Here is a 55,810-nt window from a genome sequence, read left to right on the forward strand (position 1 = left end):
GCCGGGGGCGCGGACGAAGTCGAAGGAAATGCGCTGCTTCGCCTGCACACACTTCACAATCGCGCGCAGGGTGTCTGGGCGCAGCTGGAAGATGTCGTTGGACACACTCATCAGCGCGGGCGCGTCCATGGAGCGCGTCGCCCCTGAGGCCGCGAGCTTGGTCCAGCCGGAGCGGGCGAACTCGCCGAGCGATCCCGGCTTGCTCAAATCTGCGGCAAGGCCAACCACGGAGGCTTCCTCGGCGGTGAGGTCGACAGCCGGCAGCTCGTAGAGGTCCTTGACTACCCAGACTTCGCCGTCCTGGTAGCGCGCGGGCACGCCGAGGTCGCGCAGCTCGCGCACGTCGCGCTCAATTAAGTGGGTAGCGGCATCGCGGGTGCGGCCACCGTAGCCGTCAACATGCGCCTGCACCCAGGCGACGTCACGCTTCGCGGGTGAGGCCAGCAACGCAAACGTGAGCCCAACTTGGCGCACGACCATGTCATTGTCGTTGGCCACCGCGACCTACCCTTCTGCAGTTTCTTGCGCCCGCACCCAGCTGATTAGGTCGGCTGCGGCATCGTCCGCGTTGGCGAACGGGTCCTGCAGCTCCACGGTGCGGGGTTCCGGGCGGTTGACCTTCAAGTGCACCCAGTCGACATTATGCGCAAGGCCCCGCTCGCGCACGGCGGTGAGAAACTCACCGCGAACAGCGGCTCGCGTAGTCGCTGGCGGGTTGTCCACCGCTTTCTCAATCGCGGCGTTGTCGATCCACCGCGCTGCGAGCCCCTTGCGCTCCAGCACGTAGAACAGCCCGCGTTCGGGGTTGATGTCGTGGTACGTCAGATCGATCTGGGCGAGCTTCGGGTGGTCCCAGCCGCAGCCGAGCCGGTCTTTGAACTGGGTGAGCAGTTTGCGCTTGATCACCCAATCGATCTCGGTGTCCACGCCAGAGAAGTCCTGCGTGGCAATGGCGTCGAGCACCCGGGACCACAGGTCCACCACGCGCGCCATCTCCTCATTCGGCGTGCCCTCGTCCGGGCGTTGCTCAAGCCAGCGCTTCGCCGCCTCGAGGGTGCGCTGCTGCACCTCGAGAGCCGTTACGGTGCCGCCCGCTGCAAGGGTGAGTTCGGTGGCGCCTGTGGGGTCGGCGGCGATGTCGCGGATGTGCGCAATCGGATCCGCCAGCTCCATGTCCGGCAGGTCGAAGCCGGCCTCCAGCATCTCGATAACCAGCAGCATCGAGCCGACCTTCAGCGCGAAGGTGGGCTCGGACATGTTGGAATCTCCCACGATCACGTGCATGCGGCGGAAGCGGTGGGAATCTCCGTGGGGTTCGTCGCGGGTATTGATGATCGGTCTGGTACGCGTGGTGGCGGACGAAACGCCCTCCCACACCTGGTCTGCGCGCTGGGAGATGACGAATTTATCCCCCGCGATCTTGCCCGCGCCACAGATCAGCTGGCGCGTGATCAGAAACGGCAGCAACTGTTGGCCGAAGGACTTCAGCGCGAGCTCGCGGCTGATCAGGTAGTTCTCGTGCGCGCCGTAGGAGTTGCCGCGCGAATCCACGTTGTTTTTGAACAGGTATGTCGAGCCCGCGAAGCCGTCGTTACGCAGCGCCTCGTCGCACTGCTGCGACAACTGGTGGAAGATCCGCTCTCCCGCCTTGTCGTAGGCGAGCAGTTGGCTCAGCGAGTCGCACTCCGCGGTTGCGTACTCAGGGTGCGATCCCACATCCAAGTACAGGCGCGAAGCGTTGGCGGTGAACACGTTGGAGCTGCGGTGCTGCGCGACCACCGGGCGAAACAGGTAGCGCGCGACCTCCTCGGGCGTGAGCACCTGGCGTGAGCCGTCGTAGGCGGCCACGCCGAACTCCGTTTCCACGCCCATCACTCGGCGCGGGTAGCTGGTTGTCAGCTTACTGCCCGCCCTTCTGCACAAACGACTTCACAAACTCCTCCGCGTTGTTGTCCAACAGCGCGTCAATCTCGTCGAGCAGGTCGTCGGTGCCGGAGGTGTTGATCTGGGTCTGGCCGGCCGATTCTGCGGCGACGTCCTCGCTGTGGTTGTCCCCGCCGCCGGAAGCGTGTGTCTGTTGCGTAGCCATAGATGCAACCTTAGCGTTCTGGGGCCAGCCCCAGGCCAGAAAGCAGGTCGCGTGTTGTCGCAGAGTTTTCGATTAACTCCCCCACGTCCGCTTTCGTGTGGCTGCCCAGCAGGTCCAGAGGTACCCGGTAGAGCTGCCCGTCCACGGTAAACAGCATGGACTGCCAGTTCGACGCCGTTAGGTCCTCGGCGAACTTCTCGCCGGCGCGTCCCCGGAAGTAGGCGCGGGTGTCCTCCGGCGGGTGCACCGCGGCGCGCGCGATCTCTTCGGCGCTGACCAGCGTGCGCATCGCGCCCTTGCGCACCAGCGCGTGGTACAGGGACGTCTTTGGGTCGATGTCCGCGTACTGCAGGTCAATCGCCTGCAGCTTCGCCTGGGTTGCGCCGCGCTGCCCAAACCTGCGCACCAGCGCCCACTTCGCGGTCCAATCCAGACGATCGGCCGTGGACAACGGGTCGCGCTCGAGATCGTCGAGGACCTCGCCCCACATCGTGAGCACTTGCTTATCGACGTCGCCCCGCCCGTCGCACTTTCTCCTGTATTCACGGAGGATGGAGATCGCGGACATCCTTTGGCCGTCGAGAAGCTCAAGCTCGTATTGCAGCGTGGGGTCGTGGCTGACCGCCTTGATCTCCTCGACCGGGCTTTTCAGGCGCAGGTCCGAGAAATCCACTCCGGCCTCGATCGCGTCGAGTACGAGCGAGGTCATGCCGAGTTTGAGGAAGTTGGAGAACTGGCTCATGTTCGCATCCCCCACGATGACGTGCAGGCGGCGGAACTCTTCCTCGGGTGCGTGCGGCTCGTCGCGCGTGTTGACGATGCCGCGGTTGAGCGTGGTCTCAAGCGAAACCTCCTGCTCGAAGTAGTCCGCGCGCTGGGAGATTTGGAAGCCCGGCTCCTGCGACTCCTGGCCGATGCCCACCCGGCCCGCGCCGATGATGACCTGGCGGGTGACGAAGAACGGGATCAGCGCCTGGGTGAGGTTTTCGAAGTTGGTGTGGCGCGAGTACAGGTAGTTCTCGTGGCTGCCGTAGGAGCGGCCCTTGCCGTCGACGTTGTTTTTGTAGAACTTCAGCGGCGGGCACGGCTCGTGCTTGGCTAGCACGGAGACCTGCTGCTCCCACAGCTCGCGTATGCAGGCGGCGGCGTCGTTGAGGACGATGTCGCCGGCGGCATCAAAGACCATGGCGTCGAAGGCGTTCGAGCACTCCGGGCTGGAGTACTCCGGGTGCCCGTGGTCGACGTAGTAGCGCGCGCCGTTGGTGGTGACCACGTTGGCCACCCCGATCGCGTTTGCGTCCACAACCGGCACGCTGCGGTAGCGCTGCAGGTTGAAGCCGCGGGCGTCTTTCAGCGGTGCTTCTTCCGCATAGTCCCAGCGGGTGCGGGCCTGGGTGCGCAGCGCCGCGTAGGCAACCACCGCGTGCGTGGAGGTGACCAGCGGGCTGATCTGCGGGTTGTCTGGGCAGGTGATGCCGTACTCCGTCTCGGTTCCCAAGTAACGCGTCATAGGTGACGAGCCTACAGGCGTGTCCGTGTTTGGAAGATAATACGATCAGACGTATTTTATTTGAGTATGACTTCCGTAACACAGCCCGGTGCGGCCGCGCCGCAGACCGAGCGCAAATTTTTCGGTCAGCCCTGGGGGCTGGCCAACCTCTTCGGCATTGAGCTGTGGGAGCGCTTCAGTTTCTACGGCATGAATTCGCTGCTGGGGTACTACATGTACTACTCGGCAACCGAGGGCGGTCTCGGCATTGACGAGACCACCGCGCTGAGCCTGGTTGGTGCCTACGGCGGGTTCGTATACATGATGGCGCTCGTCGCCTCTTTCGTGGGCGACCGCATCCTCGGCGCCGAACGCACCCTGTTCTACTCGGCGATCCTGGTCATGGTCGGCCACGTCGTGCTCGCCCTCGTTCCGGGCGCCGCAGGACTCGCCATCGGCCTGGTGTGCGTCGGCATCGGGTCCGGCGGCGTGAAGACGGCGACCCAGGTGGTGCTCGGCGACCTGTACACCCGCGAGGACCCGCGCCGCGACGCAGGCTTTTCCATCTTCTACATGTCCGTCAACATCGGCGGCCTGCTCGGCCCCGCGATCACGGGCTGGGTGTGGGGCAAGTCAGGCTTCCACTGGGGCTTCGGTCTGGCCGCCATCGGTATGGCCATCGGCCTGATGCAGTACATACTCATGCGTAAATCCACCATCGGCGCCGCCGGCTCCGAGGTGCCCAACCCGCTGCCGCGGTCGAAGTGGGCACCCGTCGGTTTCAGCGCGCTGGCAGTTGCCGCGATCGTGGTCGGTTTGCTCACCACGGGCATCCTGCCGCTGGACTTGCTGAGCTGGGTCGTCTTCGCTATCGCCCTTGCCGCGACGGTCATCCTGCTGTGGGAGATGTTTGCCTCCGACAAGGTCACCGCGCACGAGAAGTCGCGTCTGACCGGCTACATTCCACTGCTCGCCGGCTCCGTGGCGTTCTTCGCCATCTTCCAGTCGCAGTTCACCGTAGTGGCGCTGTACACGGATCAGCGCGCTGACCTGACCTTCTTCTGGACTGAGCTCGAGCCCTCACAGGTGCAGTCCTTCAACCCACTGTTCATCATCATCTTCGCGCCGATCTTCGCCACCATGTGGACGAAGCTGGGCGAGCGCCAGTGGGCCTCCGCCACGAAGTTCGGCGTGGCCAACATCATCATCGGCCTGTCGCTGTTCATCTTCCTGCCGTACGTGGGCAAGGGCGAAAACTCCACCCCACTTGCGGTGCTGGTGCTGATCCTGTTCCTGTTCACTATGGGCGAGCTGCTGCTCTCCCCTGTCGGTAACTCGCTGGCCACCAAGGTCGCCCCGGTGGCGTTTAAGTCGCGCCTGTTTGCGGTGTGGCTGATGTCGGTGTCCATGGGCACCGCGCTGTCCGGCGTCCTCGGCTCGCTGTACAACCCGAACGACGCCGCCGCGGAGCGCACCTTCTTCTTGACCCTGTCCGCGATCACCATCGCACTCGGCGTGGCTCTTATCGCGATCAGCCGCTGGGTCGTGCGCAAGTTTGGGGACGTGCGCTAGGCCAAGCGAACGCGGCACAGCACAAAGCTCATTACCCGCGCATCGTTTTTCGCCTCTGAGAAGGCACCAACGAGGTGCAGGTAACGAGCTTTACGCGTTTTTCGGCCCTACCAGCCGCGCTCAGCCAGGCGGTGCGGCGCGGGAAGGTCGGCGACGTTGATGCCCACCATCGCCTCGCCCAGGCCGCGGGAGGCCTCGGTGACCACCGCGATGTCGTTCCAGTGCTTAGTGGCCTTGACCACAGCCTTCGCGCGAGCCTCCGGGTTGCCGGACTTGAAGATGCCGGAACCGACGAAGACGCCGTCCGCTCCAAGCTCCATCATGAACGCCGCGTCTGCCGGGGTGGACACGCCGCCGGCAACCAACAGCGGCACCGGCAGCTTGCCGTTTTCCGCCGTCTGCGCCACCAACTCGTACGGAGCCTGCAGCTCCTTTGCCGCGACGTAGAGCTCGTCACGGTTGTTCGCCCAGATCGCCTGCAGCGCCGCGATCTCGCTGGTGATCTTACGGATGTGCTTGGTGGCCTCGGAGACATCGCCGGTGCCGGCCTCGCCCTTGGAGCGGATCATGGACGCGCCCTCGTTGATGCGGCGCAGCGCCTCGCCGAGGTTGGTCGCGCCGCAGACGAACGGCACGTTAAAGCCGCGCTTATCAATGTGGTTGACGTAGTCGGCGGGGCTGAGCACCTCGGATTCGTCGATGTAGTCCACGCCTAGGTGCTCGAGGATCTTCGCCTCCACCACGTGGCCGATGCGGGCCTTGGCCATCACCGGGATGTTGACGGTGTCGATGATGCCCTCGATGAGGTCCGGGTCGGACATGCGGGCCACGCCACCCTGGGCGCGGATATCGGCAGGCACGCGCTCCAGCGCCATGACGGCGGACGCGCCTGCGTCCTCGGCGATCTTGGCCTGTTCGGGCGTGACCACGTCCATGATCACGCCGCCAATGAATTTCTGGTTCAACTCTTCTGCTTGAGGCATACCACTTAGTCTGCCTGTACAACTGGTAGATTCCAAGTGCCAGTTCCATATAGTTTCTTTGGACCAGTTGATGCTGCTGCACATCTCCCGCGACCACCCCACCCCGATCCCCGCGCAGATCGCCGCGGGCATCCGCGACGCCGTCGCCAGCGGGGCGCTTTCTCCTAACGACGTCATCCCGTCCACCCGCGCCCTCGCCGAACAGCTCGGCGTATCCCGCGGCAGCGTGGTCACCGCCTACGACCAGCTCGAAGGCGAGGGCTACCTGCTGACCAGCCAGGGCGCGCCGACGCGGATCCACCCGGACCTCACCGTCGCCGCACCCCTGCCCGAGCCCACCGCCGGCACGCCTGCCCGTACAACCTCGAAGGCCCGGATCTCCCTGAAGCCCTCACCCGGCAGCGCGGGCACCATCCGCCCCGCAACCTGGCGTAAGGCGTGGCGCGAGGCAGCTGCGGAGCCCGGGAACAGTGTGGACAAGTCCGGCGAGCCTGAGCTGCGCCACGCCGTTGCCGAGCACCTCCGCCTCGCCCGCAGCATGCGCGTATCCCCGGATCAGATCGTGGTCACCGGTGGCTCCCGTGAGGGACTCATGTGCATTCTTTTTGCGCTTGGTCCAAACCTGCGCGTGGGCGTGGAAGACCCCGGGCACCCGGGACTGCGTCGCGTGATCCCGCTCGCCGGCCACGAGGTCGTGGAATGCGCCACCGACACCGACGGCGTCGTGGTGAACGCTCTCCCCGACTCCCTCGACGCCCTGCTGGTCACCCCGTCGCACCTCTACCCCCTCGGCGGCGCCATGCCCGCCGCCCGCCGCGTGGAGCTGCTCGAGTGGGCCGCGCGCACCGACACCGTGGTAATCGAAGACGACTTCAACACCGAACTGCGCTACCGCATCTCCCCGCAACCGGCGCTGTCCTCGCTGGCAACCCGCGCGGACGTGCTCACCCTCGGCACGTTTTCCACGCTGCTCTCCCGCGAGCTCGCCGCCGGCTACGTCGTGGCCTCGCCAGCGACCGTCGAGGCTTTGCGCGAGGTCCGCAGCGTCTTGAGCATGCCGGTTTCCTCCGTCACCCAGCGGGCGATCGCGCACTTGCTTAACGACGGCGTCGCCCGCCGCGCATCCCGCGCCGTCCACCGGGGATTAGCGCAGCGACGGGAAGTACTACATGAGCGGCTGGTTCCGCTATACGACGGTGCCCGACTCGCACCCGGCGACGGCGCGGACCTCACGGTTCGTTTCGGCACCCGAGAAGAGCGGGACGCGTTTGAAACGCGTCTGCTTGAGGCCGGTATCGCGTCCGGGCAGGAATCCACCTTGTGGACCAACAGCGGCGACGGTTTGGTGCTGAGCTTTGCACACCTCAGCGCTGGTGATTTCGATGTCGCTGTCGACACAGTTGCTCAGACGCTCGCTACCCTGGGCCGAGCCCAGACGTGAAGCGAAAGAGGGACGGACATGGACGAGACCAGCTACCTACTGAACTCACCTGCAAATGCACGGGCGCTGCGCGAGCGTCTCATTCGTCTTGAACGCAACGTCGCCGAGAGCAAGGAACTCGCATCCGACGCAACAAGCTTTGCGAGTCAACACTTTGACGTCGTTGTCGTCGGTGGCGGATTCGCAGGGACCGCGGCAGCGATCAATCTCGCGCGAGCGAACAGGAAGGTATGCCTCGTGGACGCGGGTACGCCTAGGAACCGCAACAGTGAGCACATGCATGGCGTGATCGGCCTCGACGCAGCGAATCCCTCCGCACTGCTTGCCCGCGGCCACGCCGAGTTCGTGTCGTACGAGGGCCTTCTCATCGATGGACGCGTAGAAACCCTGGAGCACCTGGACACGGGCGATTGGTTGGTGAAGCTTGCGTCAGGCGAGGCATCCACGGCTTCGCAAGTGCTGGTTGCAACCGGAATCACGGATGTGCTTCCCGAAGTGCCTGGATTGAGCGAGACGTGGGGAACCCGTGTCTTTCACTGCCCCTACTGCCACGGCTACGAAGTCAACGGCAAGAACCTCGGTGTCGTCGGAGGCAAGAACCCGGGGTTCACCACCAGGATCGCAACGTTGCTGACCAAGTGGGCCTCCAGCGTCACGCTTTACGCCAATGGGATGGACCTGAGCCCAGAACAGCGCGAACGCCTTGAACAGTGCGGGGTAGCTCTCGTCATCGATGACGTATCGGGAGTTTCACCAGCCACTGACGACGACCACGCCGTCGAGATCGCCACTGGCTCCGGGTCGGTTCGTTATGAAGCCTGCTTCACTGGTCCGGAGTTCAAGCCGAACGACGAACTCCTCCGGGGAGCTGGCTGCACTGTTGCAGATGGCTGGGTCCAGGTGGAGGGAGGAAAGACCTCGCAGCCTGGACTGTGGGCGGTCGGCAACGTAGTTAGCTCGCCGGATCAGGTCTCTCAAGCGCTCGGATCGGGTGCCGCCGTGGCTATCGCCATCGACCAGCACCTGTTCGACCAAAACCAGGCCGCGGAAGGCAGCAAACCTACCCGATGACCTCCGCGGCGACGACGCGCTTGCCGTGGCGGCCGGTGATCCGCGCCCACTCGTCGGGGTTCGCCGTATTCGGCATGTCCTCGCTCTCGTCCTGCTCGGCGCGCACGGCCTCGCGAAGGTGCTCCTCCGTCAGTCCGGCGGTGGATACGCCCGAGAGGTGGTCCTTGATGGCCAGTTTCTTGGCGCGGTCCACCACGTTGGCGATCATCGCGCCGGAGACGAAGTGGTGGTAGTGCAGGGTTTCGGCGGAGCCGTCGACAAGCTCGAGGCGCACGAAGGGACGCGGGGCGAACATGGCGTCCGCGGTGGCGTCGATTAGCACCTCGCTCGCGGCCGCAAGTGGGACCTCCTCGGTGATGTAGCGCGCGAGGATGTCCTTGGCTTCGTCTTTATTGGGGCGCGAGACCCGGATTTTGATGTCCAGGCGGCCGGGGCGCAGGATGGCCGGGTCGATGAGTTCCTCGCGGTTGGTCGCGCCGATGACGATGACGTTGGCGATGTCCTCCACGCCGTCGATCTCGGTGAGCAGCTGCGGCACCACCGTGGTCTCCATGTCAGAGGACACGCCGGAGCCGCGGGTGCGGAAGATGGACTCCATCTCGTCGAAGAAGACAATCACCGGGTTGCCACCGGCGGCCAGCTCGCGGGCGCGCTCGAAAATCAGGCGGATGCGACGCTCGGTCTCGCCGACAAACTTGTTCAGCAGCTCGGGGCCCTTGACGTTGATGAAGTGCGCCTGTCCCCCGTCGCCGATGCGCTGCGACAGCGAATTCGCCACTGCCTTGGCAATGAGCGTCTTGCCGCAGCCGGGCGGGCCGTACAGCAAAAGCCCCTTCGGCGGTCGCAGGTCGTAGGCCTGGTAGAGCTCCGGGTGAGAAAACGGCAACTCCACGGAATCCTGGATCGTTTCGATCTGGGAGCTCAAACCGCCGATGTCGGCGTAGGTGACATCCGGGATTTCGTCCAGGGACAGCTGGTTAACCTCGGTCTTCGCGATACGCTCAAACGCGTAACCGGCGGAGGCGTTGACCAGCACCGTGTCGCCGGCGCGGGCGGATTCGCGCAGCGGCTCGGCGAGCATGACAATCGATTCGGCGCCCTGCTGGTCCGCCACAACCGCGCGTTCCACGCCGACGCGCTCGACCATGGTTGCCAGCTGGCCGGTGGGGTCGAAACCGCAGGTCTCCACCACGATCGTGCCCTCGCCCAGCCGCACGAGCGTGCCGGGGACCAGCTTGGACGGATCCACCAGCGGCGAGACCTTCAGCCGCATGCGCCGTCCGGTGGTGTGCACCTCCGCCTCTCCGTCGCGCGGTGCGGGCGCGAGGTAGATCCCGTACGTCGATGCCGGCTCGTTGAGCTCCTCGACCTTCGCGTACAAGTCGTTGAGCTTGTCGCGGCTGACTTTCAGCAGCTCAGCGAGCTTCTCGTTGCGCGACCCGAGATCGCGATTTTTGCGCTTGAGCTCGCGCAGCTCCGGTCCGAAGGCATCGTCGTGGATTTCAGGCATGCGTTCGAGCCTACATAGGAGCGGGCTGCTTATCGACGAGCTTTGCGCTGCGGCCGGGGCGGCGTCACCCCGTCGGCGAGCCTGCGCGTCCAGACGAGGAATGCCGTGTGCGCGTTCATGCGGTGCTCCGGGCGCGTGGCAAGGCCGTCAACCTTCCACTCACGCAGCAGAGTCTCCCACGCGCGCGGCTCGGTGAAGCACTTCGCCTCGCGAATGGCCTCCATGATGTTCATCAACTGCGGCACGGTGGCCACGTACGTCATGAACACGCCACCGGGGATGAGCACGTTTTTCACGGTGTCGATGAAGTGCCACGGCTCCACCATGTCCAAGATGACGCGGTCGACCTGGCCGTCCAGGTCTTCCGGGGTGACTTCGCCGAAATCGCCGAGGCGCGGGGTCCACCACTCGGGCTCGCCACCGAAGTAATCGGCGACGTTGTCTTTGGCAAACGCCAGGTGGTCGTCGCGGATCTCGTAGGAGTACACGTGGCCTTCCGGGCCCACAGCGCGCAGCAGCGACATGGTCAGCGCGCCGGAACCGGCGCCCGCCTCGAGCACTCGCGCGCCCATGAAAATATCGCCCTCGACCAGGATCTGGGCGGCGTCTTTCGGGTAGATCACCGCGGCGCCGCGCGGCATGGACAGCACGTGGTCCACCAGCAGGTGGCGGAAGCACAGGTAGTCGGAGCCGAGCGTCGACTTCACCACGGTGCCCTCATCGGCGCCGATGATGTCGTCGTGGCTGACTATGCCTTTGTGCGAGTGGAACTGCCCGCCCTCTTTGAGCTCGATGGTGAAGTGGCGGCGCTTCGCGTCTGTGAGCTGCACCTTGTCGCCTGGCTGGAACGGTCCCGAATACATGGCGGTAAGTATGCCCTACTGCGCCGCTGTATAAAAAGCCGTCAGCGCGCGCACGAAGTAGTCCATGTCGTCCACGCCGCACAGCTCTCGGGCGGAGTGCATGGACAGAAGCGGCACGCCGACGTCCACCGTGGGAAGGCCCAAGCGCGTCGCCGAAATCGGGCCGATGGTGGATCCGCACGGCACAGCGTTGTTGCCCACGAACGTTTGGTGCGGCACGCCCGCCGCGCGGCAGGCCAGGATCCACTCTGTCTCCGTGGCGGCGTTGGAGGCGTAGCGCTGGTTCGCGTTGATCTTGAGCACCGGGCCCTTGTTCACCAGCGGGTGGTGGGTGGGGTCGTGCCTGCCCGGGTAATTGGGGTGCACGGCGTGGGCCGCGTCGGCGGAGACCTGAATGGAGTTAGCGATGATCTCGGCCGGGTCGCCGAAACCAGCCGCGACCTTGGTCAATACACGCTCCAGCAGCGGCCCACCCGCGCCAGCGGTGGACGCCGAACCGACCTCCTCGTGGTTGAAGGCGGCCAGTACCAGGATGTCCTCGGCGTCATCCTTGGCTGCGAGCATCGCCTCAAGGGAGGCCCACACGCTGGTCAGGTTGTCCAGGCGGCCGGCGGCGAGCAGGTCGCCGATGACCTGGCCGCGCTGCGCGTCCGCGGTGATCAGCTCGTGCGCCACGATGTCCTCGGCGCTAAGCCCCGCAGACTTTGCCGCCAGCTCCAGCAGCGGTCGGTCCACGCCCAGGATTGGCTGGGTGTGCACCTGGCGGTCGATCTCCGGCATGTCGCCGCGGTAGAGGTGGATGGCCAGGTTGGGCACTCGCGCGACCGGGCCGGTGTTGACCAGGTGCTCGGTGCGGTCCGCGGTGACCACACGGCCCGCAAACGTCAGGTCGCGGTCGAACCAGCTGGCCAGAATCGGCCCGCCGTAGACCTCCACCGCAGCCTGGCGGAAGCCCTCGCGCACCACGTCCGGGTCCGGCTTGGCCATCAGCCCCGGCGAATCTGTGTGGGAGCCGACCACCCTGAACCGTGGGCGGGCTTTTTCGGGCACCCACCAGGCGACCACAGCGCCGTCGCGCTCGATGAGTTGGCCGCCGGGGGCGTGTGCGCCGTCGTCAAGCGAGATGTTCCGTGTAAACCCCGCGGCCTGCAGCTTTTCGGCGACGGCCGCGCTCGCATGGAACGCGGAGGGGCTTTGGGCGATGAAATCGATGAACGGCTGTGTCATGGCTCCACTCTATGATGTTGGGCACCATGTCGAACGCCAGCACTCCCCCACGCCCAATTGCCATCTCGCCCTCGCGCGCCTCAGACTACAAACGCTGCCCGCTGCAGTACAGGCTGCGCGCCATTGACAAGATCCCGGAACCGTCCACCGAGGCGCAGGTCAAAGGCACACTGGTGCACGCCGTGCTGGAGGAAATGTTCGCCTGGCCGCGCGAGGAACGCACGTATCCGGCGGCGGTGAAGCGGCTCAAGCCGAACTGGGAGAAGATGCGCGAAGCCGACCCCTCTTGCGCGGAGCCGGTCGCGGACGAGTACCAGTTGCTTGTGGACGCCCGCACGCTGCTGCGCGGCTACTTCACCATGGAAAACCCGCTGGGATTCGACGCGCACGCCCAAGAGATGCCGGTGGACTTCACGCTGCCGAACGGGGTGCCGGTGCGAGGGTTCATCGACCGTGTGGACATTGCTCCCACCGGCGAGGTGCGCGTGGTCGACTACAAAACCGGCAAGAAGCCGCTGCCGCGCTACTCGCAGGACGCGCAGTTCCAGATGCGCTTCTACGCGTTGGTGTACTGGCGCATGTTCGGGGTAGTGCCCACGCAGCTGAAGCTGATGTATCTGAAAGTCATGGACTCGTTGATCCTTGCCCCGTCGCGCGAGGAACTGGAGTACTTCGAGCGCGACCTAGCGGAGCTGTGGTGGAAGATCGAGGCCGACGGTAAATCAGGCAACTTCCGCCCGCAGCAGTCCAAGCTGTGCGGCTGGTGCGCCTTCCAGCACCTGTGCCCGGTCTTCGGCGGCACTCCCCCGGAATACCCCGGGTGGCCGGGGTCGCGGGCGGAGCAGCCTGAGGCCTAGAACAGGCCGGAAACCACGCCGTCCGCGTCCACGTCGATGTTGTTGGCGGCCGGCTGCTTCGGCAGACCCGGCATGGTCATCACGTCGCCGGTGAGCACCAGCACGAAGCCGGCGCCGGTGCGCGGGACGATGTTGCGCACGTGCAGCGTGTGGCCCTCCGGCGCGCCGAGCTGGGCCGGGTCGTCCGAGAAGGAGTACTGCGTCTTGGAGATGCACACCGGCAGGTTGTCAAAGCCGTTGTCCTTGAGGGTCTGCAGGTCCTTTAGCGCTGCGGCGGAGTACTGCACGTCGGCGGCGCGGTAGATCTCCTTCGCGATGGTCTCGATGGACGCCTCCACACCTTCGGCGGGGTCGTAGAGCGGGTGCGAAGTGCCCTCGGTGAGGTTGTCCAGCAGGGTCTGGGCGAGCTCGAGCGCGCCGTCGCCGCCCTTCGCCCACACATCCGCCTCAGCCAGCGCGATGTCCTTAGCCTGCGCCCAGTTCTTCAGGAATTCGAGCTCGGCCTCGGAATCGGTGGCGAAGCGGTTGAGCGCAACCACAGGGGTCACGCCGAACTTGCGCACATTCTCCACGTGGCGCTCGAGGTTGACAACGCCCTCCTCCAGGGCGGCGACGTTCTCCGCCGACAGGTCCGCCTTGGCCACGCCCGCGTTGTGCTTGATGGAGCGGATCGTGGCCACAATGACGGCACCGGCGACGTCGAGGTCCCCGTAGCGCGCCTTGATGTCGAAGAACTTCTCCGCGCCCAGGTCGGAGCCGAAGCCGGCCTCCGTGAGCACGATGTCGGCGTACTGCTGGGCGGTGCGGGTGGCAATCAGGGTGTTGCAGCCGTGGGCGATGTTGGCGAACGGGCCGCCGTGGATGAACGCAGGCGTCCCGCCGAGAGTCTGCACGAGGTTCGGGTTGACCGCGTCCTTGAGCAGCGCGGCCATCGCGCCCTGGGCACCGAGGTCACCGGCCGTGACTGGCTTCTTGTCGTAGGTCAGCCCGATGGTGATGTTGGCCAGGCGCTGCTTCAGGTCCTCCAGGTCCGTGGCCAGGCCCAGAATCGCCATGATCTCAGAGGCGGCGGTGATGGTGAAGCCGGTCTCCGCCGGGACACCGTGGGCCGGTCCGCCCAGCCCGGTGACGACGTTACGCAGCGCGCGGTCGTTGACGTCCACACAGCGCTGCCAGGTCACACGGCGCGGATCGATGTTCAGCGCGTTGCCCTGGTGGATGTGGTTGTCAATGAGCGCGGCCAGTGTGTTGTTAGCGCTGGTGATCGCGTGGAAATCTCCGGTGAAGTGCAGGTTGATCTGCTCCATCGGCACCACCTGGGAGTAACCGCCGCCGGCAGCGCCGCCCTTGATGCCCATCACGGGGCCGAGCGACGGCTCGCGCAGCGCCACCATGGCGTTTTTGCCCAGCTTCGTCAGCGCGTCCGTCAGGCCAATCAGCGTGGTGGACTTGCCCTCGCCCGCGGGGGTCGGCGAGACACCGGTGACCAGGACGAGCTTGCCGGGGGCGTTGCCCGGGTTCTGGGTGATGTCCACCTTGGCCATGTGCTTGCCGTACGGGATCAGCGCATCGTCGGATACCCCAGCCTTCTCAGCGATCTCCCCAATCGGGGCGAGTGTGTGGGCCTGAGCAATTTCGACGTCAGTCAACGGTTGTGCAGTCATGCACCTCACACTACAACGGCGCCGATTGCATAACCCAGAATTACGCTGACAAAGATGCACACCACTCCCGGAACGAGGAACGGGTGGTTAAACACGTATTTGCCAATGCGGGTGGAACCGGTGTCATCCATCTCCACCGCGGCGAGCAACGTCGGGTACGTCGGCAGCACGAACAGTGCCGAGACTGCGGGGAAGGCGGCGAGCGCAGTCAGCGGGCTCACCCCAATCGCAAGCGCTGCCGGGATGAGCGCCTTCGCCGTGGCTGCTTGGGAGTACAGCAGCGATGCGGCGATGAAAAGCACGACCGCGAGCAGCCACGGCTTCGCGGTGAGCACGTCGCCGGCGATGTTCTGGATGTCCTCGATGTAGTAGTTGATGAACGTCGTGCCCAGCCAGGCCACACCGAGCACGCACACGCAGGCGGACATGCCCGAACGGAACACCTGCGTGTTCAGGATCTCCGCTGCCGTCGTGCGGGTGACCAGCACGATGGCTGCCGCGGCGCCGAGCATGATGGCCATGATCGCTTCGTTTCGCGGGATTGTCGGATCCGAAATGAGCCCCACCTGATCAGAGATCAGCGTGGCGTAGACCATCACGATCACAATCGCGGCGAGGAAGATCCCCACCGAGGCCTTTGCACCTTGGGGCGGGACGTAGTGCTCGCGCGAAGCCGGCTGCGCAACGAGGCCTTCGGACACTCGCTTGCGGTAGACCGGATCATCTTCGAGCTCCGCGCCCGTCTTGTTGGCGATCCAGGCCATGGGGAAAATTGCCAAGAACGTCGCGGGGATCATCACCGCCAGCAGCTGGAGGTAGCCCACACCGAGCGGCTCGAGCGCCGAGGCCATGAACACCACCGCGGCGGAAATCGGCGAGGCGACGATAGCCATCTGTGAGGCGATCACGGCCGCCGCCAGTGGGCGCGAGGGCCGCACCTTGCCCTCCTTGGCCACCTCCACGATGACGGGCATGGTGGAAAATGCGGTGTGGCCGGTGCCGGCGAGCACCGTCATCAGCCAAGTGACAATTGGGGCGTAGACCGTGATGCGCTTCGGGTTGCGGCGCAGGAAGCGCTCTGCCAGGTCCACCAGGTAGTCCATGCCGCCGGCGAGCTGCATCGCGGAGATAGCCGCGATGACGCACATGATGATGCCGATGACATCGAACGGGATGGCTTCCGCGCTGACCGGCATCCCGGTGGCGCCCAGCAGTAGCACGCCGAGTCCGCCGGCGAAGCCGATGGCGATAGAGCCCATCCGCGCTCCCACCACAATCGCTCCGAGGAGGATGATGATGTGGACGGCGAGTAACACGACGGGCTCCTTCAGACAGTTATTAGGTCATCCCATTATCTGTCCGGAGGAGCCCGAAACGGAAATGCAGCCGATGTGATGTTGGCTACGCCTCCGCGCCTACTCTTCCAAGCTCGACTCGTCGTCGACGTAGAGCTTGCCCCGGTACTCGGGGTGCATGAGGTTTTCCTTGCTCAGCAGCTTCTTCAGATCTTCTTCCTCGATGAGGCCCTTCTCCAGCACGAGGTCGTAGACACTCTTGCCGGTTTCTGCCGCCTCGCGGCCGATAAGGTCGCCGTTGTGGTGGCCGATCACCGGGTTGAGGTAGGTGATAATCCCGATGGAGTTAGTCACGTACGCCTCGCACACATCCTGGTTGGCAGTGATGCCGGTGACGCACTTCTCGCGCAGGGTCTTCGCCGCGTTGGCGAGCAGGCGGATGGACTCGAACAGTGCTTGACCGATCACCGGCTCCATCACGTTGAGCTGGAGCTGCCCCGCCTCGGAGGCCATGGAGATGGTCACGTCGTTGCCGAAGACCTTGAAGCAGACTTGGTTGACCACTTCGGGGATCACCGGGTTGACCTTCGCCGGCATGATCGAGGAACCCGCCTGACGCTCCGGCAGGTTGATTTCGTTCAGACCGGCGCGCGGGCCGGAAGACAGCAGGCGCAGGTCGTTGCAGATCTTCGACAGCTTCATCGCGGCGCGCTTGATAGCGCTGTGCATCATCACGTAACCGCCGGTGTCGGAAGTCGCCTCGATCAGGTCCGGCGACGCCTGGATGTCCAGACCGGTGACCTCGCGCAGCGCGGAGACCACCTGGTCACGGTAGCCGCTCGGGGTGTTGATGCCGGTGCCGATAGCGGTCGCGCCCAGGTTGACCTCCAGCAGCGAGTCGGCGGCGCTGCTGATGGTGCGCTGCTCCTCGGCAAGGTTGGCGCCGAAGGCGGTGAATTCCTGGCCCAGGGTCATCGGGACGGCATCCTGGAGCTGGGTGCGGCCCATCTTGATGATGTCGGCGAACTCGTCGCCCTTCGCACGCAGCGCCTTCTGCAGCTCGTCGAGCTCCTCCAACAGCCCCTGCACGGCGTAGTACACGCCGAGGCGGAAACCGGTCGGGTACGCGTCGTTAGTGGATTGCGACATGTTGACGTCGTCGTTCGGGTTGATCACCGAGTAGTCGCCCTTTTCGCGGCCGATCAGCTCGAGCGCGAGGTTGGCCACCACTTCGTTGGTGTTCATGTTCAGCGAGGTGCCCGCGCCGCCCTGGAAGACGTCGATCGGGAACTGGTCCATGCACACGCCCTCGTCCAGGATCTTGTCGCAGGCCGCCACGATTGCTTCGGACTTGTCCTTCGGCAGGGCGTGCAGGCGGCGGTTAGCCATCGCGGTGGCTTTCTTCACCTGCACCATGCCGCGAATGAACTCCGGCACGTCGTTGACGGTGCTACCGGAGATCTGGAAATTGTCCTTGGCGCGCTGGGCGTGGATGCCGTAGTAGACGTCGGCGGGAACCTCGGCGGTGCCGAGGAGGTCTTCTTCAGTACGAGTGCTCATGGGCGCCACTATACGTAGCAACAAGCTTCTCGACGGGCGCTGCGTACCCCCGTTTTATGCCTGTCGAGCTGCAGAAAACCAATCGTCCACGTCACTAGCGCCCGAGCCGACGAAGTTGTCCGCGGCGAACTTCAACACACCGGCGGGAACCTCCTCGGCGAGTCCCAGCACCGCGCATCTGGCGGCGGCCGCGGCGGACATGCCGTGCCAGGAGTCCTCCACCACGAGACACTCTCCCGGCGCCGCACCCACGCGCCGGGCTGCCTCGAGGTACATGTCCGGCGCCGGCTTCGCGTGCGCCACTTCGTCGCCGGTGATGGTGCCTGCGAAGAAGTCGCGCCCGATCGCGTCAATGCACGGATCCGCTACCACCCGCTCTGTGTTAGTGCAGATGAACATCGGCGTGCCCCGCCGTGCGAGCGACTCGAGCACGCCGCCGATGCCGGGGTTGAGCTCGATGCCGGTGGCGAACAGCTCGCGCATGCGGTCGAACATCCAGGTGCGGTAGCGCTCCAGGTCGCCGTCTTGCAGCTCGTAACCCGCCCACTCGGCCACCACGTTCAAGGTGTTGGGGAAGCTGCCGCCGATGGTTTTGGCGCGCACCTCCGGGGTCAGCGGGCGGCCTAGCAGCTCGCCGAGCTCGTACGTGGCCTTGCCCCACAGCGGTTCCGTGTCGATGAGGGTGCCGTCCATGTCCCAGAGGACGGCGGCCGGCCTACTCAAGTTCCGGAAGTTCGTTAAGCGCTTCGTCGGTGGCGCCGGTGGCGGCCGCCGCGCGGAACACCAGGGTCTCGATGTCGGCCTTCTCTTCCGGCTCAAGCACCGCGTTGGCGTGTTTCTCGTTGAATTCTTCGAGGTTGTCGTAGAACGGCGCCACGACCTTGACCAGCGCGTCGCCCTCAGGGTCGTCGCCGAGCAAGTCGAGTGCGTCCAGGAACATCTCCAGGAGCTTTTTCAGATCCGGCAGCACTGCCGGGTCGAAGGGCTCTTCCCACAGGTCCTTGTCCTCGTCCTGGAGGTAGGAGCCGGTGGCGAAGGTGGTCAGGTCGTCGATGAATTCGTCTACCTCGGGCTGAAACTGAGCCCGAATCGAGTTGTCCGCAGCTGCGCTCATGCGCCCTATTGTGCGCGAGGCGAGCTAAATGCGCACGCCGAGCAGCCCGTCGAGGGCGGTGGCGATGATCTGGTTGCAGTCGCCGGCCGCGCCGTCGAGAAGCGAAAGTGCCACAGGGGTGTTGAGGTCGTCGGCGAGAATCGCGCGAAGCTTATCGACGACTTCCGTCGCCTCCGCCTCACTGACCTCCTCCGAGAGCTGCTCACGCCAACGCGCGAGCCGCTTTTCTGCCTCGTCGAGGATCGCGTCGGAGAAGTCCCGGTCCTCGCGGTAGTGACCCGAAAAGACGGCCAGGCGGATCGCCGACGGGTCGTGGCCCGCCTCCGAGAGCTTGTGCACGAACACGAGGTTGCCCAGGGACTTGGACATCTTCACCCCGTCGAGCGCGATCATGCCGGCGTGGACGTAGTGGCCCGCCATGCGGTCCACCTCCAGCGCCGCCTCGGCGTGCGCCGCGGAGAATTCGTGGTGCGGAAACGCCAGGTCAGACCCGCCGCCCTGGATGGCAAAGTGCCCGCCCAGACGGTTGGTCGCAATCGCGGAGCACTCGACGTGCCAGCCGGGCCGGCCCGGACCGAAGGGCGAATCCCAGGCGGGCTCGCCCTCGCGGTGACCGCGCCAAATCAGCGCATCCAGCGGGTCGCGCTTGCCCTCGCGCTCCGGATCGCCGCCGCGCTCAGCGAAGTACTCCTCCATGGTCGCGCGGTCCAGGTTGGACTCGTAGCCGAACTGCTTGGTGGCCTCGATGGAGGCGTAGATGTCGCCGTGGTCGAGCTCGTACGCCGCGTCGGCGTCGAGAAGCTCCTGCACCATCGCGATCACCTCGTCTACCGACTCCATCGCGCCGATGTAGTCGCGGGGCGGGATCACGGACAGGATCTCCATGTCGCTGCGGAACAGGTTGATCTGGCTGGTGCCGAGTTCGCGCCAGTCCACGCCGTCGCGTTCAGCGCGCTCGAACAATGGGTCGTCCACATCGGTGATGTTTTGCACGTAGTGGACCTTGTGGCCGTTGGCGATGAGTTGGCGCTGCGCCAGGTCGAAGGTGAGGTAGGTTGCGGCGTGGCCGAGGTGGGTGGAGTCGTACGGCGTGATGCCGCAGACGTACATCCCCACCTCCCCGTTCGCGTCCGGGGTGGTGTCTACTTCCTTGACGCGCTGATCGGCGGTGTCGTAGAGCTTCAGTGCCACCGGGGTGCCGGCGACTGCGGGTACGGACGGGTCGGGCCATGCATGCATGCGCACAACCCTACAACTACGCGGCCATCACGCCAGTGCCGAGCAGCGCCATGACAAGAAGGCCCAGCGGAATGCGGTAGGCGGCGAACCACGCGAACGAGTGGTTGGACACGAACTTCAGCAGCCACGCGATCGAGATGTAGCCGACCACGAAGGCGATGCCGGAGCCGGCGAGCAGCTGCAGGCCGCTCGCCGCCTGGCCTGCCTGAGGGTCGAAGGCGTCCGGCAGGGAGAACAGCCCGGAGGCCAGCACGGCGGGGATGGCCAGCAGGAAGGAAAAGCGGGTGGCCACCTCGCGGTCGAGGTTGCGGAAAAGGCCGCCGGAGATGGTGCCGCCGGAGCGCGACACACCCGGGATGAGCGCCAGGCACTGCCACAGACCCATCACAACCGCGTCCTTCATGGTTAGGTCCTCGAAGCCGCGGGTCTTCTTGCCGCGACGCTCGGCCAGGATGAACACCAGCGAGAACAGGATCAGCACGGTGGCGGTGATCCAGAGGTTGCGGAAGTTCTCGCGGATTACGTCTTTGAGCAGCACGCCCGCGATGCCGACCGGGATGGTGCCAGCGATGACCATCCACCCCATGCGGTAGTCGAAGTTCCTCTTGGACTTGTCCGCTAGGCCGGCGAACCAGGCGGTGAGGATGCGCCAGATATCTTTGGCAAAGAACACCAGTACGGCTAACTCGGTGCCCAGTTGGATCACGGCGGTGAAGCTGGCGCCGGCGTCTTCGCCCCAAAACAGCTGGGAGACGATGCGCAGGTGGCCCGAGGAAGATACTGGCAGAAACTCGGTGAGGCCCTGGACGATGGACAGGACGATCACCTGCACCCAGGACATGGTGGTGGCGGGATCAGTCATGGCGAAAGACACTACCCCGCCCGCTTAGCCATCGCGGTACGCGACGGGCGCGTTGCTAGGCTTTGGCCTTGTGAATGCTCGTCTATTTGCCCCCAGTTCCCGCCTCCGCTTCGCCGCTGTTTCCGGTGCCGTCGCGGCTGCCCTGGCGCTGAGCGCCTGCGGCGCGTCTCCTTCCGCCAAGATCGAGGAAGCGGGCGGTGAGGCGGCCGCGAACATGGGCAGCGCTGAGCCGGTGCAGTCCCCGCAGTCGTCGGACCCGGCGGGCGCAGTGGTGAACTTCGAGCCAGTGAGCGATGTGGACGAGACGAACGGCCGCATCGGCGTGCGCACTGAAAACGCGCTGACCATCGGCACTCTCGAGGAGATCCAGCAGGGCAAGGCCGCCCGCCACGAGCTGGACCAATCCTGTGGCGAGGCTTCCGCAAACGCCGGCACCTTCGCGCTTGCCTGCGCGGGCGAGATCAAGCTCTTCGGCGACCGGGAGGAGACTATCGCCACCGATAAGCCGGTCACGGTGGCCACGGTGGCGTCGACAGGCGAGGTGCTCGCAGGCAGCGACACTGAGCGCAAGGTGTGGGTCTTCGACGGCGGCGAGCTGAAAGACACCATCGACGTCGCGCGCGAGACCGACCAGCTTGAGGCGGTGCAGGTGGACGACCAGCACGACTCCGTGGTGCGCACCAACCGCTTCGACACCACCATCCAGGACATTGACTGGAACGGCTCGCGCCAGGGCGGCACCCTGCGGGTCGGCCTGGGCGTGGGCAAGGTGCGCGGCGGCGAGCACGGCCTGGTGCTGGCCGCGGATTCCACCGGCAACCAGATCCACGTCTACACCACCGACGACATCATCCGCCTCCAGCAGTCCGCACCCGTGCCGGAGGGGCCCTGGGACGCCGCGTGGGATCCTGCGCAGCGCCTTGCGTGGGTCAGCTCGCTGGCCAGCAACACCGCCACCGGCTACGACATCTCGCAAGGCATTCCGGTGAAACGCAAGCACTTCGCCACCGTCGCCGATGCCCAGAGCATCATTACGCTTGACGACGGCACCGTGGTCGCCGCCTCCGCATCCGGCGACGGCATCCAGATCGTCTCCCCCGCCGACCAGACCGAGAGCAACTAGGAGATACCACCCATGACGCTCTACGACCGCGCACTCAAGCTCATGTTCCTGCTGCCGCCGGAGCGCATCCACGGCATCATCAGCGGCGCGTTGCAGACGCTGCACTTGGTCACCCCGGTCAACCGCGTGATGGAAAAGGCCGTGCGCGTGCACGACCCGGTGCTGCACCAAACTGTTTTCGGCGTGGATTTTCCCGCCCCGCTGGGGCTGGCGGCCGGCTTTGACAAGAACGCCGAGGCGATCGACTCCTGGGGCGCGATCGGCTTCGGCTACGCCGAGATGGGCACCGTGACCCCGAAGTCCCAGCCGGGCAACCCCACGCCGCGTCTGTTCCGCCTGCCGGAGGACAAGGCGATTTTGAACCGCATGGGCTTCAACAACAAGGGCGCGCTCGTGGTCGCCGACAACCTCCGCGCGCGGCGCTCCCGCGACGTGGTGGGCATCAACATCGGCAAGAACAAGACCTCCGAAGATGCCGTGGCGGACTACCGCGCCACCGCGACGCTTCTGGGCCAGCTTGCGGACTACCTGGTGGTCAACGTCTCTTCCCCCAACACGCCGGGTCTGCGCGACCTGCAGGCGGTGGAGGAACTCCGCCCGATCCTGGAGGTTGTAAAGAGGTCCACCACCACCCCGGTGCTGGTGAAGATCGCGCCAGATCTTTCCGACGAAGACATCGACGCCGTGGCTGACCTCGCCGTGGAGCTGGACCTTGCTGGCATCGTGGCCACCAACACCACCATCTCCCGCGACGGGCTGAAAACTCCCGCCTCCAGGGTGGAGAAGATGGGCGCAGGCGGGATCAGCGGTGCCCCGTTACAGAAGCGCTCGCTCGAGGTGCTCAAGCGCCTCAACGAGCGAGTCGGCGACAAGCTGGTGCTGGTCAGCGTCGGCGGCATTTCCACCCCGGAGCGGGCGTGGGAGCGCATCGCCGCGGGCGCGAGCCTGCTGCAGGGCTACACCCCGTTCATCTACGGCGGGCTGGGCTGGATCCGCGGCATTCACCGCGGGATCGCCGCACAGATTAAAGCCCACGGCCTGGACTCGATTGAGCAGGCCGTGGGCAGCGGGCTGGAGTGGAAAGAACTCTAAACGCGCCCTGCTGCGCTGCGGCGCAGAACCACCGCGCACAGCCCGGCGGCGAGCGCCCACCCGATGAGCCAGAACGGTGTGGTGACCATGAATTCAGTGTCGGGCGCGATGAAGCCGAGCCCGATGAGCACCACCGCCGCCAGCAGCGCGCCCACCTGGGTGCGGGAACCTGCTTGGTTGGTGTTGTAGGTGGCGAAGGCACCGACGATGGCCACCGCGGCGATCACGGAGAGCACCTGCGGGGTAATCGAAAACGCGGCGTCGCCTCGAAGCAGCGCCAGCACGGCGTAGAGCACTAACACGAGCGCGATGCCCAAAAACGCGCCGCCGACGCGAAGTTGCACTGAAACCATTCGGCGAATCTTACTGGTTTTCGTACCAGCCCCAGATGATGGCGCGGCCGAGCGAGTGAAAGTTCAGGTTGAAGCCGAGCTGGGTGGGGTTGGCAATCTCGTCTGCAGGCAGCTCCGTGTCCACCGCGTGTACGGCGAACAGGTAGCGGTGCGGGCCGTGGCCTGCCGGCGGGTTGGCGCCGTAGTAGCCCTTCACGCCGCTGTCGCCGGTGAGCACGACCGCGCCGACGCCGAGATCCTCCTTCGCGCCTGCTCCGGAGGGCAGCTCGGTAACGTCCGCGGGGATGTTAAAGGCGGACCAGTGCCAGAAACCTGACGCAGTCGGTGCGTCCGGGTCGAAACAGGTCACCGCGAAGGTCTTGGTGCCCTCCGGGGCACCGGACCAGGACAGCTGCGGGCTGGTGGCACTGTCGCCGGCCAGTGCGTCGGCAAGCCGCTCGCCGTCGACGATGTCCTCGGAGGCGATGTCGAAGGACGGCACGTCCGTCAGCGGCGCGTACGGGTCGGGGCCGGGGAAACGGTCGGAAACATAGTTGGCAGTCATGACCCCATTCCTACCGGAGAGCTAGTGACCCCCGCCACTCCACGCGGCGAAAAGTTGCGCGTATCTCCCGCCGGCTGCCATGAGCTGGGCGTGGGTGCCGTCCTCGATGATGCGCCCGGCGTCCATGACCAAAATTCGGTCCGCGGCCGCCGCCTGGTCCAGGCGGTGCGCCACCACCAACGCCGTGGTGCCCTCCGCGATGCGTGCGGCCGCTTCTTCCAGTGTGTTCGTGGCGTCGCTGCCGGCTTCTGCCGTGGCCTCGTCCAGGATGAGCACCTTCGGTCTTGACAGTGCGACGCGCGCGAGTGCCAGCTGCTGCTCCACCTCCGGCGGGAGCTCCTCCGCTCCCGCGCCGACGGCGGTGTCCAGCCCTTTCGGGAACAAGCGCGCGAACTGGGTGCCATCCGGGTCGAGCCCGACGTGTTTTAACGCGCGCAGCAGTTCTGCATCGGTGGCCCCCTGGGCGGCCATCGAGAGGTCCTCGCGCAACGTGCCGGCGAACAGGTGGACATCCTGGGTGAGCAGGGTGACGTTCTTCGCGGTCCACGTGTCGCTGACCTGCGAAGTGCCCACTCTTCCCACCCGGATGCTGCCTGCCGTGGGCTCCACCAGCCCCGCGATGAGCGCGGCGAGCGTGGACTTACCCGCTCCCGAGGTACCCACCAGCGCGGTGATTGTTCCCGCTTCCAGCGTGACAGAGAGGTCCTCCAGCACGTTGGCGCCGCCCGGGTACGCGAAGGAGACGTGGTCGACTACCACCTCCACGGGCTGAGTCAGGTCCTCCGGTACCGCTGTGGCGACGCGGCCGTCCGCGAGCTTGGCCAGGCTCACCGCGCGGCCTACGGCGGTGGCCGCACCTTGCAGCTCGCCGACGAAGAACAGGGCGTTGAACACCATGACTTCGGCGCGGATCACCATGAACACCGCTGCGCTCGCCTGGCCCGGGGTGACAGCGCCGGCCGAGGCGAGCCAGGCACCCACGCCGAGGGTGAGTAGCACCCACGCGGCGAAAGCGACCTGGCCGATGCCTGTGAGCCGGATGAACCAGGGCACACGGTCCATCTCCGCTTCCACGGCGCCCCAAGAGGTCCGCCGCATCCGGGCCAGTGCCCAGCGCTCCAAATCGAAGGCGCGCAGGGTGGGCAGCCCCCGGACGGTATCCAGCAGCACTGCGTTGCGGCGCGCCTCCGCCACGCTCACGGCGTTGGAGGCAGCCGGGATCGCCCGCACCACTTCACGGGCGAACGGGTAGGTGCAGATGCAGACTGCGACGAGGATAAGGGCGAAGCGGACGTCGATAAGCAAAAGCCCGATAAACGTGATCGGAAAGACGAACACGGTGGTGAGCACGCGCGAACCGATGGCGGTGATGGTTTGGACGACGTCGTCGATGTCCTTGGTCATGCGTGTGATCACGTTGCCGGTGCCGAGCTCCATCACCCGCGGCACGGGTGCGCGCAGGATCGCGTCGAGGCAGCGACGGCGCAAGTCGATGGACGCGCGGGCGACCTTGAGGCCCACCACGTAGTTACCGAGGGCGCGCAGGAACATCTCGACGAGCATGCAGGCCAACGCCAGTCCAACAGTCCACACAAAGGCGCGGGTGCCGGTGCCCAGTAGCGGCACCTCGCCTCCGGTGAGCGGGTCGACGCTGCGCCCGAACAGGTTCGACTGCGTGGTGTACACGGCGACGATGAGCGCCTGGATGAGCAGCAGACCCGCCCACCAGCGTCTGTCCAGCGCGTTGGGCAGCGCCGAGAGGTACGCAAAGGTCTCCTTCACACTTGCGGGTGCGACCGCGTCTGTGCGTGCGTAATCGCGCGCCATCTACGCCACCTCCAGCGCGGTTCCGGCGTGCTGCCACGCCGCGTTTCCGGTGATGACCACGGTGGTTTTGTCCGCCCTGAGCGCGGCGACGGCCGCCACGACGTCCGCCTGGGTCACGGAATCGAGCCCCGTGGTTGGGTCGTCCAGGATGAGCACGTCCGGGTCGGCGGCGAGTGCCCTGGCGAGCGCGACGCGCTGACGCTGCCCGCCGGAGAGGTTCAGGCCGGCCTCCCCAAGCGGCGCGTCCGGCAACTCGCCGTTTTCGCCTATGCCGCCGAGCCTGCGGAGAATGTCCTGGCAGTGGGCGGCGGCGAGCGCTTGTTTCACCGCTTCTTCCGGTACATCCCCGCGCGGATTCACGTTGTCCGCGATGGTGCCTTCAAACACGTTGACGGTGTGCGGCGGGAACAGGACATCGCCGCGCTGCGCCCACGCGGTGGCTGTGGCGTAGGAGCGCTCCGCCGGCTCGAGGATCCACAGCCCCGCGCCTGGGACCGGGGTGCCTGTCGGCTCAGGCCCCGCGGTGTCGTCGCCCGCGTGGTGCAACTGCTCGATTCGCTGACCGCTCGCGACGGCCCTGCCCCACCCGCTGGCTAAATCGCCGAACGCGAAGCCCGCCATGTTCAACGCCGGCGGCACCAACAGTGCCACGGACGTCAGCTGTCCCGGGGTGATCCCCCCGCGCAGCGTCATCCACGCGCTGAAGCCCACGATGGCAAGGTTGCACAGCCACGCCACGCAGAACCTGGCAAAACCCAGCCACACCTCCACACGCAGGTGGGTGAGCATGAGGCGCTTCGCCTTGGCCGTCTCCTCGTGGAAGCGCTCAGCGACGGTCCCGCCCGCCCCCAGGCCCTTGACAGTGCGAATGCCTTGCGACGCATCCGTGGCCAAGCCAGCAACGTCCGCCTCCGCGGCGCGGCGCTTCAGCGACACCCGCGTCACCGGCCCCGCGGTCCACGCGGCGAACAGGGCGATGATTAACGCACTCGCCGGGATGGCCAGCGAGATCCACGGGGAGACCGACCACATCGCCACCATCGCGCCGGCCGCGTAGCCGATGGCCATCAGCGGAAACGACAGCAGCTCACGGTAGCGGCCGACAGTGTTCGCGTCCGCGTCGATGGTGTTGAGCACCGTGCCGGGGCTCATCGCTCCCGCCCCGCGGCGCAGCACGCCCGAGGACAGGTGTTGCTGTGCGTTGTGGGTGACGCGGCGCACTGAGGCTGAAGCTAAGCCGTCGCCGGTGGCCTCGCCGATGAACTGGAGGATGAAAATGCCGACCAGCACCGCGAAAAGCCACCACGCGTTGAACGTGCTCTCGCCCACCAGGCCGTCCACGATCATGCCCACCACCACCGGCACAAACGCGGCGATTCCGGTGCCGAGAAGGTAGCTGACAATGTGCAGTGCCAACACGCCCGGATATGCGCCGACCATGTCCCTGACCACGCGGTTTCCACTACTCCAGCGCGCCGGGTGGAGACGGTTCGGATCGTCCGCAGGTGGCGCGGGTGGGACGAACCAGCTGTACGTCTTCATTCTGCGCGGTGGGGGCATCATTCTGGAAAACCTAGCAAATTTTCAGGGTTGTACTGGCGATTTGGCGGTTCAATCGGCCCGCCCTATAGTTATGCGAGTGCCCAGCCGCGAGGCTGAAAAACACCCTAAGCCCGGGTGGCGGAATGGCAGACGCGCTAGCTTGAGGTGCTAGTGTCCTATTAACGGACGTGGGGGTTCAAGTCCCCCTCCGGGCACAGACCCATCACCCCGTTCGCATACGTTGCGACGGGGTGTTTTTCGTTGTCGCGCTGCTGCTACGACCAGGCAGGCCCGCCCATCGCGCCCAGCGATCCCCCGCTCGAACGATCCGTACCGGGGTACTCAAACTCGAAGTAACGATCCAAGACCACAACGAACAGAAAACCCAGTCCGGCGAGCCCTCGTGCAATTGCCGATAATGTTTTGGTGCTCGGGAAGCGTATGCCCTCTAACAAGAGAGGAATTGTGATGGTCGCAATAGTTTGGAATAAAATCTCTTTTCGATACTCGAAATATGGGCCATATATTCTGCGGGATGCCGCGCTGTCGTTGTCACGGCCTGGCATCTACGAAGTCCGGGGCCCATCGGGAAGCGGTAAATCCACGGTTCTGGATCTGTTAGCCGGTCTGCGCTCACCCAGTGAAGGCAGGGTAACCATCGACGGTAAACGGTTCGGAAAGGGCGCGGCCAAGAAGCTAACCTCGTGGCGGGCCACGCACGTCGGGTACGCACCACAGGCACCGACCCTCCTGCCTAGCCTCAGCTGCCGGGAGAACCTCGAGCTGGCAGTTCACGTCGCCGGACGGGGCCTCGACGCCCAGGGCAGGGAAGAGCTGCTTGGCACGTTGGGCCTGCAGCCTTTCACAGAAGCCCTGCCGGCGGAGCTATCCGGGGGTCAACGCCAGCGCGTTGCGGTGGCCCAGGCACTAGCTTCCCAACCGGACTTGGTGCTCATGGATGAGCCCGTCAGCGCGCTTGATGGAGCGAATGTCACCGTGGTCGAGGACTTGTTGCGCCAGTCGGCGAAGCGGGGAGCGATAGTGGTCTATTGCTCCCACCGTGAGCTTTTCAACGGGCAGGCAAAAACGCTGCTGCAGATGGGGGCATAGCTCATGAAGACCATGACTCCCACCGCCGCCTACCGGAGAGAGCTGTCGGTGACGGCGCGCCCCTTCATCGGGGGAATCGTACTGGCTGCGGTAGTAATAGGCACGCTCGTCGGCACCATCCTTTACGTCGCATTCTCGACTGGCGGAAGCAGCGACTTCAAGGCCGGCGTGACGAATATGAGCCTGATTGCGATCATCCCGGCATTCGCCGGGGTCCGGTTGGCGCATCAGAATTTTATCACTGACCACCGAAATACCGTGCAAGCGCTGCGGATTCTCGGCATAGGCAGGGCGTTTTTCACCAGACACCTGCTCCTGCAAGGGGCGTGCCTGGCGCTTCTGGCAAGCGCTTCGGCGGTCGTGTTGGGACGGTTGTTAGCAACGCCGCTTTTCAAGGTGATTCTGCTAGGGCTCAACAAGCAGCTGCCAGATCACTGGGGCTCGCCCATTGACGTTGCCTGGTCGTCACTGCTGGTCTTAGTCCCCCTGTACCTCCTCGGCGTGGGGATTCTCAACGTCGACAAGGTGCTAGCCAAAACCGGGGATCGAGGAGCGGCGACAGTAGGTAAGTCCAAATCCTCGGTGGGGCTGGTTGGCCTAGTGCTCGCAGTGGTCAATATTGCCGCGGGGATCTGGTGCATGGTGACGACTCCGCCAGGGCCTGTCGTGTTGATATTTGTCTTCACCTTGCCGTTCCTCGCTGTCACACTTGCCGGCACCTTCGCCCGGGCGCTAGCTCGCTGGGCAGCCGCGGCGATCAAAAAGGTGAGCGGATGGTCGGCACCCGCGCTAGGCATCCGCTCCTCCGAAACCGTCGGGACGACCTCGAGGGTGGGGCTTGCTACCGCGCTCGTAGCCATTCCGCTGGCAGGCTTCACAGGTGCACAGACCTCGTTATGGGCGGCAAATTACGTAGGCTCCCAGAATTTCCAAACGGTCCCAGTCGTCGTTGGCCAAGATTTTCGCCTACTAGAAGCGCAGGAAGCAGACGGTGTATGTGAGGAGATCGGCGACGACTGCCGTGGGGTGGTCTACTGGCAGCCTTCGGACTTCGAATCCGCCGGGGAGACCTCCGTACCGATGGAGAAAGCGAATGACTATTCTCTGGCCGGATCAAATGACCAAGTGTTAGGGCAGCTACTCTCGCCCGCGGCGCCGGTGAAAGCTCACAGCCCCTTCTACCCAGACTTCATGGTGCCGTTCTCGGGTATTTCTAGCGAGTCTCCGGTCAAACCGGAATGGGGGCTTCCCGTGGTCGCAGAATCGGCTCGCGCACCGGATCATCTCCGGGTGGAGTCCGCGCAGGATTGGGTACGGCATGTGGATATGGATAGCCAGATCATGTACGGGCCCCACGGCGACGGAACCGCCGGCTTCGTCCCCACCGCGGCCTACACTCTGCTGGCGATCTGCCTGGTCCTCGCGGTCTCTGTGATGGGCAAGCGGGCCAATTTGCATGCGTTCTTCTCACCACTGCGTCTTCTGGGCCGTACCCAAGGCGCGATCCAGCGAGCAGAGTTCTGGGCAATCCTCTTTCCGTACTGTGTTGCCATGCTGACAGCGCTCCTAGTGGGCATCTGGTACACGGTCGCCGTCCATGTCGCAGTCTCGGCGTACCCGGGGGCGCTGCTGCCTTACCTTCCCCAGGGCTATGGGTGCTCTTTGTCCTCGTCTTCTTAGGCACGAGTGCGACTGCCTTCTTGCCAACTCCGGACAAGGACGAGCGTGGCGCAGATGCGCCCTAGACACTGGCGTGCCGGCGCCTAAAGAGGCTCTTCCGGTTTCGGGTTGCAACAACAGCGACCGCGCCGTCGGCCCATAGGTCACCCCGATTCCAAACACTGTCAATGCCAAAGAACGTACAAACAGGCCGACGCACGATGGGTTGCGTTGACGCGAGCTCATGAGTCCCCCTCCTCAAGTTGGTTCCAGACTACAGCCCGATGGAAGATAGCGGGGTGAATCGTTTGCGGAAGGCACCACGGAGGCGGGTGGCACTCGTCGTCGCGGCCAGCGCGTTGTTCGTCGCAGCTTGGATGCTTCTCGACGTCCCTCCGCTGTCCACCCTGCGCACATGGTCCGATGAGACCGGTGCCTGGTTCCCTGTCCTGTTCTGGCTGCTGTACGTGCTGATCACCCAGTTCCCCATCCCCAGGACCCTGATGACTGTCTCCGCCGGCATCCTTTTCGGCACCGGCCGCGGCATCCTTATCGCACTGACAGCCACGACGGTCAGCGCAATCATTTCTCTCCTCATTGTCCGGACGCTGCTACGGGACTGGGTGGAGCCGCGCCTGACGCACCCGGCCGTGGAGAACATCAACCGGCGGCTTGAAGAACGCGGTTGGTTGGCCATCTTGAGCCTGCGCATGATCGCGGCCGTGCCGTTTTCCATCATGAACTACGCCGCGGCGCTCACCCGTGTGCCCGTGGCCCCGTTCGCGCTGGCGACCTTGGTGGGTTCTGCGCCCGGCACGATCCTGGTCACCCTGTTCGGCGACACGCTCACGGGCGATGCAGACCCGGTGTTCGTGGCGATCATGGCCGTGCTCGCCGTCGTCGGCGTCGCCGGGCTATTGCTCGACGCGCGCTTGCCCACCCGCTCGGGACGTGTCGGAGTCAAGCCCCAAGGGTAGACAGGGGTACGCTACGGCCCATGATTGCCGTGCATGCGAGGTACCGGGGCCGCGAGAAGGCCCGCGCCACCGTGGTGGAGCGCTCCGCCGAGGCGCTGAGCTCCCTGCCCGGTGTCGCGGGCTTCGAGGTGCTCGGGGTGGAAGACATCCGCTCGCAGGTCGCGGACGCGGAGGCTGCGCTGAATTTGATCATGGCGCTGCTCTCGGACGGCAACTGGGCCATCGGACTCGGTATCGCAGACGGAACCGGCAGCAGCGCACCGAGCGATGCTTCTGCCACGGCGACTGCTGCAGTCGGGACGAGGGCGGGTCAGGTGCGGGTGATCGTCGATAGGCAAAATGCGACGACTGAAGCCGCGGACATCGCGGCGACCTTCGCGCTGATGTCGCACGTGCTGCATAAGCGCACCTACGAGGGGCGTGAGGCGACGTCGCTGGTGCGACGCGGCATGAACCAAAATGAGGCCGCCGCAACCCTGGGCATCTCCAAACAGGCGATGAGCCAGCGGTTGCAGGCGGCCGGGTGGCCCGCAGAGCAGGCCGGGTGGCAGCTAGCGCTGAATTTGATTACTCGGGCTGCTGGTCAGGGCGAGTAACAGGGCGCGAGACCGGGTCGGGCTGCGCCTCTGGCTGGAAGGTCTGCTCAAAACCGGTCTGCTGCGGCTCGCCCGTGGTGATCTCGCGGCGGGTGGCGCCGCTGGGTTCCGGTTTGGTCGACCCCTGTGCCGAATCCTGGGTCGGGTCCGGGTCGTCCACGTGCTTGTTGGCCACCGCACGCGCCTCGGCGAGCGCCTTCGCCAGCTCCGGGTCGGTGGAGGTGTCGAACCAACGGTCGGTGTTGCCGGACTCCGCGAGTTCGCGGTCCTGATCGGTCGGAGTCTCCGCCTCGTAGCGGAACACGCCGTCGTCGTCCTTGTTGGCGAACGCGCGGGCGAACTGCTGCAGCGAGTCGCCGAACTGGGACGGGATCATCCACATCGTCGCCGCGTCGTTGTTGGCGATCTTCGGCAGCTGCTCCAGGTACTGGTACGCCAATAGCTCCGGTGTGACGCCGGAGGACTTGATCGCAGCGTTGACCTTCTGGATCGCGCGGGCCTCACCCTGCGCAGCCAAGTACTTGGCGGCGCGCTCACCCTCGGCACGCAGCATCATCGCCTGGCGCTCCGCCTCCGCGTTGAGAATCGCGGCGTGCTTCTCACCCTCCGCGGAAAGGATGCGGGCCTGCTTCTCACCCTCTGCAGTCTTGATGTCGGACTCGCGCTTACCCTCGGCCGTGAGAATCATGGCTCGTTTTTCGCGGTCCGCCTTCATCTGCATCTCCATGGACTGCTGGATGGACGGCGGCGGATCAATCGCCTTGAGCTCCACACGGCTAATGCGCAGGCCCCACTTCGCGGTGGCCGCGTCCAGCTCGCCGCGCAAACGGCGGTTGATGGTCTCGCGCGAGGTCAGCGTTTCCTCGAGCGTCATGCCGCCAACGACGTCGCGGAGCGTGGCCACCGAGATCTGCTCCACGCCGACCAAGTAGTTGTCCACACCGTAGATGGCCTTGGCCGGGTCGTTGATCTGGAACGTGACCACCGTGTCGATCGCCACGGTCAAGTTGTCCTGAGTAATCACGGCCTGCGGCGGAAAGGACACCACGCGCTCACGGGTGTCCACGCGCTCGCGCACCCGATCGATGTAGGGCACAAGGAACGTCAGCCCGCCGGATGCGGTGCGGGTGTAGCGGCCGAGGCGCTCAATAACCGCCGCTTCGCCCTGCGGGATCAGCTTGATTGACGCAGTGAGAATTGCCACCACCAGCGCGATGATGACGATGAATGTGATAAACCCTCCCATTTAGGGCTCCTTCCACACGACAGCGACGGGGCCGTCAATATCGTAAACGGTCACGCGGGATCCCGCCGGGATGGTTTCCGCCGGATCGAGGCCGCGGGCGGACCACAGGGAGCCGTCGAAACGCACCTGGCCCTCACCGCCCACAATGTCCTCGACGACCTCCGCCGTGCTGCCAACCAGCGCCCTCGGCGAATCGTCCAACACCAGCGGCTTTTCCATGCGCCGGCGCAGCGGCGGACGCAGGAAGAACCAGAACAGCGCGGACGAGACGGCGAACACGGCGACTTCCGCCCAAATGGGCACACCAGCCAACGCGACAAGCGCCGTGGTGAGCGCACCTGCGCCGAGCATGAGCAGCGTCAGCTCGCCCACAGTCAATTCCAGAAGCGCCAGCAGCGCCGCGGCTAAAAACCAAAGTAAAGGTCCCACGTGACGTATCTTACATGTGTTCTAGAGATCGTTTTTGGATAATACCGGGTTGGTGACGAAGTCCACCAACCGCTCGACTGCGCCGATGAGCGTGGAATCCAGGTCCCGGAAGGTGCTCACTGACGACGACACGCGCCGCCACCCTTCCTTCGGGTTCGACCACCCCAGGCGGCGGCACACCCCGGTCTTCCAATCCTCACCGTAGGGCACCTCCGGCCACGCGGGAATACCCACGCTAGACGGCTTCACCGCAGCCCAGATATCAACGTATGGGTGGCCGGTGACCAGCACGTGCGGGCCGACGTGCTCCACCAGCCGGGACTCCTTCGTGCCCTCGATCAGGTGGTCCGCCAGCACGCCGATGCGCCTGCCCGGGCCGGGCTGAAACTCATCAAGGCGCTCCTGCAGGTTGTCCAGGCCTTCCAGGTACTCCACCACCACGCCCTCGACGCGGAGGTCGTGGCCCCACACCTGCTCTACAATCGCGGCGTCGTGGATGCCTTCCACCCAGATGCGCGACGGCATGGCCACTTTGGCCTTGACGTTTTCCACCTTCCGGGAGCCGGAGTTGGACCGCTTCGGCCCGTCGACGCGCGGCGCCACGTAGCGGGTCAGCGTCACGCGCTGGCCCTCCACCATGAACGCGCCGGGCAGCATCTTGAACAGGCGCTGGGTGCCGTAGCGGTCCTCCAGGCGCACAAAGTCGCCGTCGTAGGTCCGCTCGAAGCCCACCACCGCGCCGACAAAATCGTTGCCCACGATCTCCACGATGATGCCGGGTTCCGCCGGCATCTCCGGGTAGCTCGGGCGCTTGCTCCGCGCGTGTCCGCTGAAAATGTCTCCGCTGTACCGGCTATCTCGCATAATGCGTCCGCATTGTATCGGCCCCGTTACACTGGCCCGGATGCACACGCGCGCCGAAGTCTATTCACCCCTGCAAAACACCGCCGTCTGGCTGGCGGCGTGGCTCTACAACGTCGAATCCTCCGACGACACCGTCGACGCGCTCACGGATCTCGGAGGTGCGCATTCGTACGGCAGCCTGCCTATGGCGCAATTGCTTCACGACGTCCGCTCCGCCGCCGAGCTTTCCACCCCCGGCCCCGCAATCAGACTCGTTCTCTGGGGCCCAGGCCAGGCGCCGCGGCTGCGGGCCGGCTCCCCCGCGATGGAGGCGCTGACCCAGGCCGGGGCGCTCGTGGTGCGCGGGGCGGGGATGCACCACATTCTGGTGCCGGAATACTCGGGCGACGGGGTGAATTGGCGCTGGTTCGAAGACCCGGAGCCGCTGCCGGAGCCGGAGTGGCTCTCCCCTGGCGAAGCAGACCAGCTGCTCTCCCGCGCCACCGACCAGGCTGCCGTGCTGATCGAGGCAGCCGGCGGCACCCGCAAGGATCTACCCAACCCGCGGCTGGCGGTGGGCACGCTCGCGGACTTCTACGACACCCCGGGGCTTCCCGCAGGTGTGACCCCGCGCGCGGCGAAACTCTTTGCGCGCGCAGACAGGGTGGCTGCCACGATTGAGACGGTCACCGACCGCCTGGACGACCACTCCTTCGACCCGCAGCTGTTCGCGCTCTGGCGCCACGTGCGTTCCGCCCGCATGGCTGGTGTGGCGGATGCGGTGGTGGACTATCAGCGCGAGTGGGCGCGCTAGCGGCCCGGCCGTTTCACCGGGGCGCAGCAGCCCTCCTTGCAGGGCGCTCCGTTAACGGTGCAGCCCTGCACCGTGACCGCAGACAAGGTTTTAGGCTTGACTTCCGCGCCGACGGCCTCGGCTATATCGACCACCATGCCGGCGAAGGCGGGCTCGAGACCGACGGTCGGGGTGCGCGTCAGGGAAACCCCCATCTCCTCGCACGCCTGCTTCAGCTCGGTGTCGAGGTCCCAGACCACCTCCATGTGGTCGGTGATAAACCCGAGAGGCACACAGATGAGGTGCTCCATCCCCTCGCGCTGAAGCTCCCGGGCGCGGTTCACCACGTCCGGCTCCAGCCACGGCGTAGCCGGGTTTCCGGAGCGCGACTGCCACACCACCTCGTAGCTATCTACGCCTGCCTGCTTTGCGACGAGCTTCGCCGCCTCCGCAACCTGCCTCGAGTACAGGTGCTGGTCTTCCGGCCCGCCGGAGTTCTGGTCTGCGGCGGTGGGCACGCTGTGCGCGGTGAAAAGGACGCGGGTGTCGCCAGTTGCCTTCTCCACGGCCACGCGCAAACCCTCTGCCACGAGCTCGACGAATGTCGGGTGCCCGTAGAACTGCCACAGCTTGGTGCAGGTGATCTCCGGCGTGACCTCCCGGATTTTCTGGATGTCCTCGTCGTACTGCCGGCATGCTGAATACCCGCCCCAGGCACTGGTGGCGAAGACGAGGACGTTCCTGTGGCCGTCGTCAAGCAACTGCTTCGCAGTGTCCTCGGCGAAGGGGTGCCAGTTGCGGTTGCCAAAGTAGACGGGGAGTTCGATGCCGCGGCGCGTCAGTTCCGCCTCGATGTTGGCGATGAGCTCGCGGTTTTGCCCGTTGATGGGGCTGACGCCGCCAAAGTGGAAGTAGTGTTCGCCGACCTGCGCCAGCCGCTCGCGCGGGATGCCGCGCCCGCGCGTGACGTTCTCAAGAAAAGGAATAACCTCGTCCTCCCCTTCGGGGCCGCCGAAGGACAGGACGAGGAGTGCGTCGTAGTCGTTGAGAGCCATGCCCTCGAGTTTATCCCGCTAGAGCAGGCGCACCGCGTTCGGAGCCATGCCGGACCAACGCACCGGAGCAATGGTGACGTTCTGGCCGGCCTGCGGTGCCTCGATCATGGTGCCGTCGCCGAGGTAGATGGCCACGTGCTGGTTGCCGCCCGGCCCCCAGAACAGCAGGTCGCCGCGTTGGGCCTCGCTCGCCGGGACCTGGGTGCCGCGCTGGTACTGGTACCCGGTGTAGTGCGGCAGCGCCACGCCGGCGGCCGCAAACGCGTAGAGCACCAAACCGGAGCAGTCGAAGCCGGACACCGAACCGCCGTTCACGCCGTTGGTCGGGCCGTTGGCGTCGCCGCCGCCCCACACGTACGGGGTGCCGATTTGGGACTGTGCACGCGCGATCACAGCCTCCACCTGGGAGGAATCCGAGACCGCGGCGACAGACTTCTGCGACTTGGCAGAGACGTCAGCGGCTGTCTCGACCTCCGGCAGCACCGCGGAGAGGGAATCCGCAGAGTCCGCAGTTTCCGTGGTGTCGGAAGTTTGCTCGACCGTGCCGAGTGCACCGTTGAGACCGTCCGCGAAGGCGGTGACCAGCTCGACGGCATCCGCGTTGGAATTGTCGAAGGAGCCGTGGTTGGCCGCCACGCCGCCGACCATCGCGATACCGGCCGCGACAGCGCCGACCTTGGCAATCGTGTCGCTGTCCAGCTCCGGCAGGCCGGCCTGGGACGACAGCGCCGCAATATCGCTATCCGACGACGTCTGCGCCACGGTGCGCACCGCATCGATCACGGTTTCACGGCTGGGCTCGGGCGCCTCCGGGGCATCGTTGGACACACGCTGGCGCACCAGGTCCACGACCTCTTCCGGCACCTCGTAGGTGGTGTCGCCCTTGGACACCGTCAGCGTGGCCGCGTACGGGTCGGCAGCAATGGCGTTGTCGGGCTCGGCTGCGGCGGAGACAGTGTCCGGGGTTTCAGGCTGCTCCTGGCCGGACTGGGCCTGGTCGGTTTGGGCCTGTTCCACCTGAGCCTTGTCGGACTGGGTCTGGTCCGCTTGGTCCTTGTCGGTTTGCGCCGGGCGCTGCTGATCCAGTTCCTTCTGAGCGGTATCCAGCTGGGACTGAGCGGCGTCGCGCTCTGCGACGGATGCCTCGAGGGCGGCGCGGTTGGCGTCGAGAAGCTCGCGCGCGCTCGCCTCGGCCTGCTTCGCCTCGGCCTCGGAAGCGTCGGCGAGCTCGCTGGCCTGGCGAAGCGTGGCCTCCTCGTTAGCCGCCTCGGCGCGGGCCTGCTCGGCTTCGGCCAGCTTCGCGCGCTTCTCCTCCGAGCGCTGGCGAAGGAAAAGCGAGCGATCCAGCACGTCGCGCTGGGTGTCCTTGCCGCTGACGGCGACGAGCGCGTCACTCGGGCTGGCGCCACGGTACTGCGAGCGGCTCAGATCATCGAGCTCGGCGCGTAGGGCGTCGACACGCTCCTGCGCCTCGTTGAGACGGCGCTTCGCCTCATCCTTGCCGCGACGAGCCTGCTCGGCCTTGACCTGCGCATCGTGCAGGTCCACCAGCGACTGGTTGACGGACTCCTGCAGGCCGCCGAGGTCCAGGTTGAGCGCGTCGACGTTGGCCTGCGCGCGGGACACAGCGGTCACAAGCTCGCTCACTCCGGAGGCGGAACTCTGACCATTGGCGGCCGGGCTGACTAGGCCCGCCACCAGAGAAATGGTTGCGGCACACGCGGTGGCGCCGAGCACATTTCGCGCACGGCCAAACCGGGTGCCCCTTTGCGGATTAGCCACGAAGGTGCTCCTCACACCGCCCGTCGCGCACACTTCAGCAGCACTCGGGCGATCAAGAAAACCCGAGGCTTCAAAATGCATGCGAAAACCGTGACTAGCGGTTCCACGAGCGGTCTAGATGTTGACTACTGACGCGGCAGCGCGAATCGCGACTGGCACAGCGGTGCCCTGGAACCTGGTACTCGGCGTGCTTCCCCACATGCCCGAACCTTCGCGGACGCTTGACTAGAGCGCCCTATCGGTGCCATTGCGTTGCGTGTGACAACCATCGACCCGCGAGCCGATACGGGAACCATACGTCAAGGCAACAAACTTGTATCCCTTTTGTTACAAACCATCTCCTGAGTCAAGGCTATTCACATGATTCACAATCGTCTCACCAGCACAAACTTAGGCGCGCGAGCGTTACGTGACGTTTGTCACACTATCGGCTGGGAGCTCGTAAAAGTTGACCAAACTGTTGGAATCGCGGAATCTGACCTGCGGGTTTTCGGGCCGCTCGTCAACTTTTACGAGCGAGGAAGTCAAGCGGCCAGGCTTGTCGACGGCTAGTCCCCGCGGCGGGCGGAAAACGCCGCTGCCGCGGCAACAGCGGCAAGCACCAGCACAATGACCGCCACGGTCAACGGCCAGTTCACCGAGAACGCGTTGGCGGCGTCGGCGAAGGCGTGGACGCCGGCAACATAGTCCGGCTCGGCGACCATCGTCCGCTCCCCACGTTCCACCTGCGCGCGGGTCAAAGAGTCGCTCACCCCGACGGCGACGTGCGGCGTACGAACCAGCACCGTGTCCAAACCGGTCTCAGCGGCTGCGTCCTGTGCCAGGTCGCGCAAGTCCGCGACAACGGGCGGCGTCTGCTCGAGCACGATCATTCCCACCGGAGCGAAAGCGTCGGTGTTGGCGTCGGTGAGGGCGGCCTCGAGGGCCGGTCCCAGCTGCGCATTGACGGGATTGTCGGTGCCGAACGCTACAGGGGACGATGCGAGCTGGGAGACGAGCTCTTCAAGCGTGGCTTCGGTCTGCATTGGCGTCTCTCCTCGGGCTGCCCGACGATCCAGGTGGTCGGTTTTGGAGTCTAACGGTGGTTACCGGAGGTGCGTCGATAGGCGCAATGCGAAAACATAACGCGCGTACTGTTAATATGGGCGCGGAACTATGGAAGGTCGCATAAACTGGTGGCTTGACCATAGGGTCGCTAATCCCTGATTTCATACGACGAGAATTGGAGCTCACCGTGGCAGAAAGCAAGAACTCGTTCGGTGCCAAAAAGACGCTCGAGGTCGGCGGAAAGTCCTACGACTACTTCGCACTCGACGCCGTCGAAGGCATGGAGAAACTCCCCTACTCCCTCAAGGTGCTGGGCGAGAACCTCCTGCGCACCGAGGACGGCAAGAACGTCACCGAGGACCACATCAAGGCCATCGCAAACTGGGACCCCTCGGCAGACCCGAGCGTGGAAATCCAGTTCACCCCGGCCCGCGTCCTCATGCAGGACTTCACCGGCGTGCCCTGCGTGGTCGACCTTGCAACCATGCGTGAGGCCGTGAGCACCCTCGGCGGCAACCCGGACCAGGTCAACCCGCTGAACCCGGCCGAGATGGTCATCGACCACTCCGTGATTATCGAGGCATTCGGCTCCACCGACGCCATCGACAAGAACGTCGAGATTGAGTACCAGCGCAACGAGGAGCGCTACCAGTTCCTGCGCTGGGGTGCAGAGAACTTCTCCAACTTCCGCGTCGTCCCGCCGGGAACCGGCATTGTCCACCAGGTCAACATCGAGTACCTCTCCCGCGTCGTCTTCGACAACGAGGGCTTGGCCTACCCGGACACCTGCATCGGCACCGACTCCCACACCACCATGGAAAACGGCCTGGGCATCCTGGGCTGGGGCGTCGGCGGCATTGAGGCTGAGGCCGCAATGCTGGGCCAGCCGGTCTCCATGCTCATCCCGCGCGTCGTGGGCTTCAAGCTCACCGGCGAGATCCCGACCGGCGTGACCGCAACCGACGTCGTGCTCACCATCACCGAGATGCTGCGCGAGCACGGCGTGGTGCAGAAGTTCGTCGAGTTCTACGGCAACGGCGTCAAGGAAATCCCGCTGGCCAACCGCGCCACCATCGGCAACATGTCCCCGGAGTTCGGCTCCACCTGCGCGATCTTCCCGATCGACGAGGAGACCATCAACTACCTGCACCTGACCGGCCGCTCCCAGGAGGACATCGACCGCGTCGAGGCATACGCCAAGGCACAGGGCATGTGGCTGGAGCAGGACGCCGCCGAGGCCGAGTACTCCGAATACCTCGAGCTGGACCTGTCCACCGTCGTCCCGTCCATCGCTGGCCCGAAGCGCCCGCAGGACCGCATTCTGCTGTCCGAGTCCAAGGACACCTTCCGCAAGCAGCTGCCGGACTACAACACCGCAGGCGAGGACACCTCTGAGCCGGTTCGCGCCGAGAAGGTCGACGCTGTCTCCTACAACGAGTCCTGGGCAGCCCACGGCGAGTCCGCCGCTAAGGGCGCAGAGGGCCGCGCTTCCAAGCCGGTCATCGTCGAGTCCCCGAAGGGCGGCGAGTACACCCTGGACCACGGCTTCGTGGCCATCGCTGCCGTGACCTCTTGCACCAACACCTCCAACCCGTCCGTCATGGTCGGCGCTGCACTGCTGGCACGCAAGGCCGCCGAGAAGGGCCTGAAGGCCAAGCCGTGGGTCAAGACGATTATGGCTCCGGGCTCCCAGGTCGTGGACGGTTACTACGAGCGCGCTGACCTGTGGAAGGACCTGGAGGCCGTCGGCTTCTACCTGTCCGGCTTCGGCTGCGCATCCTGCATCGGCAACTCCGGCCCGCTGCCGGCCGAGGTGTCCGACGCAGTCAACGAGTTCGACCTCACCGCAACCGCAGTCCTTTCCGGCAACCGCAACTTCGAGGGCCGCATCTCCCCGGACGTGAAGATGAACTACCTCGCGTCCCCGCTGCTGGTCATCGCCTACGCCATCGCCGGCACGATGGACTTCGACTTCGAGACCCAGCCGCTGGGCCAGGACGCCGACGGCAACGACGTCTTCCTCAAGGACGTCTGGCCGTCCACCGAGGAGATCGAAGAGACCATCGCTGGCACCATCTCCCGCGAGATGTACGAGGCCGACTACGCCGACGTGTTCAAGGGCGACGAGCAGTGGCAGGGTCTGGACATCCCGACCGGCAAGACCTTCGATTGGAACGAGGACTCCACCTACATCCGCAAGGCACCGTACTTCGACGGCATGCCGGAGGAGCCGGAGGCAGTCGAGGACATCGAGGGCGCACGCGTGCTGGCCAAGCTGGGCGACTCGGTGACCACCGACCACATCTCGCCGGCTTCCTCCATCAAGCCGGGCACCCCGGCCGCGAACTACCTCGACGAAAACGGTGTGGAGCGCAAGGACTACAACTCCTTCGGTTCCCGCCGCGGCAACCACGAGGTCATGGTCCGCGGTACCTTCGCGAACATCCGCCTGCGCAACCAGCTGGTGGACGAGCAGGGCGGCTACACCCGCGACTTCACGCAGGAGGGCGCACCGCAGGCGTACATCTACGACGCCGCGATGAACTACGCCGAGAAGGACATCCCACTGGTGGTCATCGCCGGCAAGGAGTACGGCACCGGTTCCTCCCGCGACTGGGCGGCGAAGGGCACCAACCTGCTGGGTGTGAAGGCCGTCATCGCCGAGTCCTTCGAGCGCATCCACCGCTCGAACCTGATCGGCATGGGCGTGCTGCCGCTGCAGTTCCCGGAGGGCGAGTCCCACGAGTCCCTCGGCCTGGACGGCACCGAGACCTTCACCCTGACCGGCATCACCGAGTTCAACAACGGTGAGATCCCGGCCACGGTTCACGTGAAGGCGGAGAAGGACGGCGCCGACGCTGTCGAGTTCGACGCAGTGGTGCGCGTGGATACACCGGGTGAGGCGGAGTACTTCCGCCACGGCGGCATTCTGCAGTACGTGCTGCGTCAGATGGTCAAGAACTAACGCGCTTTCGGCCGTCGTTTAAGGGGCCCCGCCCGCCGCGGGGCCCCTTCCCCATTTTTCTCACCCCTATTTGGAGCCCGAAGGAGCCCCTCATGCCGATTGTCAGCGATGAAGAGCTGAAGCGCCGCCGTGGCGAGATCATCGACACCGCCCGCGCCTGCTTCGCGCACTACGGCTACGAGGGGGCGACCGTGGCCCGTCTGGAAGAGGCCACCGGCAAAACACGTGGCGCGATCTTCCACCACTTCGGCGACAAGGAAACACTGTTCCTGGCCATCGCCGAAGCGGACGCGGAGCGGCAGGCCCAGGTGGTCAGCGAACGCGGTTTGGTGGAGGTCATGCGCGGGATGCTCGTGGACCGCACCTCCAACGACTGGTTCACCACCCGCGCCGAGATCCTTCGCAAGCTGCGCACTGACCCGGAGTTCGAGGCGCGTTGGCACGAGCACCAGGAGGTGCTGGACCGTGCGGTCCGCGAGCGCTTGGAGTCAAACAAGCAGATGCGTGACGACGTCCCCGTCGCCGTCGTCCAGACCTACCTGGAGACAGTGCTCGAGGGCTTCATCACCAAACTCGCCTCCGGCGAGCCTGTGGACCGGCTCGAGGCGATGCTCGACGTGGTAGAGCAGTCAGTCCGCGGGTAATTCCGAAAAATAGACTAAGCGGTATAGAATTGCCGCTATGTCAAAGCTGCTTTTCCTCTCCCTTCGCAACGGCGAGATCGGGCCGGACGTCGCCCACGCCGAATACCACGACGCCCTGCGCGCCACGGGCGTAAGCGAAGTGGACATGGAGCTGCGCGTCATCGACTCCCCCGATTCCGAGCTCGGCCCCCTCGACCCCGTCAGCGGCATCATCGTCGGCGGCTGCTCTCTAAATGTGACCAACCCCGAGCGCGACGCGTGGCACAAGCGTATCGACGACATCCTGTCCGCCACCGTCAACTCCGGCAAACCCGTCTTCTTTGTCTGCTTCGGCATCTCCTGGCTGGTGGACCACCTCGGCGGCGAGGTCGGGCGCACCCACCCCGAGCCGTCCGGCCCGACCACCGTGAACGTAGTGGCGGAAGACGCGCTAGCCGGGCCGAGCGGCACGTTTACCGCGCTGACGGGGCACACCGAGAACCCGGTGCGTGTGCCCGATTCCCTCACCGTTGTGGCCACCGGTCCCGACGACCTAGTGCAGATGGTCCGCTACGGCGACCGGGTGTGGGCCACCCAGTTCCACGCCGAGATGGACGCCGACGCGATGCGCACACGCATGGACTTCTTCCACGACTACGGCTACTTCCCCGCCGAGGAGTACGCCCGCATCGTCGCGGACTTGCCCAACCACGACGTGAGCCGGGCGAATGGGCTGTTGCGCACATTCGCCCGGCTCTGCACCGAGGGCCGGTTCGACTAAATCTCTGAGACCTTCGCGTCGCCGCCTTCAAAATCGAGCGGGTTGTGGTCGAACTGCTTGCCGCGGCCGACCGACTCGACGATCACATCTGCCACGAGCTCGCGCGGGGTTTCTGACGAGGGGTCCCGTTGGTCGTCGAGAAGCGCGATGCCCTTAGACGGATCATCGGTGAGGCGGGTGGGGCCGAGGATCTGGTAGGGCAGGTCGGAGGCGAGCAGACGCTTATCGACGGCCTTCTTCGCCTCGACGTAGGCGTACCACGAACCGCCGTCGTCCTCCGTGGTGGCCTCGGCGGCGCCGGCGTAGGAGACCATGACGGTAAACGGGGCGAACTCGCCGAGCTCCTCGAGCGCGTCGATCATCGCCATCGCCGCGTCGCGGTCCACGGCATAGGTGGCCTCTGCGGAACCGCCGCCGGCGCCCGCGGACCACACGACCACGTCGAACGGGGTGAGCAGGCGGGCCCAGTCTTCCTCGTCGAGGGTGGTTAAGTCGCGGACGATCGCAGTCGCGCCGTCGTCGACAAGCTGCTGCACATGGTCCGGGTTGCGCACGAGCGCGCTGACGCTGTGACCAGCTTTTACGAGCTTGGGGACGGAGTGGCGCGAGACGTTGCCGCCCGCACCGAGAACGAGCACGTGTTTGTTTTGCTTAGGTGTTTCCATAACCCCCACCGTAACGCTATTTCAGCGCCTATACTTTGCGCATGCACGCAATTATTACGACCACTGGTAAAGACCGCCCCGGCGTCATCGCCGCAGTTGCTAAAACCGCAGCCGACGAGGGGCTGAACATCCTCGACGTCTCCCAGACCATCATGGACGACTTCTTCACCATGATCATGCGCGTCGCGCTGCCCGAGGGCGAGGTTGACATGGGTGCGTTGCAGGAGGCGTTCGACGACGCCGGCGAGCCGCTCGGCATGGTCGTGCGCATCCAGTCCGAGGCCCTGTTCAGCGCCATCAACGACATCTAAGGGGCGGCTATGAATTTCGAATTTTCAGACGCGCGGTTCCTCGACGTCATCCGCATGATCGAGGATTACCGACTGGACATCCGCACCGTCACCATGGGCATTTCGCTCATCGGCTGCACCCGCCCCACGATGGAGGCCACCGCGCAGGCGGTGTACGACCGCGTTGTGGAGCGTGCGCGTGACCTGGTCCCGGTGTGCGAGGGCATCGAGCGCGAATTGGGCATCCCGATCGTGAACAAGCGCATCTCCGTCACCCCCGTCGCGCTGGTGGCGGCGGGCGCGGACGGCAACCCGGTCGAGATTGCCCGCGCGTTGGACCGTGCGGCCGGCGAGCTCGGCGTCAACTTCGTCGGCGGCTACTCGGCACTAGTGGAAAAGGGTGGAACCACCGCCGATAAGCGCCTGATCTACTCCATTCCGGAGGCGCTGAGTGAAACCGACAACGTGTGTAGCTCGGTCAACGTGGCGTCGTCACGCGCCGGCATCAACATGAACGCCGTGGCCAAGATGGGCGAGATTGTGAAGGAGGCCGCGGAGGCGACCGCGGACCGCTCCTCCATTGCCTGCGCCAAGCTGGTCGTCTTCGCCAACGCCGTGGGCGACAACCCGTTCATGGCCGGCGCGTTCCACGGCATCGAGGAGCCGGACACGGTGATCTCGGTCGGTGTGTCGGGCCCCGGCGTCGTCGACAATGCGATCGCCCCGCTGAAGGGTGCGAGCCTGAACGAGGTCGCCGAGGAGATTAAGAAGGCCGCGTTCAAGATCACCCGCGCGGGCCAGCTCGTGGGAACGATGGCTGCGGAGCGCCTCGGCGTGCCCTTCGGCATCGTGGACCTGTCGCTCGCGCCGACGGCGGAGATGGGCGATTCAGTGGCGCACGTGCTCGAGCGCATGGGCCTGGACCAGGTGGGCACGCACGGCACGACCGCCGCGTTGGCGCTGCTCAACGATGCTGTGAAGAAGGGCGGCATGATGGCCTGCTCCCGCGTCGGCGGCCTGTCCGGCTCGTTCATCCCGGTCTCCGAGGACAAGGGCATGATCGACGCGGTGAACTCCGGCGCGATTTCCATGGACAAGCTCGAGGCGATGACCTCGATCTGCTCCGTGGGCTTCGACATGATCGCCATCCCCGGCGACACTTCAGCGGAGCTCATCGCAGGCATGATCGCCGACGAGGCTGCTATCGGTGTGATGAACCACAAGACCACCGCTTCGCGATTGATTCCGGTGCCAGGGACCAAGCCCGGCGACGAAGTGAACTTCGGCGGCCTGCTCGGCTACGCCCCCGTCATCCCGGTGAACACGGTGGGTAACGACGAGTTCATCCACCGTGGCGGGTTCATCCCCGCTCCGGTGCACGGGTTCAGGAACTAGCGCTTCTTTCCGAACGCGAACCAGGCGACCCAGCCCAGGGTGTTGACTGCCCCGATCACCGGGGTCCACACCCACTTCGGGCCGCGCACTCGCTTTGAGTTGGTGCGCGCCAGGTCGCGCAGCGCGAAAGCCTTACCAGCGGTGTCGATGGTGGCCAGCACGCCGGCAATGGTCTTCTGGTCGGAGGACAATCCGTTCCAGGCGTCCCGGATGGTGTCGATGATGTCGTTGTTTCTTGCCATATTGCGAGTGTAGCGGGCTGCTTGAGGGGTCCACGCTTCGTCCGTCGATAAGCAAGATGCTCACTATAGTGGACAAACTCTTGTGCGGTTTATGTTTCGGTTTGTACGTTCGTGGAAACGAATCTTCCGAACCAAAGGAGCCCGCAAATGCAACGTCGTCAACTTCTGCACATCATTACCGAACGCGTTAACTGCGAACCCCGCGGGATCACAGTCGATTCAAACATTATGCAGTTCGAGTGGATTCTCGGTGACATCATCCTTTCTGGATATATTCCATAGAATTGAATCTATTCTTTTCAGGGGTTGAGGTAAGGAACATCTCTACAAAACCAGAGCCCTGGAGCATTTCGTCCCACTCGATAGATTCTTCATTTTTACTTAAATCAGGGAATCTTCCCCAAAGACGAACAACTTTTCCTTCGTGAAGTCCAGGGTTAAAGAGATCGAAGTGGTACCAGAGCTGATTTTCGGGGGAGCCGCTGTTTCTTCCCGCTTGGATGCCGACTCCTGCTAAAATTGTCTCCTCTGGAAGTATGGTGTCTTGAAACATTTGGGTGGATATATTTTTCAAAAACTTGATTTCATCAGTCGTGATAGAAATAAATTGATTGATGACTATTCTCCTAGCGGTAGAAAGCAGTGATTATTCCGACAGGTCGGCCGTCTCCGCTTACGGGATCTACTCGCTCTGTGGCAACAACCGTCATAACTCTTCCATTGATTGGGTAAGAGCATTCTTTATTGCCATTTCCTGCATTTAAGCCGCCTTTGCAGTCGGGGGCGTTATGTAAAACTGTGTCAATCTCTGTAGTGGCTGGAACGAAACCGCCGTGACTGTCCTTGATGTGAGAAAGCCCAAAACCAACACTGCCGGGCTCATCTCCCTGCCCTACGCGGAGTGGAAGATCCTCGCCTTTCGGGCCAATGATTGCTTGGCTAATAGTCCAGTCAATTGGCTGAGCGGCCACTGCAGTGGGGGAAACAAGTAACCCGATAAATGCCACCAACGTGGCGGATAAAAATTTCTTTACTTTCACGGGCAACACCCTTCAAAAATATCTGGAAGATATGCGACGGGAGAGAATAAACCTTTGGCGCTGATGTTGGGGTCAAGTGAGACATGAATCAAAAAGGAAACCCTGTCTCATTAATTATGATGGTTTAGCTCTCCGTTTCCCGCAAGACCTTTTGTGAATATATAAATTAATTTATTCAGAATCGACACCTCAGATCCTTTTCGGGGGCTGGAGCAGGCACTTACTTGGGTGTTCCACTGGAACTCAACGCCATTCGGCGCGAACGTCACTGGCAAGCTTCTTGATGTCCACAGCGAAGAATATTTGACGTTGGATTACGCTCGAGGTGAGGTGACCCCGCAGGTCAGTGGGATGCCGAAGATGCGCAGCGCGCTAACCCCAGACGACGTGTATCCCTTATTCGAGCTGGTCTGGGCCAAAAATGAGCCAGACCCATACGGAGAGACGCCGAAGTTTCCGAAGCTCTCGGCGGTGCGGCTCATTTGCGAACGCAGTGGAGAGCTCGCCTCCGGCATTGACGTCTTCTACCCAGTGGGCGGTGAAGATGCCATAGAGAAGTTCCTACCCCGAGTTCGTTGGGACCAGACAGTCGATTCACTCTTCTCCGACCTCTGGCACTTCGGAGAGCTGAACGACTTGGTGAAACCGTTTCAATGCCTGAAAATCGGAAACGAGTACGCGACTACGACACCGCCACCGCGCGAGGTTGACTGCCCGATGGTCACCGTTGATGTCCCCAACGAGTCGCTCCGGCTAAGTAAGGCCGACGGCGAGTTGCTGATGATTGTGGACCTCACCGATGAGGCCGTTGAGCGGATGTTGGCCGAATTTAGGCGGCTAGTGGACCCCTGGGCGCAGCCTCGGATGCCCGTCGGTTCACATCCCGACTATGAGCCCTGGGCTGGCGCTGTGCCATTCTGAAGAATGTGATCCTCGTAACAGTTTTTCTCCTTATGTGTTCGATGGTGGACATAGATCCTGTTTATGTCGGGGCGGCTTGTAGGTTAATCGTAAACCCATTCGATTAGGCAACTTGAAAGGAGGGCGAAATGACCGTTGAACTGCGAAAGCACGTCGACACAATCATTCATGCCCTCCTGGCCATGAAGGACCTGTGTGCAGACCCCGATGCGGTCGAGTTCGAGGAGGTTCGGGAGGATTTCGAGCGCCTCGAAGCAATATTCAACGTGAAGGCTACGCTCGACGCGCTTTTCGCGTACGTGTGCGAGCGTGACGACGCCGGGCGCGTCGTCGGCTCAAAGCACGCCAATCAGTACCTTCAAAAGAAGCTCGGGTTGGAGCCCAAGGACGCCTACGACCGTCTCGCCCGAGGCCGGGACTACTACGGTGAGCCCGAGGTTGAAGAGGAGCAGGTCACCGACCTGTTCGATACCGATTGTGAGGAACCCCCCGCGGATCCGGCGGCGGAGGCAGAGCGGGAGGAAGCGGCCCGCGAGGCTGCTCGAGCGGCTGCCCGCGAAGAGGCGCGGCGCAAGCAAGAAGAAGCCCGCCGTGCCGCCGAGCGAGTGAACGCCGAGAAACAGCGCGTGATCCGCCAAGAGCTAGACAAGCTTGTCGGGGATGCGAAGGGAGCGCGTGCCCGTCTCCAGGCGGACGCGCTCGCGGAGGCTCCTCGACGTTCCGTGAAAGATTTGCGCGCCACCGTGCGCCGCTGGGTCGAGCGCGAGAACCGCAAGCACGTCGAGCCTACGAACCCGAACGCGGGCATGGAAAACCGCGGGCTGCACATCGGCGCCCAGCGCGCAGACGGGACATGCCGGATAACTATCGATGCCGTGGCCTCTGATTCAGCGCTGTTCAAAGCGCTGAGCGATAAGGGGTTGGTGCCCAACTCGAACCTCCCCGAGGGTGTCGAGGATTACCGCACGCCGTCGCAACGCAGGTACGACCAGTTCTCTGAGATCCTCAAGCATTACGACGCCTGTGAGAAGCCAACCGGCGGCGGGTGCGCGTCCGTGGTTGTGTCGGTGACGCTGGACGAGCTGGCGGAGGCCGAGCCGACCACGAAGTTCGCCACCAACACCGGAATCGAGCTCGACGCCTTCGACCTCGTGCGTTTGGGCATGGAAGGTACTTCCGACTTCGTGCTGACTGTCGACGACGCAACGTCGTTGCCGTTGAACCTCTATCGGACGCGTCGACTGGCGTCACTGGCGCAGCGGATCACCTTGCTGGCGGTGCAGAGCGTGTGCGCCTGGACCGGCTGCACTGCCCCGCTCACGGAGACGGAGATCCACCACATCACATCGTGGCTGCAAGGCGGTGACACCAACATCGACAACCTCACAGCGCTGTGTCGGACCCACCACCGCTGCAACAACGACTTCAAAGACCACAGAAACAACACCAGTCACATGGATGTGGACCCAGCGACGGGTCGGGCCGGGGTGAAGGAACCCGGGTGTGCAACGCTGCAGTTCAACCACGCGGACGCGGCCGAGCATTCAGCGGTGAACAGGTTACGGAAGAGACACCGGCAGCGCGATCGGGCAACCGTGCCCGATCCGGGTGGCGCTACGGCCCCACCGGATACTCGCGTACCACCAGAACCGCCGGATCCACCTCCCCCACGGGAGCCGGTGGAGCCCCCGCCATGGGCGAAGGGGCAAGACCCGTACCCGCCGTTCTAGATTTGCCCCGAGCACCTCGGGAAGTTTAGGCGAGCTCGACGATCTCCATGTACTCGTCGCTCCACATGTCCTCGTCGCCCTCGGGCATGATGATGACCCGCTCCGGCTCAAGCGCGCGCACCGCGCCCGGGTCGTGGGTGACCAGGACGACGGCACCCGTGTAGGTCTTCAGCGCGTCGAGAACCTGCTCGCGGGATTGGGGGTCGAGGTTGTTTGTGGGCTCGTCGAGCAGCAGGACGTTCGCGCGCGAGGAGACGAGGGTGGCCAGCGCGAGGCGGGTCTTCTCGCCGCCCGAGAGCGTGCCGGCGGGCTGCTCCAGCTTGTCGCCCGAGAACATGAAGGCGCCCAGCAGGCCGCGCAGGTCCTGCTGGCCGGCGTCGGGGCAAGCCTCGATGGTGTTCTCCCAGACGCTCTTGTCGCCGTCGATGGTGTCGTGCTCCTGGGCGAAGTAGCCGATCTTCAGCCCGTGGCCCGAAACCACGCCGCCCTCGCCGTCGGTGCGCTCCACCCCGGCGAGCAGCTTGAGCAGGGTGGTCTTGCCGGCACCGTTCGTGCCCAGCACCACAACGCGCGAGCCCTTGTCCACCGCCAGGTCCACGCCCGCGAAGACCTCGAGCGAGCCGTACATCTTTGTCAGGCCCTTGCCGAACAGCGGGGTCTTGCCGCACGGCGCCGGCTCCGGGAAGGAAATGGAGGCGACCTTGTCGGCCACCCGGACCTCGTCGAGCTCGCCCATCATGCGCTCGGCGCGCGCCATCATCTGCTTCGCCGCCGAGGCCTTCGTGGCCTTCGCACCCAACTTCGCGGCCTGCTTCTGCAAGGCTGAGGCCTTCTTCTCGGCGTTGGCGCGTTCGCGGCGGCGCCGGGCCTCGTCGAGGGCGCGGGCGTCCTTGTACTTGGAAAAACCCATATTGTAGACGTCGGCCTCGGCGCGCACCGCGTCCAAGAACCAAACCTTGTTGCACACCGCGTCGAGCAGCTCGACGTCGTGGGAGATCATGATCAGCCCGCCCTCGTGCTTGGACAGGAAGTTGCGCAGCCAGGAGATGGAGTCGGCATCGAGGTGGTTGGTCGGCTCGTCGAGAAGCAGGGTGGTCTGGGACTTGCCCGAACCTTGGCGCGAGGCGAACAGGATCTGGGCGAGCTCCACGCGGCGGCGCTGGCCGCCCGACAGGGTCTTCAGCTGCTGGTCCAGGATGCGCTCCGGCAGCCCCAGGTTGTCGCAGATCTGCGCCGCCTCCGCGTTGGCCTCGTAGCCGCCGAGCGCCTGGTAACGCTCCTCAAGGCGGGAAAACTTCGCGATCGCCTTGTCGCGCTCCTCCCCGTCGGTCTCCTCCATCAGCTTCTGCTGCTTGGCCATCGAGCGCTGGATCTGGTCCAGGCCGCGGGCTGAGAGCACACGGTCGCGGGCGGTCTGCTCGATGTCGCCTTCCTTGGAGTCCTGCGGGAGGTAGCCGATCTCGCCCGAGCGGGTCACCGAGCCGCCGTAGGGTTCGGTCTCCCCCGCCAGGATGCGCATCGTGGTGGTCTTGCCTGCACCGTTGCGGCCGACTAGGCCGATGCGGTCGCCGGGTTGGACGCGGAGGTGCTGGCCGGGGGCGTCGAGAAGCGTGCGCGCGCCGACGCGGACCTCGAGATCATTGGTGACAATCACGGGGAAACTGTATCAACAGCCCCCAAATCGGGATCTACTTCTTCGAGATGAAGCGCACGATCCAAACGATCAGCGCGACAATCAGCGCGACCTTCAGCGCAACCAGGCCGACGGTACCGAGCATGACCAGAATTTCAGTAAGCCCAACGTTCACAACAGTCCTCCTTCACAACGCGGAAAATCCCCCACAGGTTAACAACCTGGGGGGATGTCAAGAGGTGTTTTAGACCGCGAAGCCGAGGGCACGGAGCTGCTCGCGCCCCTCCTCGGTGATGAACTGCGGGCCCCACGGCGGCATCCAGACCCAGTTCAGGTCCAGCTCGTCGACCGCAGTGTTGTTCACGACCGACAGGGTGGCCTGCTCCTCGATCACGTCAGTGAGCGGGCACGCCGGCGAGGTCAGCGTCATGTTGATCACCGCGACGGTTTTGCCCTCGCGCTCCTCGATCCAGGTGTCGTAGACCAAGCCGAGGTCGACGACGTTGATGCCCAGCTCCGGATCGATCACGTCGTGGAGGTACTCCTCCACCTCGCCGATGAGCTTGAGCTGCTCCTCGGTCTGCTGCGGGCGCTCCCCCTGCTTGTCCGGTTCAGTCATGGCTACTCCTTATCTTCCGGGGCGTCCGATTCTCCCAAGGCGTCCGACGTCGCCGCCTGGAACGCCTTCCACCCCATCAGCGCGCACTTCACGCGCGCCGGGAACTTGGCTACACCGGCGAACGCCACGCCGTCGCCGATCATCTCGGCATCGCCCTCGACGGTGCCGCGCGAGGTGACCATCTCGTCGAAGGCGGCGAGCTTCTCCATCGCCTCGGCCACCGGCAGCCCGATGATCTCCTCGGCCATCACCGAGGTGGAGGCCTGCGAGATCGAGCAGCCCTCAGCGTCGTAGGAGACGTCCTCGACCGTGGAGCCGTCCTCCGACAGGTGCACGCGCAAGGTCAGCTCGTCGCCGCACGACGGGTTGACGTGGTGCACCTCCGCCTCGAACGGCTCGCGCAGGCCTGCGTGCTGCGGGTTCTTGTAGTGGTCCAGGATCACTTCCTGGTACATGGATTCGAGGTTCATCGCACGAAAAACTCCTTCGCTTTGCTAATCGACGACACCAAGGTATCAACCTCATCCAGCGTGTTGTACAGGTAGAAGCTCGCCCTGGACGTGGACTGCATGTCCAGGCCGCGGTGCAGCGGCCACGCGCAGTGGTGGCCCGTGCGGATGGCAACGCCCTCGGAATCGAGCACCTGGCCTAGATCGTGCGGGTGCACGCCCTCGACCGTAAAGGCGATCGCGCCGCCGCGGTTGTCGGCGGTGAGCGGACCGGCGATCCGGAGGCCGTCGATACGCTGCATCTGCTCCAGGGCGTACGCGGTGAGCTCGCGCTCGTGAGCCTGGATGTCCTCCATGCCAATTTCGGTAAGGAAGCGCACCGCCTCACCAAGGCCAACGACCTGGGAGGTCATCTGGGTGCCCGCTTCGAAACGCTGCGGCGCCGGCGCGTAGGTGGAGCCCTCCATGCGCACGACCTCGATCATGGAGCCGCCCGTGAGGAACGGCGGCAGCTCGTTGAGGTGCTTCGAGTACAGCGCGCCCACGCCGGACGGGCCGCACATCTTGTGCCCGGAAAACGCCGCGAAGTCGACGTCGAGGGCGTGGAAGTCCACCGGCATGTGCGGCACCGACTGGCAGGCGTCGAGCACCGTGAGCGCGCCGACGGCCTTTGCTCGGCGCACCATCTCGGCCACGTCAGCGTGCGCACCGGTGACGTTGGACTGGTGGGTAAACGCCACCACCTTGACCGTGTCGTCGAGCTCGAGGGAGTCGAGGTCGATGCGGCCGTCCTCGGTCATCGCATACCATTTCAGCTCAGCTCCGGTGCGGCGCGCCAGCTCCTGCCAAGGCACGAGGTTGGCGTGGTGCTCGAGCTCCGTGATCACGATGGTGTCGCCCTCGCCCACGGCGAACTCGCCGGCGCGGGAATCGCCCAACACATACGCGACCAAGTTCAGCGCCTCAGTAGCGTTTTTGGTGAACGCGATCTCGTCGTTGTCCGCGCCGACGAAGGCGGCGATGGCCTCGCGGGCGGACTCGTACGCGTCGGTCGCCTCCTCCGCCAGCTCGTAGGAGCCGCGGTGCACGGGCGCGTTGCAGCCGAGCACGAAGTCGCGCTCAGCGTCCCAGACCCGCTGCGGGCGCTGCGACGTCGCCCCCGAATCCAGGTACACCAGCGGCTTGCCGCCGCGCACGGTGCGAGACAGGATCGGGAATTCCTTGCGGATGGCTGTTACGTCGAGCGCCATTAGATGAACTTCTCGTAGCCCTCGGCCTCGAGCTGGTCGGCGAGGGATGCGTCGCCGGTCTGCACGATCTTGCCGTCGGCGAAGACGTGGATGTAGTCGGGCTTGACGTAGTTCAGGATGCGCTTGTAGTGCGTAATCATGAGCACGCCGCCGCCGGTCTCGTCCTGGTAGCGGTTGATGCCCTCGGAGACGATGCGCAGCGCGTCGACGTCCAGGCCGGAGTCGGTCTCGTCCATGACCGCGAACTTCGGCTTCATCAGGGCGAGCTGCATGACCTCGTGGCGCTTCTTCTCGCCGCCGGAGAAGCCCTCGTTGACGGAGCGCTCGGAGAAGGAGGCGTCCATCTGCAGCGCCTCGCGGGCGGCGTTGAGCTCGCCGACCCACTCGCGCAGCTTCGGGGCCTCGCCGCGCACGGCGGTGACTGCGGAGCGCATGAAGTTCGATGAGGACACGCCCGGCACCTCCACCGGGTACTGCATGGCCAGGAAGAGGCCGGCGCGGGCGCGCTCGTCGATCTCCATGTCGAGCACGTTCTCGCCGTCGAGAAGCACCTCGCCCTCGGTCACCTCGTACTTCGGGTGGCCCGCAAGGGTGTAGGCGAGGGTGGACTTGCCGGAGCCGTTCGGGCCCATGATCGCGTGGGTCTCGCCGCCCTTGATGGTCAGGTTGACGCCCTTGAGGATCGGCTTGGGTTCCTGGCCCTCCTCGGTCGGCAGGACGTTGGCGTGCAGGTTCTTAATTTCCAGGGTGGACATGTATTGCTCCTTTTAGTTTTCGTTGCGCTCGAGCTCGCCGGCGACGCGGGCGATGAGTTCTTCGCGGATCGACTCGACGGGGATCTGGTTGAGGACCTCGTTGAAGAAGCCGCGGATGATCAGGCGGGTGGCGTCTTCCTCGCGGATGCCGCGGGAGCGCAGGTAGAACAGCTGGTCGTCGTCGAAGCGGCCGACGGTTGCGGCGTGGCCCGCGCCGGCGATCTCGCCGGTTTCGATCTCCAGGTTCGGGATGGCGTCGGCGCGTGCGCCGTCGGTGAGCACCAGGTTGCGGTTGGTCTCGTAGGTGTCGGTGCCCTTCGCCTCGGCACGGATGAGCACGTCGCCCACCCAGCAGGTGCGCGCCTCCGGCAGCTTGGAGGCCTTGTCGCCCTGCAGCGCGCCCTTGTACAGCACGTTGGAGCGGCAGTTCGGCACCGCGTGGTCCACCAGGAGGCGGTTCTCGATGTACTGGCCCGCGTCGGCGAAGTAAACGCCGGTCAGCTCGGCGTCGCCGCCCGGCGCCTCGAAGGCGAGGCGCGGGGTGATGCGGACGATCTCGCCGCCGAAGGTGGCCACGTGGTGGCGCAGGGTCGCATCGCGCTTCACGACGATCGACTGCTGGCCCACATGCACCGCATCCAGATCCCAATCGGCGTCCACCACGGCGTTGACGCGGGAACCTTCGCCGATGACCCAGTTGACGTTGTCGGCGTGGGTGCCGGAGCCGGCGTAGCGCACCACAACGGTCGCCTCAGAGTTCGCGCCCGACTCGAACACGACCGTGCCGAAGGTGGTCTTGTCCGCACCCGCGCCAGTGATGGTCACCGTGATCGGCTCGGTCAGCTCCGCGTTCGCCGGCACCGAAATCAGGGTGGCGTTTTCGGAGGAGTTCCACGCCTGGGCGGCGATGCGGTCGACGGGGGCGCCGGCGGCGGTCACGCGCTCGTCGTCAAGCGAAACTTGCTCGACCGCGACCTCTCTGGGGCCCTCGACCGCAATCTGGGCCTCGGCCTGCGGGGCGAACTTGCCGTTGTGCAGGCCGCGCAGGCGGCGAAGGGAGATGAAGCGCCAGACCTCGTCGCGGCCGCCCGGAACCTCGAAGTCCTCCACGTTGAAGGAGGAAAACAGGTCGCCCTTGTTGTTGTGCGTGGTGGCGTTTTTGACGGTTTCGACCATTTAGCCCACCGATCCTTCCATTTGCAGCTCGATGAGGCGGTTCAGCTCGAGGGCGTACTCCATGGGCAGCTCCTTGGCGATCGGCTCGACGAAGCCGCGCACGATCATGGCCATGGCATCTTCCTCGGCGATGCCGCGGGACATCAGGTAGAACAGCTGGTCCTCGGAGACCTTGGACACCTTCGCCTCGTGGCCCAGGGTCACGCGGTCGTTGCGGATGTCGTTGTACGGGTATGTATCCGAGCGCGAGACGTCGTCCACCAGCAGCGCGTCGCACTCCACGTTCGAGGCAGAATCGTGGGCGTTGGCGTTGATCTGCACCAGGCCGCGGTAGGCGGCGCGGCCGCCGCCGCGGGCCACGGACTTGGACACGATGGACGAGGAGGTGTGCGGCGCCATGTGCGTCATCTTCGCGCCGGTGT

At 65.0% G+C, this 55,810-nt stretch carries 53 protein-coding genes, 1 tRNA gene and 2 pseudogenes (2 of these 56 cut by a window edge); 19 read left to right on the forward strand and 37 right to left on the reverse strand.

Annotation, left to right across the window (positions count from 1 at the left end; translation table 11 throughout):
* The 4 genes in view from CAFEL_RS05640 to dop are tightly spaced (at most 28 nt apart) and all read right to left on the reverse strand, a layout consistent with a single transcriptional unit that may run on beyond the window.
* Window positions 1-498: the 5' portion of a helix-turn-helix transcriptional regulator gene (locus tag CAFEL_RS05640; RefSeq protein WP_290171950.1), read on the reverse strand. 456 nt of this gene lie to the left of the window's left edge; only the first 498 of its 954 coding nucleotides appear in the window; the start codon lies at window positions 496-498; its stop codon lies off the left edge, out of view.
* Window positions 499-504: 6 nt separating this feature from the next.
* Window positions 505-1,872, reverse strand: coding sequence for a Pup--protein ligase (pafA, locus tag CAFEL_RS05645; protein WP_194559254.1), 1,368 nt, complete (start codon window positions 1,870-1,872; stop codon window positions 505-507).
* 28 nt (window positions 1,873-1,900) lie between these two features.
* Complete coding sequence (locus CAFEL_RS05650) at window positions 1,901-2,089, reverse strand: ubiquitin-like protein Pup (protein WP_194559255.1); 189 nt, start codon at window positions 2,087-2,089, stop codon at window positions 1,901-1,903.
* Window positions 2,090-2,099: 10 nt separating this feature from the next.
* On the reverse strand, window positions 2,100-3,599 hold the full coding sequence (gene dop, locus CAFEL_RS05655; RefSeq protein WP_194559256.1) for a depupylase/deamidase Dop: 1,500 nt from the start codon (window positions 3,597-3,599) through the stop codon (window positions 2,100-2,102).
* Window positions 3,600-3,665: 66 nt separating this feature from the next.
* Between dop and CAFEL_RS05660 the strand changes: the two genes are divergently transcribed.
* Window positions 3,666-5,150 (forward strand): peptide MFS transporter, encoded by a 1,485-nt coding sequence (locus CAFEL_RS05660; RefSeq protein WP_194559257.1) that lies wholly within the window; start codon window positions 3,666-3,668, stop codon window positions 5,148-5,150.
* Between the two features lie 107 nt (window positions 5,151-5,257).
* Here CAFEL_RS05660 and pdxS read toward each other — a convergent pair whose 3' ends face one another.
* Complete coding sequence (gene pdxS / locus CAFEL_RS05665) at window positions 5,258-6,133, reverse strand: pyridoxal 5'-phosphate synthase lyase subunit PdxS (RefSeq protein ID WP_194559258.1); 876 nt, start codon at window positions 6,131-6,133, stop codon at window positions 5,258-5,260.
* 70 nt (window positions 6,134-6,203) lie between these two features.
* Here pdxS and pdxR point away from each other — a divergent pair, with 70 nt between their 5' ends.
* Window positions 6,204-7,574, forward strand: coding sequence for a MocR-like pyridoxine biosynthesis transcription factor PdxR (gene pdxR, locus CAFEL_RS05670; protein ID WP_194559812.1), 1,371 nt, complete (start codon window positions 6,204-6,206; stop codon window positions 7,572-7,574).
* Window positions 7,575-7,592: 18 nt separating this feature from the next.
* On the forward strand, window positions 7,593-8,645 hold the full coding sequence (locus tag CAFEL_RS05675; protein WP_194559259.1) for an NAD(P)/FAD-dependent oxidoreductase: 1,053 nt from the start codon (window positions 7,593-7,595) through the stop codon (window positions 8,643-8,645).
* On the opposite strand, the gene arc is transcribed toward CAFEL_RS05675, so the two are convergent.
* Genes arc through CAFEL_RS05690 form a run of 3 tightly spaced genes read right to left on the reverse strand, consistent with a single transcriptional unit; the run spans window position 8,635 to window position 12,245 of the window.
* Window positions 8,635-10,155, reverse strand: coding sequence for a proteasome ATPase (arc, locus tag CAFEL_RS05680; RefSeq protein ID WP_194559260.1), 1,521 nt, complete (start codon window positions 10,153-10,155; stop codon window positions 8,635-8,637). The genes CAFEL_RS05675 and arc overlap by 11 nt on opposite strands.
* Window positions 10,156-10,184: 29 nt before the next feature.
* Window positions 10,185-11,018, reverse strand: a complete 834-nt coding sequence (locus CAFEL_RS05685) for a tRNA (adenine-N1)-methyltransferase (RefSeq protein WP_063936707.1) — start codon at window positions 11,016-11,018, stop codon at window positions 10,185-10,187.
* A gap of 15 nt (window positions 11,019-11,033) precedes the next feature.
* A complete protein-coding gene (locus CAFEL_RS05690) occupies window positions 11,034-12,245 on the reverse strand; it encodes a M18 family aminopeptidase (protein WP_194559261.1) in 1,212 nt (403 codons plus the stop codon).
* 26 nt (window positions 12,246-12,271) lie between these two features.
* Between CAFEL_RS05690 and CAFEL_RS05695 the strand changes: the two genes are divergently transcribed.
* A complete protein-coding gene (locus CAFEL_RS05695; RefSeq protein ID WP_194559262.1) occupies window positions 12,272-13,102 on the forward strand; it encodes a RecB family exonuclease in 831 nt (276 codons plus the stop codon).
* Here the strand turns inward: CAFEL_RS05695 and CAFEL_RS05700 are convergent.
* The 7 genes from CAFEL_RS05700 to CAFEL_RS05730 form a co-directional block, all read right to left on the reverse strand.
* The gene (locus tag CAFEL_RS05700) at window positions 13,099-14,766 is read right to left on the reverse strand and encodes a formate--tetrahydrofolate ligase (protein ID WP_194559263.1); all 1,668 of its coding nucleotides are present in this window, start codon (window positions 14,764-14,766) and stop codon (window positions 13,099-13,101) included. The genes CAFEL_RS05695 and CAFEL_RS05700 overlap by 4 nt on opposite strands.
* A 5-nt stretch (window positions 14,767-14,771) precedes the next feature.
* On the reverse strand, window positions 14,772-16,082 hold the full coding sequence (locus CAFEL_RS05705; protein ID WP_194559264.1) for an anaerobic C4-dicarboxylate transporter: 1,311 nt from the start codon (window positions 16,080-16,082) through the stop codon (window positions 14,772-14,774).
* 99 nt (window positions 16,083-16,181) lie between these two features.
* Window positions 16,182-17,621: an aspartate ammonia-lyase gene (gene aspA / locus CAFEL_RS05710; protein WP_194559265.1), complete on the reverse strand. Its 1,440-nt coding sequence runs from the start codon at window positions 17,619-17,621 to the stop codon at window positions 16,182-16,184.
* 54 nt (window positions 17,622-17,675) lie between these two features.
* Complete coding sequence (locus tag CAFEL_RS05715) at window positions 17,676-18,344, reverse strand: HAD family hydrolase (protein ID WP_267238655.1); 669 nt, start codon at window positions 18,342-18,344, stop codon at window positions 17,676-17,678.
* Window positions 18,337-18,735, reverse strand: coding sequence for a hypothetical protein (locus tag CAFEL_RS05720; protein ID WP_034998990.1), 399 nt, complete (start codon window positions 18,733-18,735; stop codon window positions 18,337-18,339). Before CAFEL_RS05720 ends, CAFEL_RS05715 begins: the two co-directional genes overlap by 8 nt.
* Window positions 18,736-18,759: 24 nt before the next feature.
* Window positions 18,760-19,974 carry a cysteine--1-D-myo-inosityl 2-amino-2-deoxy-alpha-D-glucopyranoside ligase gene (gene mshC, locus CAFEL_RS05725; RefSeq protein WP_194559266.1) on the reverse strand — a complete coding sequence of 405 codons (1,215 nt, stop codon included), beginning with the start codon at window positions 19,972-19,974 and terminating at the stop codon, window positions 18,760-18,762.
* Window positions 19,975-19,990: 16 nt separating this feature from the next.
* Complete coding sequence (locus tag CAFEL_RS05730) at window positions 19,991-20,836, reverse strand: undecaprenyl-diphosphate phosphatase (RefSeq protein ID WP_194559267.1); 846 nt, start codon at window positions 20,834-20,836, stop codon at window positions 19,991-19,993.
* Between the two features lie 70 nt (window positions 20,837-20,906).
* Between CAFEL_RS05730 and CAFEL_RS05735 the strand changes: the two genes are divergently transcribed.
* Together CAFEL_RS05735 and CAFEL_RS05740 are read left to right on the forward strand one after the other, a co-directional pair.
* The gene (locus CAFEL_RS05735; protein WP_290171951.1) at window positions 20,907-21,959 is read left to right on the forward strand and encodes a YncE family protein; all 1,053 of its coding nucleotides are present in this window, start codon (window positions 20,907-20,909) and stop codon (window positions 21,957-21,959) included.
* 12 nt (window positions 21,960-21,971) lie between these two features.
* Window positions 21,972-23,051 carry a quinone-dependent dihydroorotate dehydrogenase gene (locus CAFEL_RS05740; RefSeq protein ID WP_194559269.1) on the forward strand — a complete coding sequence of 360 codons (1,080 nt, stop codon included), beginning with the start codon at window positions 21,972-21,974 and terminating at the stop codon, window positions 23,049-23,051.
* Here CAFEL_RS05740 and CAFEL_RS05745 read toward each other — a convergent pair.
* From CAFEL_RS05745 to tetA, 5 genes and pseudogenes are all read right to left on the reverse strand, one after another.
* Complete coding sequence (locus CAFEL_RS05745) at window positions 23,048-23,404, reverse strand: hypothetical protein (protein WP_194559270.1); 357 nt, start codon at window positions 23,402-23,404, stop codon at window positions 23,048-23,050. The two genes, CAFEL_RS05740 and CAFEL_RS05745, sit on opposite strands and share 4 nt — an antisense overlap.
* A 10-nt stretch (window positions 23,405-23,414) precedes the next feature.
* Window positions 23,415-23,948, reverse strand: coding sequence for a YbhB/YbcL family Raf kinase inhibitor-like protein (locus CAFEL_RS05750; RefSeq protein ID WP_194559271.1), 534 nt, complete (start codon window positions 23,946-23,948; stop codon window positions 23,415-23,417).
* Window positions 23,949-23,969: 21 nt separating this feature from the next.
* Window positions 23,970-24,666 (reverse strand): annotated as a pseudogene (locus tag CAFEL_RS11290) (ATP-binding cassette domain-containing protein); the annotation flags it as partial.
* A gap of 141 nt (window positions 24,667-24,807) precedes the next feature.
* Window positions 24,808-25,775, reverse strand: a pseudogene (locus tag CAFEL_RS11295) (ABC transporter transmembrane domain-containing protein); the annotation flags it as partial.
* On the reverse strand, window positions 25,776-27,338 hold the full coding sequence (gene tetA / locus CAFEL_RS05760; protein WP_353959462.1) for a tetracycline efflux ABC transporter TetAB subunit A: 1,563 nt from the start codon (window positions 27,336-27,338) through the stop codon (window positions 25,776-25,778). It abuts the pseudogene before it with no gap.
* 108 nt (window positions 27,339-27,446) lie between these two features.
* On the opposite strand from tetA, the gene CAFEL_RS05765 reads away from it, so the two are divergent.
* The 5 genes from CAFEL_RS05765 to CAFEL_RS05785 all read left to right on the forward strand — a co-directional run bounded on the left by CAFEL_RS05765 (window position 27,447) and on the right by CAFEL_RS05785 (window position 31,659).
* Window positions 27,447-27,532, forward strand: a tRNA-Leu gene (locus CAFEL_RS05765).
* A 253-nt stretch (window positions 27,533-27,785) separates the two neighbouring features.
* Window positions 27,786-28,427, forward strand: a complete 642-nt coding sequence (locus tag CAFEL_RS05770) for an ATP-binding cassette domain-containing protein (protein WP_194559273.1) — start codon at window positions 27,786-27,788, stop codon at window positions 28,425-28,427.
* Window positions 28,428-28,430: 3 nt separating this feature from the next.
* On the forward strand, window positions 28,431-30,107 hold the full coding sequence (locus CAFEL_RS05775; protein WP_194559274.1) for an FtsX-like permease family protein: 1,677 nt from the start codon (window positions 28,431-28,433) through the stop codon (window positions 30,105-30,107).
* Window positions 30,108-30,370: 263 nt separating this feature from the next.
* Window positions 30,371-31,063, forward strand: a complete 693-nt coding sequence (locus tag CAFEL_RS05780; RefSeq protein ID WP_194559275.1) for a TVP38/TMEM64 family protein — start codon at window positions 30,371-30,373, stop codon at window positions 31,061-31,063.
* 20 nt (window positions 31,064-31,083) lie between these two features.
* Window positions 31,084-31,659 (forward strand): MarR family transcriptional regulator, encoded by a 576-nt coding sequence (locus tag CAFEL_RS05785; RefSeq protein WP_194559276.1) that lies wholly within the window; start codon window positions 31,084-31,086, stop codon window positions 31,657-31,659.
* On the opposite strand, the gene CAFEL_RS05790 is transcribed toward CAFEL_RS05785, so the two are convergent.
* Genes CAFEL_RS05790 through CAFEL_RS05800 form a run of 3 tightly spaced genes read right to left on the reverse strand, consistent with a single transcriptional unit; the run spans window position 31,631 to window position 34,198 of the window.
* A complete protein-coding gene (locus tag CAFEL_RS05790) occupies window positions 31,631-32,905 on the reverse strand; it encodes an SPFH domain-containing protein (RefSeq protein WP_194559277.1) in 1,275 nt (424 codons plus the stop codon). The two genes, CAFEL_RS05785 and CAFEL_RS05790, sit on opposite strands and share 29 nt — an antisense overlap.
* Window positions 32,906-33,334: an NfeD family protein gene (locus CAFEL_RS05795; protein ID WP_194559278.1), complete on the reverse strand. Its 429-nt coding sequence runs from the start codon at window positions 33,332-33,334 to the stop codon at window positions 32,906-32,908.
* A gap of 21 nt (window positions 33,335-33,355) precedes the next feature.
* Window positions 33,356-34,198: a DUF3097 domain-containing protein gene (locus tag CAFEL_RS05800; RefSeq protein ID WP_194559279.1), complete on the reverse strand. Its 843-nt coding sequence runs from the start codon at window positions 34,196-34,198 to the stop codon at window positions 33,356-33,358.
* A gap of 40 nt (window positions 34,199-34,238) precedes the next feature.
* On the opposite strand from CAFEL_RS05800, the gene CAFEL_RS05805 reads away from it, so the two are divergent.
* Window positions 34,239-34,991 carry an Rv1486c family protein gene (locus CAFEL_RS05805; protein WP_194559280.1) on the forward strand — a complete coding sequence of 251 codons (753 nt, stop codon included), beginning with the start codon at window positions 34,239-34,241 and terminating at the stop codon, window positions 34,989-34,991.
* On the opposite strand, the gene CAFEL_RS05810 is transcribed toward CAFEL_RS05805, so the two are convergent.
* The 3 genes from CAFEL_RS05810 to CAFEL_RS05820 all read right to left on the reverse strand — a co-directional run bounded on the left by CAFEL_RS05810 (window position 34,988) and on the right by CAFEL_RS05820 (window position 38,832).
* Window positions 34,988-36,025 (reverse strand): ferrochelatase, encoded by a 1,038-nt coding sequence (locus tag CAFEL_RS05810; protein ID WP_194559281.1) that lies wholly within the window; start codon window positions 36,023-36,025, stop codon window positions 34,988-34,990. The genes CAFEL_RS05805 and CAFEL_RS05810 overlap by 4 nt on opposite strands.
* A gap of 18 nt (window positions 36,026-36,043) precedes the next feature.
* A complete protein-coding gene (locus CAFEL_RS05815) occupies window positions 36,044-37,807 on the reverse strand; it encodes a DIP1281 family NlpC/P60 protein (protein ID WP_290171952.1) in 1,764 nt (587 codons plus the stop codon).
* Window positions 37,808-38,355: 548 nt separating this feature from the next.
* Window positions 38,356-38,832, reverse strand: a complete 477-nt coding sequence (locus CAFEL_RS05820; protein WP_194559283.1) for an Rv1476 family membrane protein — start codon at window positions 38,830-38,832, stop codon at window positions 38,356-38,358.
* A gap of 209 nt (window positions 38,833-39,041) precedes the next feature.
* Here CAFEL_RS05820 and acnA point away from each other — a divergent pair, with 209 nt between their 5' ends.
* From acnA to CAFEL_RS05835, 3 genes are all read left to right on the forward strand, one after another.
* Window positions 39,042-41,819, forward strand: coding sequence for an aconitate hydratase AcnA (gene acnA, locus CAFEL_RS05825; RefSeq protein WP_194559284.1), 2,778 nt, complete (start codon window positions 39,042-39,044; stop codon window positions 41,817-41,819).
* 92 nt (window positions 41,820-41,911) lie between these two features.
* Complete coding sequence (locus tag CAFEL_RS05830) at window positions 41,912-42,463, forward strand: TetR/AcrR family transcriptional regulator (RefSeq protein WP_194559285.1); 552 nt, start codon at window positions 41,912-41,914, stop codon at window positions 42,461-42,463.
* Window positions 42,464-42,500: 37 nt separating this feature from the next.
* The gene (locus CAFEL_RS05835; RefSeq protein ID WP_194559286.1) at window positions 42,501-43,223 is read left to right on the forward strand and encodes a glutamine amidotransferase-related protein; all 723 of its coding nucleotides are present in this window, start codon (window positions 42,501-42,503) and stop codon (window positions 43,221-43,223) included.
* On the opposite strand, the gene CAFEL_RS05840 is transcribed toward CAFEL_RS05835, so the two are convergent.
* Window positions 43,220-43,888, reverse strand: coding sequence for an NAD(P)H-binding protein (locus CAFEL_RS05840; protein WP_194559287.1), 669 nt, complete (start codon window positions 43,886-43,888; stop codon window positions 43,220-43,222). The two genes, CAFEL_RS05835 and CAFEL_RS05840, sit on opposite strands and share 4 nt — an antisense overlap.
* Window positions 43,889-43,929: 41 nt before the next feature.
* Between CAFEL_RS05840 and CAFEL_RS05845 the strand changes: the two genes are divergently transcribed.
* Both CAFEL_RS05845 and CAFEL_RS05850 read left to right on the forward strand, forming a co-directional pair.
* On the forward strand, window positions 43,930-44,199 hold the full coding sequence (locus CAFEL_RS05845) for an ACT domain-containing protein (RefSeq protein ID WP_194559288.1): 270 nt from the start codon (window positions 43,930-43,932) through the stop codon (window positions 44,197-44,199).
* 9 nt (window positions 44,200-44,208) lie between these two features.
* Window positions 44,209-45,573 carry a PFL family protein gene (locus tag CAFEL_RS05850; protein ID WP_194559289.1) on the forward strand — a complete coding sequence of 455 codons (1,365 nt, stop codon included), beginning with the start codon at window positions 44,209-44,211 and terminating at the stop codon, window positions 45,571-45,573.
* Here the strand turns inward: CAFEL_RS05850 and CAFEL_RS05855 are convergent.
* From CAFEL_RS05855 to CAFEL_RS05865, 3 genes are all read right to left on the reverse strand, one after another.
* A complete protein-coding gene (locus CAFEL_RS05855; RefSeq protein WP_194559290.1) occupies window positions 45,570-45,815 on the reverse strand; it encodes a PLDc N-terminal domain-containing protein in 246 nt (81 codons plus the stop codon). The genes CAFEL_RS05850 and CAFEL_RS05855 overlap by 4 nt on opposite strands.
* A 256-nt stretch (window positions 45,816-46,071) precedes the next feature.
* The gene (locus tag CAFEL_RS05860; RefSeq protein WP_148363845.1) at window positions 46,072-46,368 is read right to left on the reverse strand and encodes a hypothetical protein; all 297 of its coding nucleotides are present in this window, start codon (window positions 46,366-46,368) and stop codon (window positions 46,072-46,074) included.
* Window positions 46,369-46,441: 73 nt separating this feature from the next.
* Window positions 46,442-46,855 (reverse strand): hypothetical protein, encoded by a 414-nt coding sequence (locus CAFEL_RS05865; RefSeq protein WP_194559291.1) that lies wholly within the window; start codon window positions 46,853-46,855, stop codon window positions 46,442-46,444.
* A gap of 228 nt (window positions 46,856-47,083) precedes the next feature.
* Between CAFEL_RS05865 and CAFEL_RS05870 the strand changes: the two genes are divergently transcribed.
* Entirely contained in the window at window positions 47,084-47,776 is a 693-nt protein-coding gene (locus tag CAFEL_RS05870; protein ID WP_194559292.1) for a hypothetical protein, read from the forward strand.
* Window positions 47,777-47,904: 128 nt separating this feature from the next.
* Window positions 47,905-49,506, forward strand: a complete 1,602-nt coding sequence (locus tag CAFEL_RS05875; RefSeq protein ID WP_194559293.1) for an HNH endonuclease signature motif containing protein — start codon at window positions 47,905-47,907, stop codon at window positions 49,504-49,506.
* Window positions 49,507-49,531: 25 nt separating this feature from the next.
* Here the strand turns inward: CAFEL_RS05875 and CAFEL_RS05880 are convergent, their stop codons facing one another.
* The 7 genes from CAFEL_RS05880 to sufB form a co-directional block, all read right to left on the reverse strand.
* Entirely contained in the window at window positions 49,532-51,160 is a 1,629-nt protein-coding gene (locus CAFEL_RS05880; protein ID WP_181888458.1) for an ABC-F family ATP-binding cassette domain-containing protein, read from the reverse strand.
* 223 nt (window positions 51,161-51,383) lie between these two features.
* Complete coding sequence (locus tag CAFEL_RS05885) at window positions 51,384-51,758, reverse strand: metal-sulfur cluster assembly factor (RefSeq protein WP_194559294.1); 375 nt, start codon at window positions 51,756-51,758, stop codon at window positions 51,384-51,386.
* A 2-nt stretch (window positions 51,759-51,760) separates the two neighbouring features.
* A complete protein-coding gene (gene sufU, locus CAFEL_RS05890) occupies window positions 51,761-52,228 on the reverse strand; it encodes a Fe-S cluster assembly sulfur transfer protein SufU (protein WP_194559295.1) in 468 nt (155 codons plus the stop codon).
* Window positions 52,225-53,457 (reverse strand): cysteine desulfurase, encoded by a 1,233-nt coding sequence (locus CAFEL_RS05895; RefSeq protein ID WP_194559296.1) that lies wholly within the window; start codon window positions 53,455-53,457, stop codon window positions 52,225-52,227. Before CAFEL_RS05895 ends, sufU begins: the two co-directional genes overlap by 4 nt.
* The gene (gene sufC / locus CAFEL_RS05900; RefSeq protein ID WP_194559297.1) at window positions 53,457-54,212 is read right to left on the reverse strand and encodes a Fe-S cluster assembly ATPase SufC; all 756 of its coding nucleotides are present in this window, start codon (window positions 54,210-54,212) and stop codon (window positions 53,457-53,459) included. Before sufC ends, CAFEL_RS05895 begins: the two co-directional genes overlap by 1 nt.
* A gap of 12 nt (window positions 54,213-54,224) precedes the next feature.
* Window positions 54,225-55,388 (reverse strand): Fe-S cluster assembly protein SufD, encoded by a 1,164-nt coding sequence (gene sufD / locus CAFEL_RS05905; RefSeq protein ID WP_194559298.1) that lies wholly within the window; start codon window positions 55,386-55,388, stop codon window positions 54,225-54,227.
* Window positions 55,389-55,810 carry the 3' end of a Fe-S cluster assembly protein SufB gene (gene sufB, locus CAFEL_RS05910; RefSeq protein ID WP_290171956.1) on the reverse strand. It continues 1,024 nt past the right edge of the window, so 422 of the gene's 1,446 nt are visible here — the last part of the coding sequence; the start codon falls outside the window, past its right edge; it ends in the stop codon at window positions 55,389-55,391.

Source organism: Corynebacterium afermentans subsp. lipophilum (assembly GCF_030408375.1).
GTDB classification, from domain to species: domain Bacteria; phylum Actinomycetota; class Actinomycetes; order Mycobacteriales; family Mycobacteriaceae; genus Corynebacterium; species Corynebacterium lipophilum.

Bases quoted from the DNA above. Each gene is read 5' to 3' on its own strand.
- pafA (WP_194559254.1), bottom strand. From the start codon at position 1,872: ATGGGCGTGGAAACGGAGTTCGGCGTGGCCGCCTACGACGGCTCACGC.
- CAFEL_RS05650 (WP_194559255.1), bottom strand. From the start codon at position 2,089: ATGGCTACGCAACAGACACACGCTTCCGGCGGCGGGGACAACCACAGC.
- dop (WP_194559256.1), bottom strand. From the start codon at position 3,599: ATGACGCGTTACTTGGGAACCGAGACGGAGTACGGCATCACCTGCCCA.
- CAFEL_RS05660 (WP_194559257.1), top strand. From the start codon at position 3,666: ATGACTTCCGTAACACAGCCCGGTGCGGCCGCGCCGCAGACCGAGCGC.
- pdxS (WP_194559258.1), bottom strand. From the start codon at position 6,133: ATGCCTCAAGCAGAAGAGTTGAACCAGAAATTCATTGGCGGCGTGATC.
- pdxR (WP_194559812.1), top strand. From the start codon at position 6,204: ATGCTGCTGCACATCTCCCGCGACCACCCCACCCCGATCCCCGCGCAG.
- CAFEL_RS05675 (WP_194559259.1), top strand. From the start codon at position 7,593: ATGGACGAGACCAGCTACCTACTGAACTCACCTGCAAATGCACGGGCG.
- arc (WP_194559260.1), bottom strand. From the start codon at position 10,155: ATGCCTGAAATCCACGACGATGCCTTCGGACCGGAGCTGCGCGAGCTC.
- CAFEL_RS05685 (WP_063936707.1), bottom strand. From the start codon at position 11,018: ATGTATTCGGGACCGTTCCAGCCAGGCGACAAGGTGCAGCTCACAGAC.
- CAFEL_RS05690 (WP_194559261.1), bottom strand. From the start codon at position 12,245: ATGACACAGCCGTTCATCGATTTCATCGCCCAAAGCCCCTCCGCGTTC.
- CAFEL_RS05695 (WP_194559262.1), top strand. From the start codon at position 12,272: ATGTCGAACGCCAGCACTCCCCCACGCCCAATTGCCATCTCGCCCTCG.
- CAFEL_RS05700 (WP_194559263.1), bottom strand. From the start codon at position 14,766: ATGACTGCACAACCGTTGACTGACGTCGAAATTGCTCAGGCCCACACA.
- aspA (WP_194559265.1), bottom strand. From the start codon at position 17,621: ATGAGCACTCGTACTGAAGAAGACCTCCTCGGCACCGCCGAGGTTCCC.
- CAFEL_RS05720 (WP_034998990.1), bottom strand. From the start codon at position 18,735: ATGAGCGCAGCTGCGGACAACTCGATTCGGGCTCAGTTTCAGCCCGAG.
- mshC (WP_194559266.1), bottom strand. From the start codon at position 19,974: ATGCATGCATGGCCCGACCCGTCCGTACCCGCAGTCGCCGGCACCCCG.
- CAFEL_RS05730 (WP_194559267.1), bottom strand. From the start codon at position 20,836: ATGACTGATCCCGCCACCACCATGTCCTGGGTGCAGGTGATCGTCCTG.
- CAFEL_RS05740 (WP_194559269.1), top strand. From the start codon at position 21,972: ATGACGCTCTACGACCGCGCACTCAAGCTCATGTTCCTGCTGCCGCCG.
- CAFEL_RS05745 (WP_194559270.1), bottom strand. From the start codon at position 23,404: ATGGTTTCAGTGCAACTTCGCGTCGGCGGCGCGTTTTTGGGCATCGCG.
- CAFEL_RS05750 (WP_194559271.1), bottom strand. From the start codon at position 23,948: ATGACTGCCAACTATGTTTCCGACCGTTTCCCCGGCCCCGACCCGTAC.
- tetA (WP_353959462.1), bottom strand. From the start codon at position 27,338: ATGATGCCCCCACCGCGCAGAATGAAGACGTACAGCTGGTTCGTCCCA.
- CAFEL_RS05770 (WP_194559273.1), top strand. From the start codon at position 27,786: ATGGTCGCAATAGTTTGGAATAAAATCTCTTTTCGATACTCGAAATAT.
- CAFEL_RS05775 (WP_194559274.1), top strand. From the start codon at position 28,431: ATGAAGACCATGACTCCCACCGCCGCCTACCGGAGAGAGCTGTCGGTG.
- CAFEL_RS05780 (WP_194559275.1), top strand. From the start codon at position 30,371: ATGGAAGATAGCGGGGTGAATCGTTTGCGGAAGGCACCACGGAGGCGG.
- CAFEL_RS05785 (WP_194559276.1), top strand. From the start codon at position 31,084: ATGATTGCCGTGCATGCGAGGTACCGGGGCCGCGAGAAGGCCCGCGCC.
- CAFEL_RS05790 (WP_194559277.1), bottom strand. From the start codon at position 32,905: ATGGGAGGGTTTATCACATTCATCGTCATCATCGCGCTGGTGGTGGCA.
- CAFEL_RS05800 (WP_194559279.1), bottom strand. From the start codon at position 34,198: ATGCGAGATAGCCGGTACAGCGGAGACATTTTCAGCGGACACGCGCGG.
- CAFEL_RS05805 (WP_194559280.1), top strand. From the start codon at position 34,239: ATGCACACGCGCGCCGAAGTCTATTCACCCCTGCAAAACACCGCCGTC.
- CAFEL_RS05810 (WP_194559281.1), bottom strand. From the start codon at position 36,025: ATGGCTCTCAACGACTACGACGCACTCCTCGTCCTGTCCTTCGGCGGC.
- CAFEL_RS05820 (WP_194559283.1), bottom strand. From the start codon at position 38,832: ATGCAGACCGAAGCCACGCTTGAAGAGCTCGTCTCCCAGCTCGCATCG.
- CAFEL_RS05830 (WP_194559285.1), top strand. From the start codon at position 41,912: ATGCCGATTGTCAGCGATGAAGAGCTGAAGCGCCGCCGTGGCGAGATC.
- CAFEL_RS05835 (WP_194559286.1), top strand. From the start codon at position 42,501: ATGTCAAAGCTGCTTTTCCTCTCCCTTCGCAACGGCGAGATCGGGCCG.
- CAFEL_RS05840 (WP_194559287.1), bottom strand. From the start codon at position 43,888: ATGGAAACACCTAAGCAAAACAAACACGTGCTCGTTCTCGGTGCGGGC.
- CAFEL_RS05845 (WP_194559288.1), top strand. From the start codon at position 43,930: ATGCACGCAATTATTACGACCACTGGTAAAGACCGCCCCGGCGTCATC.
- CAFEL_RS05850 (WP_194559289.1), top strand. From the start codon at position 44,209: ATGAATTTCGAATTTTCAGACGCGCGGTTCCTCGACGTCATCCGCATG.
- CAFEL_RS05855 (WP_194559290.1), bottom strand. From the start codon at position 45,815: ATGGCAAGAAACAACGACATCATCGACACCATCCGGGACGCCTGGAAC.
- CAFEL_RS05860 (WP_148363845.1), bottom strand. From the start codon at position 46,368: ATGTTTCAAGACACCATACTTCCAGAGGAGACAATTTTAGCAGGAGTC.
- CAFEL_RS05875 (WP_194559293.1), top strand. From the start codon at position 47,905: ATGACCGTTGAACTGCGAAAGCACGTCGACACAATCATTCATGCCCTC.
- CAFEL_RS05885 (WP_194559294.1), bottom strand. From the start codon at position 51,758: ATGACTGAACCGGACAAGCAGGGGGAGCGCCCGCAGCAGACCGAGGAG.
- sufU (WP_194559295.1), bottom strand. From the start codon at position 52,228: ATGAACCTCGAATCCATGTACCAGGAAGTGATCCTGGACCACTACAAG.
- CAFEL_RS05895 (WP_194559296.1), bottom strand. From the start codon at position 53,457: ATGGCGCTCGACGTAACAGCCATCCGCAAGGAATTCCCGATCCTGTCT.
- sufC (WP_194559297.1), bottom strand. From the start codon at position 54,212: ATGTCCACCCTGGAAATTAAGAACCTGCACGCCAACGTCCTGCCGACC.
- sufD (WP_194559298.1), bottom strand. From the start codon at position 55,388: ATGGTCGAAACCGTCAAAAACGCCACCACGCACAACAACAAGGGCGAC.